The 57671-nt window shown below is 42.8% G+C and carries 55 protein-coding genes, 1 tRNA gene and 2 pseudogenes (1 of these 58 running past the window's edge); 20 read left to right on the top strand and 38 right to left on the bottom strand.

The window, feature by feature from the left end; translation table 11 throughout:
• From NJD71_RS11090 to NJD71_RS11030, 13 genes are all read right to left on the bottom strand, one after another.
• Positions 1 to 394: the 5' portion of a hypothetical protein gene (locus tag NJD71_RS11090; protein ID WP_071001775.1), read on the bottom strand. The gene continues 899 nt to the left of window position 1, outside the view; the window shows 394 of its 1293 coding nt (coding positions 1–394); the start codon lies at positions 392 to 394; its stop codon lies beyond the left edge, outside the window.
• Between the two features lie 175 nt (positions 395 to 569).
• Entirely contained in the window at positions 570 to 1286 is a 717-nt protein-coding gene (gene tatC / locus NJD71_RS11085; RefSeq protein WP_371532759.1) for a twin-arginine translocase subunit TatC, read from the bottom strand.
• 113 nt (positions 1287 to 1399) lie between these two features.
• Positions 1400 to 1771 (bottom strand): Sec-independent protein translocase protein TatB, encoded by a 372-nt coding sequence (gene tatB / locus NJD71_RS11080; protein ID WP_319052027.1) that lies wholly within the window; start codon positions 1769 to 1771, stop codon positions 1400 to 1402.
• A 55-nt stretch (positions 1772 to 1826) separates the two neighbouring features.
• Complete coding sequence (gene tatA, locus NJD71_RS11075) at positions 1827 to 2111, bottom strand: Sec-independent protein translocase subunit TatA (protein WP_011959992.1); 285 nt, start codon at positions 2109 to 2111, stop codon at positions 1827 to 1829.
• An 80-nt stretch (positions 2112 to 2191) separates the two neighbouring features.
• Complete coding sequence (locus NJD71_RS11070) at positions 2192 to 4801, bottom strand: copper-transporting P-type ATPase (RefSeq protein ID WP_319052024.1); 2610 nt, start codon at positions 4799 to 4801, stop codon at positions 2192 to 2194.
• 115 nt (positions 4802 to 4916) lie between these two features.
• A complete protein-coding gene (locus tag NJD71_RS11065) occupies positions 4917 to 5072 on the bottom strand; it encodes a hypothetical protein (RefSeq protein WP_319052023.1) in 156 nt (51 codons plus the stop codon).
• 150 nt (positions 5073 to 5222) lie between these two features.
• On the bottom strand, positions 5223 to 5696 hold the full coding sequence (locus tag NJD71_RS11060; RefSeq protein WP_201600871.1) for a DUF305 domain-containing protein: 474 nt from the start codon (positions 5694 to 5696) through the stop codon (positions 5223 to 5225).
• A 236-nt stretch (positions 5697 to 5932) separates the two neighbouring features.
• Positions 5933 to 7066, bottom strand: coding sequence for a copper resistance protein B (locus NJD71_RS11055; RefSeq protein ID WP_319052022.1), 1134 nt, complete (start codon positions 7064 to 7066; stop codon positions 5933 to 5935).
• A 25-nt stretch (positions 7067 to 7091) separates the two neighbouring features.
• The gene (locus NJD71_RS11050) at positions 7092 to 8789 is read right to left on the bottom strand and encodes a copper resistance system multicopper oxidase (protein ID WP_319052020.1); all 1698 of its coding nucleotides are present in this window, start codon (positions 8787 to 8789) and stop codon (positions 7092 to 7094) included.
• Between the two features lie 67 nt (positions 8790 to 8856).
• The gene (locus NJD71_RS11045; RefSeq protein WP_025645678.1) at positions 8857 to 9486 is read right to left on the bottom strand and encodes a DUF411 domain-containing protein; all 630 of its coding nucleotides are present in this window, start codon (positions 9484 to 9486) and stop codon (positions 8857 to 8859) included.
• A gap of 139 nt (positions 9487 to 9625) precedes the next feature.
• Positions 9626 to 10219 carry a c-type cytochrome gene (locus NJD71_RS11040; protein ID WP_093068419.1) on the bottom strand — a complete coding sequence of 198 codons (594 nt, stop codon included), beginning with the start codon at positions 10217 to 10219 and terminating at the stop codon, positions 9626 to 9628.
• 61 nt (positions 10220 to 10280) lie between these two features.
• Positions 10281 to 10559: a hypothetical protein gene (locus NJD71_RS11035; protein WP_093068416.1), complete on the bottom strand. Its 279-nt coding sequence runs from the start codon at positions 10557 to 10559 to the stop codon at positions 10281 to 10283.
• 134 nt (positions 10560 to 10693) lie between these two features.
• Positions 10694 to 11020, bottom strand: a complete 327-nt coding sequence (locus NJD71_RS11030; protein ID WP_201600883.1) for a hypothetical protein — start codon at positions 11018 to 11020, stop codon at positions 10694 to 10696.
• 227 nt (positions 11021 to 11247) lie between these two features.
• Between NJD71_RS11030 and NJD71_RS11025 the strand changes: the two genes are divergently transcribed.
• The 6 genes and pseudogenes from NJD71_RS11025 (at position 11248) to NJD71_RS11000 (ending at position 17218) form a co-directional block, all read left to right on the top strand.
• The gene (locus NJD71_RS11025) at positions 11248 to 11982 is read left to right on the top strand and encodes a heavy metal response regulator transcription factor (RefSeq protein WP_025645672.1); all 735 of its coding nucleotides are present in this window, start codon (positions 11248 to 11250) and stop codon (positions 11980 to 11982) included.
• Positions 11972 to 13507: an ATP-binding protein gene (locus tag NJD71_RS11020; protein ID WP_319052018.1), complete on the top strand. Its 1536-nt coding sequence runs from the start codon at positions 11972 to 11974 to the stop codon at positions 13505 to 13507. Before NJD71_RS11025 ends, NJD71_RS11020 begins: the two co-directional genes overlap by 11 nt.
• A 183-nt stretch (positions 13508 to 13690) precedes the next feature.
• Positions 13691 to 14575, top strand: coding sequence for a prolipoprotein diacylglyceryl transferase (lgt, locus tag NJD71_RS11015; RefSeq protein ID WP_319052017.1), 885 nt, complete (start codon positions 13691 to 13693; stop codon positions 14573 to 14575).
• Between the two features lie 341 nt (positions 14576 to 14916).
• Positions 14917 to 16047, top strand: coding sequence for a restriction endonuclease subunit S (locus NJD71_RS11010; RefSeq protein WP_319052016.1), 1131 nt, complete (start codon positions 14917 to 14919; stop codon positions 16045 to 16047).
• Between the two features lie 218 nt (positions 16048 to 16265).
• A pseudogene (gene thyA / locus NJD71_RS11005) lies at positions 16266 to 16550 on the top strand (thymidylate synthase); the annotation flags it as partial.
• Between the two features lie 80 nt (positions 16551 to 16630).
• The gene (locus NJD71_RS11000; RefSeq protein WP_319052015.1) at positions 16631 to 17218 is read left to right on the top strand and encodes a dihydrofolate reductase; all 588 of its coding nucleotides are present in this window, start codon (positions 16631 to 16633) and stop codon (positions 17216 to 17218) included.
• Between the two features lie 96 nt (positions 17219 to 17314).
• Here the strand turns inward: NJD71_RS11000 and uvrC are convergent, their stop codons facing one another.
• Positions 17315 to 19159: an excinuclease ABC subunit UvrC gene (gene uvrC, locus NJD71_RS10995; RefSeq protein WP_319052014.1), complete on the bottom strand. Its 1845-nt coding sequence runs from the start codon at positions 19157 to 19159 to the stop codon at positions 17315 to 17317.
• 279 nt (positions 19160 to 19438) lie between these two features.
• Positions 19439 to 20974 (bottom strand): DUF3360 family protein, encoded by a 1536-nt coding sequence (locus tag NJD71_RS10990; protein WP_319052012.1) that lies wholly within the window; start codon positions 20972 to 20974, stop codon positions 19439 to 19441.
• Between the two features lie 408 nt (positions 20975 to 21382).
• Here NJD71_RS10990 and NJD71_RS10985 point away from each other — a divergent pair, with 408 nt between their 5' ends.
• Complete coding sequence (locus tag NJD71_RS10985; RefSeq protein ID WP_319052011.1) at positions 21383 to 21943, top strand: DUF4442 domain-containing protein; 561 nt, start codon at positions 21383 to 21385, stop codon at positions 21941 to 21943.
• A gap of 223 nt (positions 21944 to 22166) precedes the next feature.
• Here NJD71_RS10985 and rplS read toward each other — a convergent pair whose 3' ends face one another.
• The 4 genes from rplS to rpsP form a co-directional block, all read right to left on the bottom strand.
• On the bottom strand, positions 22167 to 22586 hold the full coding sequence (gene rplS / locus NJD71_RS10980) for a 50S ribosomal protein L19 (RefSeq protein WP_319052010.1): 420 nt from the start codon (positions 22584 to 22586) through the stop codon (positions 22167 to 22169).
• Between the two features lie 205 nt (positions 22587 to 22791).
• Positions 22792 to 23556, bottom strand: coding sequence for a tRNA (guanosine(37)-N1)-methyltransferase TrmD (gene trmD / locus NJD71_RS10975; protein WP_319052009.1), 765 nt, complete (start codon positions 23554 to 23556; stop codon positions 22792 to 22794).
• A 76-nt stretch (positions 23557 to 23632) separates the two neighbouring features.
• Positions 23633 to 24166 (bottom strand): ribosome maturation factor RimM, encoded by a 534-nt coding sequence (rimM, locus tag NJD71_RS10970; RefSeq protein ID WP_319052008.1) that lies wholly within the window; start codon positions 24164 to 24166, stop codon positions 23633 to 23635.
• A gap of 165 nt (positions 24167 to 24331) precedes the next feature.
• Positions 24332 to 24601, bottom strand: a complete 270-nt coding sequence (gene rpsP / locus NJD71_RS10965; RefSeq protein ID WP_021812802.1) for a 30S ribosomal protein S16 — start codon at positions 24599 to 24601, stop codon at positions 24332 to 24334.
• Positions 24602 to 25088: 487 nt separating this feature from the next.
• On the opposite strand from rpsP, the gene NJD71_RS10960 reads away from it, so the two are divergent.
• The gene (locus NJD71_RS10960; protein WP_319052007.1) at positions 25089 to 26570 is read left to right on the top strand and encodes an ATP-binding protein; all 1482 of its coding nucleotides are present in this window, start codon (positions 25089 to 25091) and stop codon (positions 26568 to 26570) included.
• A 33-nt stretch (positions 26571 to 26603) separates the two neighbouring features.
• On the opposite strand, the gene NJD71_RS10955 is transcribed toward NJD71_RS10960, so the two are convergent.
• The 13 genes from NJD71_RS10955 to NJD71_RS10895 all read right to left on the bottom strand — a co-directional run bounded on the left by NJD71_RS10955 (position 26604) and on the right by NJD71_RS10895 (position 39651).
• Positions 26604 to 26783: a hypothetical protein gene (locus NJD71_RS10955; RefSeq protein ID WP_319052006.1), complete on the bottom strand. Its 180-nt coding sequence runs from the start codon at positions 26781 to 26783 to the stop codon at positions 26604 to 26606.
• Positions 26784 to 26914: 131 nt separating this feature from the next.
• Complete coding sequence (locus NJD71_RS10950) at positions 26915 to 28603, bottom strand: ATP-binding protein (RefSeq protein WP_319052005.1); 1689 nt, start codon at positions 28601 to 28603, stop codon at positions 26915 to 26917.
• Between the two features lie 312 nt (positions 28604 to 28915).
• A complete protein-coding gene (locus NJD71_RS10945; RefSeq protein ID WP_058023509.1) occupies positions 28916 to 29632 on the bottom strand; it encodes a response regulator in 717 nt (238 codons plus the stop codon).
• 625 nt (positions 29633 to 30257) lie between these two features.
• Positions 30258 to 30674, bottom strand: a complete 417-nt coding sequence (locus NJD71_RS10940) for a F0F1 ATP synthase subunit epsilon (RefSeq protein ID WP_261869167.1) — start codon at positions 30672 to 30674, stop codon at positions 30258 to 30260.
• A gap of 114 nt (positions 30675 to 30788) precedes the next feature.
• Entirely contained in the window at positions 30789 to 32222 is a 1434-nt protein-coding gene (gene atpD, locus NJD71_RS10935; protein ID WP_319052004.1) for a F0F1 ATP synthase subunit beta, read from the bottom strand.
• Between the two features lie 38 nt (positions 32223 to 32260).
• A complete protein-coding gene (gene atpG / locus NJD71_RS10930) occupies positions 32261 to 33142 on the bottom strand; it encodes a F0F1 ATP synthase subunit gamma (RefSeq protein ID WP_319052003.1) in 882 nt (293 codons plus the stop codon).
• Between the two features lie 209 nt (positions 33143 to 33351).
• Entirely contained in the window at positions 33352 to 34896 is a 1545-nt protein-coding gene (atpA, locus tag NJD71_RS10925) for a F0F1 ATP synthase subunit alpha (RefSeq protein ID WP_319052002.1), read from the bottom strand.
• 96 nt (positions 34897 to 34992) lie between these two features.
• The gene (locus tag NJD71_RS10920; protein WP_319052001.1) at positions 34993 to 35616 is read right to left on the bottom strand and encodes a F0F1 ATP synthase subunit delta; all 624 of its coding nucleotides are present in this window, start codon (positions 35614 to 35616) and stop codon (positions 34993 to 34995) included.
• A 13-nt stretch (positions 35617 to 35629) separates the two neighbouring features.
• The gene (locus tag NJD71_RS10915; protein ID WP_319052000.1) at positions 35630 to 36100 is read right to left on the bottom strand and encodes a F0F1 ATP synthase subunit B; all 471 of its coding nucleotides are present in this window, start codon (positions 36098 to 36100) and stop codon (positions 35630 to 35632) included.
• Positions 36101 to 36217: 117 nt separating this feature from the next.
• Positions 36218 to 36466: a F0F1 ATP synthase subunit C gene (gene atpE / locus NJD71_RS10910; RefSeq protein WP_010197960.1), complete on the bottom strand. Its 249-nt coding sequence runs from the start codon at positions 36464 to 36466 to the stop codon at positions 36218 to 36220.
• A 33-nt stretch (positions 36467 to 36499) separates the two neighbouring features.
• A complete protein-coding gene (gene atpB, locus NJD71_RS10905) occupies positions 36500 to 37366 on the bottom strand; it encodes a F0F1 ATP synthase subunit A (RefSeq protein ID WP_319051999.1) in 867 nt (288 codons plus the stop codon).
• A gap of 681 nt (positions 37367 to 38047) precedes the next feature.
• Positions 38048 to 38446, bottom strand: a complete 399-nt coding sequence (locus tag NJD71_RS10900; RefSeq protein WP_319051998.1) for an ATP synthase subunit I — start codon at positions 38444 to 38446, stop codon at positions 38048 to 38050.
• 317 nt (positions 38447 to 38763) lie between these two features.
• On the bottom strand, positions 38764 to 39651 hold the full coding sequence (locus NJD71_RS10895; RefSeq protein WP_319051997.1) for a metal ABC transporter solute-binding protein, Zn/Mn family: 888 nt from the start codon (positions 39649 to 39651) through the stop codon (positions 38764 to 38766).
• Between the two features lie 271 nt (positions 39652 to 39922).
• Between NJD71_RS10895 and NJD71_RS10890 the strand changes: the two genes are divergently transcribed.
• The 6 genes from NJD71_RS10890 to gluQRS all read left to right on the top strand — a co-directional run bounded on the left by NJD71_RS10890 (position 39923) and on the right by gluQRS (position 45554).
• Complete coding sequence (locus NJD71_RS10890; RefSeq protein WP_319051996.1) at positions 39923 to 40477, top strand: Fur family transcriptional regulator; 555 nt, start codon at positions 39923 to 39925, stop codon at positions 40475 to 40477.
• Between the two features lie 91 nt (positions 40478 to 40568).
• Positions 40569 to 41360, top strand: coding sequence for a metal ABC transporter ATP-binding protein (locus tag NJD71_RS10885; protein ID WP_319051995.1), 792 nt, complete (start codon positions 40569 to 40571; stop codon positions 41358 to 41360).
• Between the two features lie 143 nt (positions 41361 to 41503).
• On the top strand, positions 41504 to 42325 hold the full coding sequence (locus NJD71_RS10880) for a metal ABC transporter permease (RefSeq protein WP_319051994.1): 822 nt from the start codon (positions 41504 to 41506) through the stop codon (positions 42323 to 42325).
• Positions 42326 to 42583: 258 nt separating this feature from the next.
• Positions 42584 to 43426 carry a metallophosphoesterase gene (locus NJD71_RS10875; protein ID WP_319051993.1) on the top strand — a complete coding sequence of 281 codons (843 nt, stop codon included), beginning with the start codon at positions 42584 to 42586 and terminating at the stop codon, positions 43424 to 43426.
• 486 nt (positions 43427 to 43912) lie between these two features.
• Complete coding sequence (gene dksA, locus NJD71_RS10870; protein ID WP_319051992.1) at positions 43913 to 44350, top strand: RNA polymerase-binding protein DksA; 438 nt, start codon at positions 43913 to 43915, stop codon at positions 44348 to 44350.
• A gap of 223 nt (positions 44351 to 44573) precedes the next feature.
• Positions 44574 to 45554 (top strand): tRNA glutamyl-Q(34) synthetase GluQRS, encoded by a 981-nt coding sequence (gluQRS, locus tag NJD71_RS10865; RefSeq protein ID WP_319051991.1) that lies wholly within the window; start codon positions 44574 to 44576, stop codon positions 45552 to 45554.
• Between the two features lie 122 nt (positions 45555 to 45676).
• Here gluQRS and ftsW read toward each other — a convergent pair whose 3' ends face one another.
• Positions 45677 to 46873, bottom strand: a complete 1197-nt coding sequence (gene ftsW / locus NJD71_RS10860) for a putative lipid II flippase FtsW (RefSeq protein ID WP_319051990.1) — start codon at positions 46871 to 46873, stop codon at positions 45677 to 45679.
• A 267-nt stretch (positions 46874 to 47140) separates the two neighbouring features.
• Positions 47141 to 48577: a UDP-N-acetylmuramoyl-L-alanine--D-glutamate ligase gene (murD, locus tag NJD71_RS10855; protein ID WP_319051989.1), complete on the bottom strand. Its 1437-nt coding sequence runs from the start codon at positions 48575 to 48577 to the stop codon at positions 47141 to 47143.
• A gap of 669 nt (positions 48578 to 49246) precedes the next feature.
• On the opposite strand from murD, the gene NJD71_RS10850 reads away from it, so the two are divergent.
• From NJD71_RS10850 to NJD71_RS10835, 4 genes are all read left to right on the top strand, one after another.
• A complete protein-coding gene (locus NJD71_RS10850) occupies positions 49247 to 50746 on the top strand; it encodes a SulP family inorganic anion transporter (protein ID WP_319051988.1) in 1500 nt (499 codons plus the stop codon).
• 176 nt (positions 50747 to 50922) lie between these two features.
• Positions 50923 to 51777, top strand: a complete 855-nt coding sequence (locus tag NJD71_RS10845) for a universal stress protein (protein WP_319051987.1) — start codon at positions 50923 to 50925, stop codon at positions 51775 to 51777.
• Between the two features lie 457 nt (positions 51778 to 52234).
• Positions 52235 to 52573 carry a P-II family nitrogen regulator gene (locus NJD71_RS10840; RefSeq protein ID WP_201556743.1) on the top strand — a complete coding sequence of 113 codons (339 nt, stop codon included), beginning with the start codon at positions 52235 to 52237 and terminating at the stop codon, positions 52571 to 52573.
• Positions 52574 to 52679: 106 nt separating this feature from the next.
• Positions 52680 to 53942 (top strand): ammonium transporter, encoded by a 1263-nt coding sequence (locus NJD71_RS10835; RefSeq protein ID WP_319051986.1) that lies wholly within the window; start codon positions 52680 to 52682, stop codon positions 53940 to 53942.
• 230 nt (positions 53943 to 54172) lie between these two features.
• On the opposite strand, the gene NJD71_RS10830 is transcribed toward NJD71_RS10835, so the two are convergent.
• From NJD71_RS10830 to NJD71_RS10820, 3 genes are all read right to left on the bottom strand, one after another.
• A complete protein-coding gene (locus NJD71_RS10830; RefSeq protein WP_319051985.1) occupies positions 54173 to 54556 on the bottom strand; it encodes a DUF2147 domain-containing protein in 384 nt (127 codons plus the stop codon).
• A 272-nt stretch (positions 54557 to 54828) separates the two neighbouring features.
• Positions 54829 to 55092, bottom strand: a complete 264-nt coding sequence (locus NJD71_RS10825) for a hypothetical protein (RefSeq protein WP_319051984.1) — start codon at positions 55090 to 55092, stop codon at positions 54829 to 54831.
• Positions 55093 to 55163: 71 nt separating this feature from the next.
• Positions 55164 to 56060, bottom strand: coding sequence for a DNA/RNA non-specific endonuclease (locus NJD71_RS10820; protein ID WP_319051983.1), 897 nt, complete (start codon positions 56058 to 56060; stop codon positions 55164 to 55166).
• 129 nt (positions 56061 to 56189) lie between these two features.
• Between NJD71_RS10820 and NJD71_RS10815 the strand changes: the two genes are divergently transcribed.
• Positions 56190 to 56280: transfer RNA gene (locus NJD71_RS10815), tRNA-Ser, on the top strand.
• A gap of 871 nt (positions 56281 to 57151) precedes the next feature.
• Here the strand turns inward: NJD71_RS10815 and NJD71_RS10810 are convergent.
• On the bottom strand, positions 57152 to 57406 hold the full coding sequence (locus tag NJD71_RS10810; protein WP_319051982.1) for a hypothetical protein: 255 nt from the start codon (positions 57404 to 57406) through the stop codon (positions 57152 to 57154).
• Between the two features lie 196 nt (positions 57407 to 57602).
• Here NJD71_RS10810 and NJD71_RS14015 point away from each other — a divergent pair.
• Positions 57603 to 57671 (top strand): annotated as a pseudogene (locus NJD71_RS14015) (transposase); the annotation flags it as partial.

Below are 57671 nucleotides of genomic sequence, written 5' to 3'. Positions count from 1 at the left end.
CATTGGTATTGATCTCAATAAGCTTGGGGTCATCGCTCCCTAAGTGAAAGTCATAACCCATAAAGGCCCCTATTGGCCCCGGATCGAAAGCCGCGATATTGGGTGCCCACGACAGTACTTGCTGTTGATATGACGGTAGTCTAGCAGTCGACTCAATAGCTGCGATGATTCGCACCATTGCTTCTATCTCTGTCTTAGGGACGAACACCGGTGTCGCTGAAAACAGCTTATTAAGCTCATTGGCTCCTAGTGGATTATCTCTTGTGTTTACTAATTGATCTTGCAGGCTGTTATTAAGCGCTTTACGATCTAAAGTACGGCAATAGCACTCTTGATTAAGCTGATTTGCCAGATTATCATTCGTTTTGTTTTTATTATTAATTAGGGATTCCATTTAAATCTCATTACTAAGTTGAATGTACTGATAGGGTTTAGGGGACAGCCAAAATAAAAAAAGTGTCTTAAATGTTTAAGATAAGGTTATTTTTATAGTTACTTTACGAAATAGTCATTTTGCAAGATACTTAATTTGCAATATATCTAGTTTATAAATTAGCTACTTTGCGAGGTTAAACAGTTTTATGCTCTTCTTTGATTAGCACTTTTGCTAAAAACAAACCTAACTCGAACAGTAGCCACATCGGAATCGCTAGCAATAGCATTGACACCCCATCGGGTGGTGTAACTACAGCTGCCACAGCAAAACAACCAACAATGATATATCGGCGCTTACTCTCTAGACTCTGAGTGGATACGATACCGACCATTATCAATAGTAAAGTAACCACTGGAATCTCAAAAGTCAGTCCAAACACCATAAACAACTTGAGTGCAAAGCTCAGATAACTATCAATATCGGTCATAGGTATGACATTCTGCGGAGCGAATAGGATAAAGAACTTTAATACGCCTTTGAGTACCACAAAGTAGGCAAAGGCAACACCCGTATAAAATAGAAATATCGAAGAAAACAGCACAGGAATGGCAATTTTCTTCTCTTTTTTATATAAGCCAGAAGCTATAAATGACCAAATTTGATACAGAATATAAGGCATCACTACAAATGCAGCAACGAAAATTGTCAAGCGAATAGGTGCCATAAAGTTTGAGGTAATGTCAGTGGCAATCATAGTCGAGTTCGCAGGCAACTGTGCAACTAGAGGGTCTGATAAAAGGTTGTAGAGTTCACGCGAAAACCCTACCAATGCTAAGAAAACAATCAAAACGGCTACGCATATTTTGATGAGATGCTTGCGTAGTTCAATCAAGTGTTCAGTAATAGGCATATCACTGAGCGCATTCAGCACATTATCAGCCTCATCACTATGGGCAGTGTCTGGGGCTTTAATATTTGTATCCGCTAACTTTTTTTGTCGATTTTTTTGGCGTTTAAATAAGCTCATTCATTCACCTTTTCTATAGGTGAAGAAGAAATATTTGGCTGATGAGGATCGGTTGGTTGATGTGAAGCGTCTAAGCTTTGATTCTGCGAGTCTTCAAACTTTTGCATACTACCGCGCATCTCTGCTAGTTCACGCTTCATATCTGACTCAGTCTGACGGATTTTTGCAAGCTCATTTTGCATCTGTTTTCGTGTCTCAGCCAAATCAAGCTCAGACTCTATATCAGACTGTAAGGTTGAAATCGTGCGACGCAATTTGGCATACCATTGCCCAGCGGTACGTGCGGCTTGCGGCAGTTTTTCTGGGCCCAATACGATTAAAGCAATGACGCCAAACAAGAGTAATTCGGAAAACCCAATATCAAACATAACAGTCACATATATTAATAGACTACTTAGTGCCGCTATTTATAAGCGGCGCGCTTCATACTTTAGGCTGGTCATCAGTGGAAATAGGGCTGATTTCCATATCATCAGCCTGATTACCTACACGCGTATTTAAATCATTACTTGCAGCTGGCGTACTATTTTCATGGCTAAGCACATGATTTTTGCGAGCATTCTCGGGTTCTTCATCTTTGACCGCTTCTTTAAAACCCTTCACCGCACCGCCTAAATCTTTACCTGCATTTTTAAGCTTGGCAGTACCAAATACGACCACCACTACGACCAATAAAATCAGCCAATGTGTAATAGAAAAGCTGCCCATAACGGTATCCTTATATTTTGTGATCTTGTTTAGACCAGTATGTGTCAGTGTGCTTTAGAACACTTTTTACCGTACCAGAATTATAGTTTCAAACGGCGCAATCGCAGCGCGTTAGCAATCACCGAGAATGACGACAAGCTCATCGCTGCCGCTGCTATCATCGGACTGAGCAGAAGCCCAAATATGGGATAGAGCACACCTGCGGCAATAGGAACACCAAGTGCATTGTAGATAAAGGCAAAAAACAGATTCTGTCTGATATTGCGCATGGTGGCGCGGCTAAGCTTATAAGCTTTGGCAATGCCCATTAAATCACCTTTTAGCAGGGTAATGCCCGCACTCTCCATCGCCACATCGGTACCGGTTCCCATAGCGATACCAACATTAGCTTGCGCTAGCGCTGGTGCGTCGTTGATACCATCACCCGCCATAGCGACCAATTTACCGCTGTCTTGCATTTCTTTGACGATACGGTTTTTGTCCTCTGGTGAGACGTCGGCATGGACTTCATCGATACCTAATTTATTGGCGACTGCCTGCGCGGTTTTTTCGTTATCACCCGTTAGCATGACGACTTTTAGTCCCGCGTCATGAAGCAGTGAAATAGCCTCTTTGGTGCTTGGTTTAATAGGGTCAGCAACTGAAATAATACCAGCAGCTTTACCGTCTATAGCCACAAACATTACCGTTTCACCGTCTTTTCTACGGACATCAGCTTTAGTGGACAGCTCATTATCAAAACTATTTAGGCTTTCCATAAGCTTAGAGTTACCAATAGCGACTTTCTTACCATCGACCACGGCTTGTACGCCTTCGCCAGTAGTCGAATTAAAGTCAGTAGCTTTAGGAATAATGAGTGATCTTTCTTGAGCTGCTCTAACGATAGCTTCTGCTAAAGGATGCTCGCTAGCGCTTTCTACTGAGGCTACCAATGCGAGGAACTCGTCTTCATCTTGACCTACCTGCGCATCAATTGCGGTAAGCTCGGGCTTACCAGCGGTTAATGTGCCAGTCTTGTCGACGACAATGGTATCGACTTTTTCCATACTCTCTAACGCTTCAGCATTTTTGATGAGGACGCCGTTTTGCGCGCCTTTGCCGGTACCAACCATAATGGACATCGGCGTCGCTAGACCAAGGGCACAAGGACAAGCAATAATCAGTACCGCAATCGCGTTAACCAAAGCATAGGCCATAGCGGGCTCAGGGCCGAATATCGCCCAGACAATAAAGGTTATGATAGAGGTGACAATAACAATAGGTACGAACCAACCCGCCACTTGATCTACCAAGCGCTGGATAGGCGCGCGGCTACGCTGGGCTTCAGCAACCATTTGTACAATTTTAGATAATACTGAATCTGCTCCAACATTGACCGCTTCGACTAATAGCGTTCCGGTGCCATTTACCGTACCACCAGTCACTGTATCTCCTGCTACTTTTGATACAGGGATTGGCTCACCCGTCACCATTGATTCATCAACACTACTATTACCATCGATCACTGTACCATCTACGGGTAGTTTCTCACCTGGTTTAACCCGTAGCTTATCGCCAGTGACGACCTCATCAAGCGAGACTTCGACTTCTTCACCGTTTTCATCGACACGTCTTGCGGTTGGTGGTGCGAGCTCAAGCAATGCTCGAATCGCGCCTGAAGTTTGACTTCTGGCTTTGAGCTCTAATACTTGACCCAGTAGCACCAAGGTTACAATGACAGCTGCTGCTTCATAGTAGACTCCGACTTGACCAGAGGCATCTCTGAAACTGTCTGGGAAAATATCGGGAAAAAAGGTCGCGACAATACTAAAAATATAAGCAGCGCCTACGCCTATCGCAATCAAAGTAAACATATTTAGATTGCGGCTTTTTATAGACTGCCAGCCACGAACGAAAAACGGGGCGGCGCCCCAAAGCACTACAGGGGTCGCGAGCACTAACTCAGCCCATTGTAAAACCTGTGAAGGTATACCATACTGACTAAAGTCAACTCCAAACATACCGCTCATCACATATATTAATAGCGGTACAGTCAACACGGTACATATCCAAAAACGACGAGTCATGTCGTCAAGCTCTGAGGTGTCCTCTTCACCGATAGTAAGCGTTTCGGGCTCAAGCGCCATACCACATATCGGACAACCGCTATTTCTAACGTCTCTCACTTCAGGATGCATAGGACAGGTATATACCGTGCCATCGTAATCAGCAGGTACTTTATCGTATTTACCGCCTTTAACAGATTTTACTCCGCTACTATCAGTATCCTTTCCATGACAGCTAGCGTGACTATCATCTTTAGCAACTTCGTCTTCAGGTTTAAGAAACATGCCACATATTGGGCAGTCACTTTTTTCAACATCTCTTACTTCTGGATGCATAGGACAAATATAAATCGTGCCGTTATAATTTTCCGGTATCTTGTCGTACTTATCGTCTTCGACAGAATTTACCTCATTACTATTATTAGCATCCGCTCCATGACAATGCGCATGACTATCTTCATGGTTGTTGGATTCAGCAACCTCGTCTTCAGGTTTAAGAAACATGCCGCATATCGGACAATCGCTCTTTTCAGTATCTCTAACCTCAGGATGCATCGGGCAGATATAAACCGTACCACTATAATTTTCTGGTACTTTATCGTACTGACCACCTTTGATAGATTTTTCATCGGCAATATGTTTCATAAAACCACTCCTTGAAGACAATAAATAAAGCTTTTAAAGCACAATCATCAACCTTTAATTGCTATTCATCTAATTACTAATCTAGATATCTCGAAAATTAAGTTTCAATTGGAACTTAATCTTTATTACGCAAATATTTGAGTAAGGCCATAATAGTCAATATCAGTACCGCAAAAACCAGTACTGTAAACAATAAGGAGACAATAGATTCTCCCCAACCCATACCGTACATCGATCCATTCATCATGCCGTGCATAGTCCCGTTCATCATACTGTGCATCATAATAACCATTACAAGGACTCCTTATTTGTTATTTCCTTAGTATAAGTAATGATATAGTGCTAGTGTGTGAACGTACACCTCTCAATAGTCTGCTTACTTAATAACACCTAATACAAAGTGCTCAAAATTTGTGACTGCCTATTCCAATTCATCAATAAGTGCTTGCATCTCAGCGATTTCACGTCTTTGGGCTTCGATAATTTCATCAGCAAGCTGACGTACACGTGGATCTTCGATATCAGCACGCGAACTGGTCAAAATAGCAATCGAGTGATGCGGTATCATTGCTTGCATCCAATCGACCTGATCGACTGTTTGTTGTGAGCGCACACCCCACAATCCAAAAGCAAACAACACCACGCTCAAGCCGTAAACCATTAGATTAACTTTAGTTTTTTTATACATATTACCCATAAAAGCAAGCATGATAACGGCCATCATCGCACCCATATATAGCGCCATATAAGCACGGGTCTCACTAAAATAGACGTGATCCCATTTATACGTATTAAAGTACATCATGATGTACATGACGATGGTGGAGGTCAGAATCATCAGACCAAATTTGACATAAGGATTCATTTTTTGCTTATGGTTCATATCGTTGTTCATGCGATTACTCCTTTTTTATAGTTATATGGTTAAGCCAATTTAAAATTGATCTTTAGTTGCTTAGTCAAACCATTAATATACTTATTAAATTTAGCTAAATAAGAATTTAACAAAAAAGCACCTATTGGAAGGTGCTTGTTTAGTCGTTAACACGTTAGTAATAGTATCAAGGTTCATACTAACGTTAATCTCAGCACTTTAAATAATGAGATATTTGTGCATTTAGAACTAGGAACCTAGAACCAAAACATCACACCAGCAGTCAGACTATTAGAATCAACGTCTTCGTCCTCTTGACGACGTAAGTCTCGCGCATCACCCAAGGCGCTCTCGTAGCTGAAACCAACATAAGGCGCGAGCTGACGACTGAATGTCTCATAAGCCAGCCTAACTTCAGCTTCAAACTCATTAAATCCTTTAGTAATACCGTTATCGGTATCATCTTTACTAAAGGCAGTCAGCTCCAGCTCTGGTCTGACCACCCAACGCTGATCTAAGCGCCACTCGTACGCTGCCCCAAGATCAAGCTGGACTTGACCATCAGTATATAGATAAGCTCTTGCGTCAGTCTCAACGAAGTACGGCGCCGTACCAGCAATGCCTGCCATGATTGCGGACTTATCGTTTTCAGTATTATAAGCAATACCCGCTTCTCCATTCCAGAAGATACCGAGCGGCTTCCAATAAGCGAGTGAGCTTAGACTATCGATCTCTTTATCATCGTTAGTTTGAGCACTACCTTCACTGCGTAGAGTGACACGATTACTATCAGTACCGTACCAGCCTTCAGCTTCAAAATCGATTTGGTCATTCTCAAACTGATAGCCCAAAGTTTCTACTGACACACCCCATAACGGTAAGCTACCCATCATTACCGGTTTACCATACTGTCCATAGTCAACACCATTTGAGTAGTCGGGACTACGAGCATTAGGAGGTGGTTCGCCGCCTTGCATTCCAGACATATCCATATTCATACTGCTATGATCCATACCTGACATGTCCATACTACTGTGATCCATACCTGACATATCGCCCGACATATCCATGCCACTATGATCCATATCTGACATGTCACCTGACATATCCATACCACTGTGATCCATATCCGACATATCGCCTGACATATCCATACCACTATGATCCATATCCGACATATCGCCTGACATATCCATGCCACTATGGTCCATATCTGACATATTGCCCGACATATCCATGCTGCTGTGATCCATATCTGACATATCCATACCAGACATGTCCATACTGCCATGATCCATGTTCGACATCTCAGCAGCGTTTGCTAAAGGTGACATTAGTAGCATCAAAGATGACATGCCAATAAACGGTAGACCTACTTTATATATTTTCATAATAAGGCTCATATTCGAAGGTTTATTAAACAACGGCAACTTCTCTAAACATCCCGGCTTCCATATGATAGAGCAGATGACAATGCCATGCCCAGCGACCAGCTTCTCCTGTGACATCAAAGCTAATTTTTTGCGCTGGTTGCACCATTATCGTATGTTTGCGAACTTGAAAATCGCCATCAGGCGTGCGCAAATCGCTCCACATACCATGCAGATGCATAGGGTGGTTCATCATAGTGTCATTGACTAAGGTAATACGCACACGCTCGCCCGGTTTGATATTGACAGGCGGCGCATCCTTAAACATGATGCCGTCGAGTGCCCAGATATAGCGCTCCATATTACCGGTTAGATGTATTTCAATCTCTCGAGTGGGCTTGCGCTGCTCGGCCATTATTTCATTGCCAACAGAATGCAGTTGGTTATAGGTTAAAACCTTACGATTAATATCACGCAAATTAATACCCGGATCATCGAGATTCATCCGTGGACTATCGACGCGCATATCTGTCTTAAAGTCATATTCGGTCTTAGCATGACGGGCATCATAGCCATTAGCACCCATAGCCCCCATCATATCGGACATAGTTAGCCACTCAACATCATCCATAGCAGGTATGGCAGCGCGAGCGCCTCTTTTAGTGGCAAGCGTGGTTGCGACAAAGCCGGTGCGATCGATGTTTTGGGCAAATATGGTATGCGCGTCACGGGTTGGGGTGACGATGACGTCATAAGTCTCGGCCACCCCGATACGGAAGTCATCGACATCAACGGGCGCGACATCAATCCCATCCGTCGCGACGACTTTCATTTTTAGGCCGGGGATGCGTACATCAAATATCGTCTGCGCGGAGCCATTGATAAAGCGTAGTTTGACAGGCTGTCCAGCCTTGACAAGTTGCGTCCAGTTAGCCGCTGTCGTTTTACCATTCATAAGATAAGTAAACGTGGTCTCACCAGATAAATCAGTAAAATCAGTCGGCATCATGCGCATCTGGTTCCACATTTTACGTTTATCATAAGCCGCCTCAAGATCCGTAGCGGCAATATCGGACAATAGCTTTTTAAAGTCTGGCAGATGATAATTATCAAAGTCAGCACGCTGCTTAAGTAGTTTTAGCAGATTATGCGGATCGCGATGCGTCCAATCACTAAGCAGGATAACGTGATCTTCCTCAATAGGATAGCGTTCGCGCCCTTTAGGTTCAATCACAATAGCCCCGCGCATACCGGTTTGTTCTTGGAATCCAGTGTGCGAGTGATACCAATAAGTGCCTGACTGTGTCAGTTTAAATTTGTACGTGAAGGTGCTACCCGCAGGAATACCATCAAAGCTGATACCCGGTACGCCATCCATCTCAAACGGCACTAAGAGGCCATGCCAGTGAATAGAGGTCGACTCATTCAGCTGATTATGGACTCGAATGGTGACCGTATCGCCTTCTTGCATCTTAAGCGTTGGCGCAGGCAGTGAGTCATTTATCAGCGTTGCCATGCTTGACTTGCCGTTGACCGTTATCATCTTCTCACTGACATAAAGATCAAATTCATTACCCGTTAGTATAGGTACAATGTGATCGGCTCTATCACTATTGACTACGACATTTTGGCTTTTAGTTAAAGCACTATTAGCCATCGTCGGTAGTGTGGATAGCATCGACGCGCCGAGCAAGGTGGATGACCCTGTCAAAAAACGCCTGCGGTTAAATCTGTTTTTATTCATAATATTGACCTAAGTTAATCCATGAAATGAGAGTTGAACTTATATATCTGATAACTTATTAATAGAACTACATCTGCTGCGCTGGCGACTCAATAGCCGCATACACTTGAGTGCTGCCATCCTTGTTCAATTGCATGACTTTATAGGGCATAAATTTATCTTGATATTCCATGCCCGGACTACCAACTGGCATACTCGGTACCGCAAGACCGATGGAATCAGTTGGCGGATTGGCTAGAAACTGTGCCATGTATTTGGCAGGAACGTGACCTTCAAAAACATAACCATTAGTAGTGACGGTGGTATGACAAGAGCGCATTTGCTGCGGGACACCGTAACGCTCTTTAAATAAAGATAAATCTGTAACGTCTTGCGCAGTTGCGCTTAGACCATGACCTTCGGCATAGCCTACCCATTCTTTGCAGCAGCCACAATTAGCATCTTTGTAAACTGTAGCCGAGACGTTTTGTAGAATTGTCGACCCAGTACCTGAATTAGCACTGACAGACATCATTTGCGGTTGTGGTTGCTCTATTTGAGCACTTTTGGTGGCAAGCGTTGGCTCAGTTTGAGTAGAATTTGAAACACTAGTATCGGGCTGACTACAAGCCATTACTGTTGACGTTGCTACTAGTAAAAGAGCAGAAGCTGATACCTTTTTATGTCCATTGCCCATTATATTTATATAGCGTCTCATAACTTACTCCTAAGCGTCTGCTTATCTGTTGAACCTTCTAAAGATTTATACCCTATAACTAAGTGTAGTATAGGCAAAGTTTAAATCCCAAAAGGCAGCACTATTTAGCACTGCGCTTTTATAAAGGAATATGGAAGAATTAATGCTGCATTCCAGATCCATCATCCGACATATTCATATCACCGTCAAATGACATGTCCATCATATCGCCATCTATCCTAGTGGTTAGCATCGTGTATTGGCTTTCATCTAATTCAGGTAACGATCTAATGAAGGCTACCATTGCCCACATTCTAGCGTCATCATGGGACGCGCCCCACGCAGGCATTCCAGATGCCATAATACCGTGCTTAATTGCCCAAAAGCCTTGCTTTGCACCGTCTTCTGTTTGATAACGTTTGACAATATCAGCCTTGGTAAAGTTGGGCGGCTTTGGATACAAGCCCTCACTAAAGTCAGTTTGTGCCACTCCCGGAGACAAGTGACAGCCTGCACACATATCCTTATAGTCCGCGCCACCAGAACTGATTAGCTCAGCCTTCTCTAAATCTGGTACCACAATATCTTTACTGGCATTTTCTATGGAACGATTGCGAGCAGTTTCTAAAAAGCTAAACATCATTGGGCTATGCTCTTGGTCAGCTCCCACATTGACAACGCCACTAGTAACAACCGCAAACACGCTAACGATTGCCACAAATACGGTAAAGAGCGCACCCAATAAAAATTTCATATGTTTTCCTAACAATTTATTTCCGTTAAGTGTTGACTGCTATTTAACAGAGCTAAAATTTTTAAGATTTACTGTCGTTAGTAACGCAGTGTTTTTGGTACATTTGCTTCATTTTACCCATGTTAGCCATCATCGCTTTCATGGCAGGATCGCTCATGTCCATCTTGCTATGATCCATTTTTCCCATCATATCCATATGCTTTTGCATTTTTTCACAGTTCATTTGATCTTTTTCAGCATGCATTTTAGGATCATGTGCTAGAGCTGAGGTTGAAACGACTAGAGCGACGGCAGTGGCTACGATTGCTTTAGGTAAAGACTTTGATTTAAAGAGTGACATGGTTAATCCTTAATTGATTTAGTTGAGGGTACATAAAGCTTTAGGATATTAATTCAGTCTAAAGCATAACTTATTGATTCTGACAGAGAGATGACAGCAAGATGACAATATTGTCATCTTGCTACTTTTATATTTTAATGCTGCACGTATTCATTTAGTATGGCATCAGCATTTCTATCACGATCGCTACCATATTTTTTTATAAAATACTTTTCAGACTGCAGATGTTGATTTTGATGCTGAACTTCGCAAGCGACTCGTGCATCAACATAGCTTTTCATTTGAGCATCAGACATCTGCGCGTTATTGTGATCTAGATTTCTGGCAAACGTAGTTAAGTTATCGCAATTATCGATAATTGAAGTGCTTAGATTGGTAGTATGCGCATTAGCTGCTGATATACCGATAAGCATCGAAGCGGATAGCAGCACCACTTTTTTGAATGAACGATAGCTTTTCATATAACATCCTTAATAAATTATTAAATATTGAAACTAATTACCTGTAGTAATAATTCATAGTAGCTACTCGTATCAAGAATGAGCCGCTATGTACTATAGGTATAGATTAACAAACGAAGACTGACCATTTGATGACGAGCGCATGACATCTTTGTCAGATACCAGTCCGTTTTGTCATTTATATTGATTTGGGTATTATAAAATCATAATTATATTGAAGGATTACTATGAAAGTACTACTAGTAGAAGATGAATTAAAACTCGGCGAATATGTAAAAAAAGGCTTAAGTGAAGCAGGCTTCATTGTTGATCATCAGCTGACAGGTTTAGATGGCTACCATGCTATGATGACTGAAGAGTTTAGCGTGATACTCATGGATGTTATGCTGCCTGATGTTAGCGGTTTTGAGCTAGTACGTAATTACCGAGCGGCTGGCAAGCATACGCCAGTGTTATTTCTAACCGCAAAAGATGATTTAGATGACAAAATCAAGGGGATTGAGATTGGCGGTGATGATTATCTGACCAAACCTTTTGCCTTTGCAGAGTTAATAGTCAGGATAAAAAGCTTATTACGACGCGCCAATCAAGCCGACTATAAAAGTACGCTCATGCAAATAGCGGATCTCAAAATGGACATTGCCAAGCGCACTGTACATAGAGGAGACACGCCCATTAAACTAACCGCAAAAGAGTTCTCCCTATTACAGTTTCTATTAGAGCGCCGCGGTGAAGTATTACCACGCTCAATCATTGCTTCACAAGTATGGGATATGAACTTTGATAACGATACTAATGTGATTGATGTGGCAATAAGACGTCTGCGTATAAAAATAGACGATGAGTTTGATACCAAGCTAATTCATACTGTGCGTGGCATGGGCTACCGATTAGATGCTGTCGACGTTTCAGCTAGTAATAAAGCTGCCAGCGAAACGGAAGATAGCCAATATGATAAATAGATTGGACAATCGACGCTTACCCTTACTATGGCGAACTGTGTTTTTATTGACGATGTTTGTCGTTTTATCGCAGTTGATAATCTATATCTGGGTACAGCACTCTGTTAAAGGCCATTTTGAGCAAATGGATGCTGAAATCATTACCCACGCAGCCTTTAATCTACGTAAGCGCGTAACAGAGGCGGATAACCAAATAGCCTCTCAGACACTACCTAAGCCTCAAAGTCCATCAAACACTCAACAACCGCTAAGCTCGAAAGCTTCTTCAAATCTACTTCCTACAATAGCCACAGAAAATGATGATCACCTGCATTCATCAGCGCTAGATTACGATCTAAAAACTATCATTGCTGATAAAGAGGGGCGATTGCTATCTAGTACTCCCAAAAACTTTGCTAATGAATTAAGTGCCGACTTTAACCTATTATCATTACAGCAAAATCATGATGACAGACAGTTTGTAATAAATATTAAAGACAGACGTTATCGAGCTATGGTTATTGGAGACGATGACATGCTTGCCCTTATCGCCTTACCCATTGACGTGCATCATCAGTATTTATTACAGTTTAACCGTCAACTTAGTCTGATCCTATTTGCCATCACACTACTGTTGGTTTCAATAGCAGCCTTAAGCGTGTATTGGGGTTTTGCCCCTTTATCCACTATCGTGCAAAGGATGAAAGGTATTCATCCTGAAAGATTGAGCGAAAGAGTAATAGTTAGTGATATGCCATTAGAGCTAAGACCTTTAGCAGAATCCTATAACTCGATGATGGCTAAGCTTGAAAGCAATTTTGAGTCGTTGTCGCGATTTTCAGACAATATCGCGCATGAGCTACGCACGCCAATAGCGACGCTGATTACGCAAACGCAAGTCATGTTAAATAAGCCTAGAGAGGAAGAGGAATATGTCGAACAATTACATCAGCAACATGACACCTTAGAGCAATTATCGGCGATGATTAACAACATGCTACTGCTAGCAAAAACCCAAAAAGGACTGAGTGATTCGCAAATCAGTCATGTCGATATAGAGAGCTTGATCACAAAGCTTATAGATTATTATGAGATGATTGCTGAGGATCGTGAGATAATCTTTGAAAAATCGGGTGATTTTAAAACAGTACTAGGTGATAAAGGCTTATTGCAACGGCTGTTTGCCAACCTGATGTCAAATGCGATTTATTATGCGGCTAGTAATAGCACTATTATGATATCCGCTACTGTCCTCACTTCAAGCACCTCGCTTAATGCGCCAAAAGACGATATTCAATCCCCAGAGCAGCTCTGGTTAAGAATAACTATGACCAACCGTCTAGACAAACCATTAAATCAGATTGAAGCCGATAAACTGTTTGAGCGATTCTATCGTCATGATAAAACGAATACGATGCATTCAGGAACAGGCTTAGGCTTATCTATTGTGCAAGCTATCGCCAATGCTCATAATGGCAAAGTTAGTATTACTATCAAAGATGAGTGTCTTTTTGAGGTTGCTGTAAAGTTGTTGATTGCCAGGTAGTAAATACCTTCATACTGTCTATGAACCGCTCAGATTAGATCGAAGGCGAGTTTACTTGGAAGGTCTCTCTATCCATAAGATGAGATTCTGACTTGCGATAGTTGTACTTTTCAATTGTTGGACAAAAAATTTCTTATATAAGCCTATTTCATACATTCTATTACCAATAATTATGATGCCTTTATGATGATTCATCCTCAGTATGATCCCGTAGCGCTTTCCTTGGGTCCATTGGAAGTGCACTGGTATGGGCTAATGTATTTGCTAGCCTTTGCTGCCGCTTACGGTTTGGCTTGGTATCGCAGTACCAAACGCGACAATTGGACCACCGACATGGTCTCTGACTTAATATTTTATGGCGCGCTTGGTGTCATCTTAGGCGGTCGTATTGGCTATGTGCTGTTTTATCAGTTCGGTGAATTACTCCAAAACCCTGCCTATATATTAAAAGTCTGGGAAGGCGGTATGTCTTTCCACGGCGGCTTTATCGGCGTCATGCTAGGTATGTGGTTCTTTGCCCGTAAATATAAAAAGACTACCTTTCAAGTATTCGATTTTATCGTTCCTTGTGTACCAACCGGCTTACTGTTTGGGCGTATCGGCAACTATATCAATGGCGAATTATGGGGTCGCGTCTCAGACGGTGGCTATAACTGGCTGACCTACTTTCCGCAAGCCGCGGCGTTTGATATGGAGCAATTACAGAGCAATCCACAATTGCAAGAATTGATGATTGAAGTCAATGGTCAATACATATTGCCTCGTCATCCATCACAGCTATATGAAGCCTTTGCCGAAGGTCTGCTGCTATTTATATTCTTATGGTGGTATTCATCAAAACCACGTCCACGTATGGCCGCCTCCGCTGTATTCTTACTAGGCTATGGCATCAGCCGCTTTATCATTGAATTCTTCCGCCAGCCAGATGCTGACCAAGGATTCATATTATTAGGTTGGATGACCAAAGGGCAAATCTTAAGCGCGCCGATGATTATCGCCGGCTTAATCATGCTGATTTATGCTTACAAACGCGGTATTTATGATTGGGGTAAGCAGTCTGCATATTAGAAATAAGTGTCGAGGTGCATGAACAAATAAATATAAATGCAGTTCTAACAAGATACATTCCATTTGCAGAATTAATACCTATGTTAGTACAAGGATTTTTATTCCTAAACCTAATTTTCTCATCAGATAGTGGAACTTCAAAAGCTAAAAATAAATTTGGATATGTAACTTTTTATGTCAATGTAACCTATTTTAGATGTTATCTGGAGCCTTTCCTAAATTTCGTGTAAGTACTTCTACAATCTAAATGATAGTTACACACTTTTTAGGAAAGGCTCAAAACTTCATTTGGTGGGTTTCTAAGTGTAATAAGACCTTATCACATACTATCTGACTACCTAATGGTGGTTTTACGATCTCCAACCAGTAGAGAGTCAATTATTGGTACTGCTAGTCAAACTACTAACATTGCTAATATCTCACTGGCTAAGTTAAATCCATTTATCTTAGGAGTACCCCCTTTAGCAGAACAACAACGTATCGTCGCTAAAGTCGATGAGCTCATGCTGCTATGTGATCAGCTAGAGCAGCAAACTGAAGCCAGTATCGACGCTCACGCTACGCTTGTAGACGTATTATTATCCACGTTGACAGATAGTGCAGATGCTGATGAGCTAGCACAAAACTGGGCAAGAATTGCTGAGCATTTTGATAGCCTATTTACCACTGAGCAAAGCATCGAAGCTCTAAAGCAAACTGTGTTGCAATTAGCGGTGATGGGTAAGTTAGTTCCACAAAACCCAGACGATGAACCTGCTTCAGTGTTATTAGAAAAGATAGCTAAAGAAAAAGAGAGGTTAATCAAAGAAAAGAAAATTAAGAAAGTAAAGCCTTTACCGTCAATTAGCGATGATGAGAAGCCTTTTGAATTGCCAGAAGGCTGGAGCTTTTATCGCTTAGGTGAATTAGTCGAAAAACTGGGCTCTGGTAGTACGCCGAGGGGTGGGCAAGCTGCTTACGCAGCGACTGGTATTCCTTTTTTGCGCTCACAAAATGTATGGAACGAAGGGTTAAAAGTACATGACATTGCTTACATTACTAAAGAGACGCATCAGCGCATGAGTAATACTATTGTTTATCCTAGCGATATTCTTCTCAATATAACAGGTGCATCTCTTGGAAGGCCTGTTATCTTCCCTGATACCTATCCGGAAGCAAATGTTAGTCAGCATGTGACTATTATTAGGTTAATCGAATCAAGCATGATTCCATTTGTACATTTATGTATACAATCACCTCTTCTTCAGAAAACTGTTTGGGAGAGACAAGTAGGAATGGCTATTGAAGGGTTAAGTAAAAAAGTTTTAGAGCTTTTTGAAATAACTGTTCCTCCATTAGCTGAACAACATCGCATCGTTGCTAAGGTTAATGAATTAATAGCTATTTGCGATCAGCTAAAAGCTAAATTACAACAGTCTCAAGAAACGCAAGTTCAGCTTACTGATGCGTTAGTTGATAAGGCCTTAGGGTGAGTTTTAGTATTGGGCTAAGTGTTTTATATGTCTTGATAAGATATAATATCTCTTATCAAGACACTCTACTCGGCAAATCGAATAATGTTAGTATTGCTGCTAAGGACAACTGACCGTTTACACAGTTCGTATTGTGCAGAATTAAAAATGCACAGTCAGAATATAGCGCTCTACATTAGAAAATAAAACGACTTGTGCATAAATTAGGGGTTGTAAATTTCCTGGGTGTGCCATTCAATATCGCCAGCTATGCGTTATTGACTCATATGATTGCACAAGTATGTGACCTAGAGGTTGGTGAGTTTGTCTGGACAGGCGGTGATTGCCATATCTACCAAAACCACCGCGAGCAAGCTGAGCTGCAACTGACACGTTCGCTTCATAAGCTGCCAACACTGTCTTTGAATACGGATATCAAAGATATATTTGCGTTTAAATATGAAGATATTAGCGTCAATGACTACGAGTCGCACCCTGCTATCAAGGCCAAAGTTGCTGTATAGAGCTGGTCTTAGTACCCGCTCTACGTAAGATCAAAATTTAGAAATGTAAATGTTTAAAAATATAATATAAAGGACACATTATGAGCTATGCCCACACTGAAGTCGCCCAAATCGCTGCCATAAGTAGCAATCGTTGTATCGGTAAAAGCAATAAACTACCGTGGCACATCTCGGCGGATCTGCAACATTTCAAAAAAATGACCACACGCGATCCGCAAAATACTGCGTCTAGTAGTGACATGCAGGGCATCGTTATTATGGGTCGTAAGACGTTTGAGTCGATGGATAGTAAGCCATTACCAAAACGTGTGTGCTTTATCATCTCTACCCAGATGGACTATGCAGAGCAGCAAGGGCTAGTCGGACATGACCACGTGCATGTGGTTCATAATTTGGATGATGCCCTAACTCACGCGGCAAGTTTGGCTCATGGGCTACACCTAGATACGATCTGGGTAATTGGCGGTGAGCGTGTGTTCAGTGAAGCGCTGATGTATACCGATCGTATTGAACTGACCCACGTAGATACTGATATTGCCGATGGTGATGCGTTCTATCCTGAGTTACCTGCTCGCTTCAACGTAGCAGAAGAGTCTGAGCAGATGCATGATGAAAAAAGTGATTTAAGCTTTAAATTTACGACTTATAAAGTAGCATCTGCTGAATAATAGAGTTTAATAGATCAAAAAATGGGGCGTTTTCAGATAATCTTATTTATCCGAACCCGCCCCATTTTTATTCATGATCTTTTTAATCGTACAAAATCACTCGTGCAGTACTTTATAGACTGTTTTTGCCAGTACAGGTCCAATCCCCTGCACACCTGCCAGCTCTTGCTGTGACGCGCCAAGCAACTGCTGCATACCGCCGAAGTGGTTGAGCAAATCGCGGCGGCGCTTTTCACCAAGCCCTGGTATCACTTCGAGAACTGACGAGGAGCGGCGCTTATCGCGTTTTTTACGGTGCGCAGTAATGGCAAACCGGTGCGCCTCATCACGAATATGCATCAATAAATGTAGTGCCTTGCTATCCATCGGCAAATCAAGCGGTTCATGATCGATGAAATGCAATACTTCAAGTCCCGCTTTACGTCCCTCGCCCTTTGCCACACTGATAAGCAAGGTATCACCTAGGATACCCAATTCTGTTAGCACTTCTTTTGCGATACCAAGCTGTCCTTTTCCGCCGTCAACCAGCAATAGATCAGGCAATGGCTGCTTTTTGTAGCGTCTGGTCAGCACTTGCTTCATTGCGGCATAGTCATCACCGCCTTGGATATCATGAATAGCATACTGACGGTAATCTCGCTTACGCGCGCCGCCTTGATCAAACACCACACAGCTACCAATGGTCGCCTCACCCATCGTATGAGAGATATCAAAACACTCAATACGATCAACGGTGCGGTCTGTCACATCAGCCAGTACGTCCTTTAGTGCACCAAAGCGCGCATGTAGCTCTAAATAATCGCCCAACTTGGTTTTTAGCGCATTACTGGTGTTGAGCGTTGCCAAATCCAGCCATTCTGAGCGGTGCTCGCGTACATTGGTCTTGATGGTTACTTTACTGCCAAAATGCGTTGCCAATGCTTCGCTCACTGCCAACTGATCTGATATCTCATGACTCAAAATGATCTCGGCTGGTAGGTCATCGGTCACCTGAAAGTAAAATGATGTGATAAAAGCCGATAGATTATCTGCTAGCGACTCACTACTATCCACATCGGGAAAGTAGTTTTTGCCGCCTAACACGCGGCCACCGCGTACGGTTAGTACGTTGACGCAGGTCATGCCAGCCTGACTGGCAATCGCGATCACATCAGCCTCGCCTTGTACCGTATAGACCGCTTGTCTTGCCTGCACTTCGCGTAACATGGACAGCTGATCACGATAAAACACAGCCTTTTCAAAATCTAGCGCTTCAGCAGCGCCTTCCATTTTTTCAATTAGCGTACTATGAATATCACCCGAGTCACCTTTCAAAAACCGAATGGTATTATTCACATCTTCCGCATATTCCTCTGGCGATACCAGACCGACACAGGGCGCACGGCAACGCTTAATCTGATACTCAAGACAAGGGCGCTGACGCTGTTTAAAAAAAGTATTGGTACATTGACGCATTTGAAACATTTTCTGCATCAATACCAGCGTTTCTTTTGCGGCGTGGGCGGATGGGAATGGGCCAAAAAAACGACCTTTTTGATGGTTGCCTTTGCCGCGTCCATACGCCAAACGTGGATAAGGCTTATCGGCTGAGATAAACACATAGAGGTATGATTTATCATCACGCAGTAGGACATTATATGGTGGGCGATGTTCTTTGATGAGGTTTTGTTCGAGCAGTAGTGCCTCGGTCTCACTACGCGTGATAATGGTCTCAATATTATGAATCCGAGCCACCAATGCGCGCGTCTTTGGATGATCAATCGTTTTGGCAAAGTAACTGTTCACACGGCTCTTTAACGATTTGGCTTTACCCACATATAAAATATCGCCGTTTTTGCCCAGCATTTTATACACCCCTGGCAAGTTTGGCAGGCGTTTGATGAGATGTTTGAGACGGGCTTTTTTATCATCGACAGGGCTTGTTTCTGAGACGTTGACCATAGACTTTTTTGCTCTTAAAACCTTAATTGATATAGCCAGTTATGGGGCGGGAATGTTCATTTTACAAGCGAGTAGATCGTGTATGATAACTCACAAAAAAGCCAGCTTTATGCTGACTTCGTATGATTTATCTTATTTTAAGGTATGTTGACCGTTCAACTATGGTACTGATAGAGACAACTTTTTAGACGATTCAAAGGTGAAAATAGCGAGTATAGTTAATCTATACGTCTATGCCTATCAATGAAGCGACAAAGAAGATTCTATCCCCTGCTTTTATTATTGGCGGAAGCTTGCCATCAATGCTGGGATGCCAGGCAGCATACCAACGATAGCCATTACCCCTGTCAGCACCACAAACATAATACCTGGTATGATCCAGCGGCTCATTTTAGATAAGCCAGCACTGCGCTCTTTAGAGCCAATCAAACCCAAATTATCGAGTAATAGCGTGAGCGACCAACCAAAAGCGGGATTGACTAGTGCAGAAGCAAACACCACGATAGCAGCAGACTGCGTGGTCTTTCCTTCGCGCGTCATCTCCATGCCCGCTTCTAGTAACGGTATAAACACCCCTACGATCAGTGCCACACACATCACAGGCTGCCAGATGGCCAAATCCATCGGATAACCCCAAACCCCTGCGATAATACAGAATAGCGCCGTCAATAGCGCACCAGCCGGAATCGGACGTTTGGCAATCGCTGCTGGGACAATGTATGTACCCCACGACGACGCAAAGTTGGCACCGCCCAGCACCGAACCCACTACTTGACGAAACGACGCACTGGTCATCGTATCATCAATGTCCATAAGTACTTTTTCAGTTCGTTTGGGATAGCTGATTTTTTGAAACACTTGATGACCCAAAAAATCTGGTGACCACATAGCAACGGCTAGAATGGCAAATGGTAGAACTACGATAAAGCTTTCAATCGTGGGCAGACCCAACATCCACCCTGTGTTTTCACCCCACCAATACATTGGATTCATGTTTGGTAGACCTGGCGCGGTCTGAAACTCAAAAGGCGCGCCCAATGCAAATGCAAGACCGCCGCCCAGTACGCAGCTAAGCGGTACCGCAAGCCAGCGCTTTTGCCAATGCTCAAGTAAGGCATATAGCAAGATAGTCGCTAAAATAATAAAGAAAGCAATGTGCGTCATACCAATACTCTCTGACCATGCAAAGAGATTTTTGACCTGTGATGTCGTACCAATAAACCCTAAGTAAATAAGTAGACCACCGCAGACGCCTTTACTGGTCAAGTTAGCAAGCAAACTCCCCCCTTTACTGATAGCAAGGAGTAGACCAAAAGCGCCGATAAGCAAACCAAATGCCATAGGGTGACCACCAGCGGCCACAACAATAGGAATCAATGGAATGAGTGGACCATGAGTACCAGCCAGGTTGGCTGTCGGTAATAAGAAACCAGAAAACAGTATAATAAAGAAGGAAACAATCAATAGCTCATAGCGTACGTTTTCTAGAACAAAAGCATCGCCCAACCCTAGTGGTCCTGCAAACGTTGCTGCAATGGCGCCCACCATAACCACTTTGCCAATCGTTGCTGCCATCGCTGGGATCGTATCTTCATACTCAAAACGATAATCTCGAAACGGCAAATTAGGTCGCCAGCGCTTCGGCTGCATGATCTGTAGTTCATGATTCAGATAAGCATCGCGATTATCAAAGCTTGAGCTTGGCTTGTGTAATTCTGGATAGCTACCCTCTCTGTTACTGTCATTATTATTGTCATGGTCGGATAGGTTCGGCGTCGGATTAGACCCCGGAGAAGGGGTCTGAGGGTTACTCATTACATTTCCTTGTGTGGATTACGTCTTTTATGGTTGCTAATACGCTGATCAAGTACTGGATCGATCAATGTGTCCATCGCAAACTGCAAACTATTGTATGCTATACATTGGTGAAATGCGACCCAAAACTCATGTAAAGATACTGTATGTCTCACTATAATACATAAATGAAAGTTTGCATTTGTAATGGTACAAAGCCCAATAGAACTTTGTAGATGCGCTATATTGACAATATATAAGTGCATACCAGATGAATATATTGTTTTTTTGGTTACGCTTTAGAGCTAGCGAGCGTAGCCATTTTTCACTATGATAAATATTTTTTGACGATCTTCACCTGATAGTCAATACCGAAAAACAGTACTACTGGTAATATCAAAAAATTGAAAAAAGCAACAGGATAGAGCTATGAGTGTATTTCCCGCTAATTTTGAGACTTTAAAGCGTCGAGCAAAACAAAGTATCATGCCATTACTGACACCGCACCTTTTAAAGCTGCGACTCAATACTTATGCTCCATACATTGGCGCAGGTATCAAAATCGACCATATCAGCCTTGATCAGGGATTATGTGTGGTCAGCATGGGACTGACCACGCTAAACAAAAACATCGTTGGTACTCAATTTGGTGGTAGCTTATATTCGATGGTTGACCCCTTCTACATGCTCATGCTGATGCATCAACTGGGCAGCAACTACGTGGTGTGGGACAAAAGCTCAAGTATTGACTTTGTCGCGCCCGGCAATAGCAAAGTCACTGCACGCATGAAAATACCCAGCTCTGAAGTCATTACGATTCAAGATCTAGCAAAAGATGGTGACGCTGTATTCCGCGAATACAAAGTCGATATCGTCGATGATCAACAAAAGCTCATCGCTACCGTCACTAAGACGCTATATATCCGACTACGAAAATACAGTAAATCTAAAGAGCAAGTCAGCCGTATTGAAACACCTGACAACGAATAGCTGCCAACTATTAATGTGAGGTTGATAGGTGATAAAATCTACATTTATAATGGCACACATACAAAAACCCCAATCTAGCATACGCATAGATTGGGGTTTCGTCTTTTTTGGTATGGCCCGCTTATTTATAAATAAACCTATGAATAAGGGCTTGTATCTACTATTACCTTATTTTGAGTCAACCCTAAAATAATACGATCAACTCAAAACGGCAAACTTGTGCTTAAATACCAGGTGCAGTATCAATGGCATCAGGTACGCCAGCATCAGTCTTTTTCTGAGCTGGACGTGGCGCAAGTTTTTCGCGGATACGTGCTGATTTACCAGAACGCTCACGTAAGTAGTACAGTTTCGCACGGCGAACAGCACCGCGGCGTTTCACTTCAATGCTATCGATGATTGGTGAGTGCAACTGGAATGCACGCTCAACACCAACGCCGCTCGAGATTTTACGTACGGTAAACGCCGAGTTTAGACCGCGGTTACGCTTAGCAATTACAACGCCTTCAAAAGCCTGTAAACGCTCACGCTCACCTTCACGTACTTTTACTTGTACCACGACGGTATCGCCGGGTGCAAAGCTTGGGCGCTCGATCAATTGAGCATTTTCGATGACCTGAACCAATGGATGCTTGTTGCTCATGAGAGTTATCTCCTCACATTAGATAATAGAGGCTTGACGCATATCACCTGTTTGTAATAATTAATTATATCTCTTTATAGTGAGACACAACGTAAATGGGTTATAACCAACGGCCACTATGTGATGACTCGTTTTATTATTGCTCAAAATTCTGTTTTTTAACTGTTTATCAAACTTAAAAACGATAAAATCAAAGGTTAACACCCTACTTTTTATCTGCTTTTGCCAGTGCTTTTAGCCACTTCGCTTGCTCTGCCGTTGGGGTAAACGCTTGCCACAAATCTGGACGACGCGTTTGCGTACGACTGACTTGCTGAGCAAAACGCCACTTGGCGATATTGGCATGATGCCCTGACAGTAACACTTCAGGAACTGCCATACCGGCAAACTCATGCGGCTTAGTATAATGTGGACAGTCAAGCAAGCCATCGACGAACGAGTCTTGCTCTGCTGACTTGTCATCACCCATGATATCGGGCAGACGACGTATCACACTATCCATCAGCACCATCGCTGGTAGCTCACCACCAGTCAACACGTAATCACCTAGTGACACTTCCATATCGACATACTGTGACAGCAAACGCTCATCGATACCTTCATAACGACCGCATAATAAAATCATGCCATCGTAATCAGTCATACCAACGACGCTACTCTCACTAAGCGTCTGTCCTTGTGGCGACATATAGATCACCGGACAGTGCTCGTTATCGATACGGCAGCCATGCTGACTGGCGCGCAAACGGGCATCCTCGATGGCTTTCGATAATGGCTCAGCCATCATCACCATCCCAGGACCGCCACCATAAGGGCGCTCATCAATACGGCGATAGTTATCAGTGGTATAATCACGTGGATTAATGCATTCAATCGTAACTTGCTCTTGAGTCACTGCCCGTCCCGTGATTCCAAACTCACGAATCGTGGCAAACATCTCAGGAAAAATACTAATTACGGCAAAATACATCTGATGTCTACTTACATTGAGGCTAAAACAATCGGTGTGGCTATTAATGAAGTCTAACTAAAAGCTAGAATCGATATTAATAATCACTCGGCCATGCCACAAGTACTGTTTTTTCAGTCATATTGACCTCTATAACCGTTTGCTTATGCCATGGAATTAGGCGCTCTTCATTATCCAAACTGTCTGAATTGGCCGCTACACGCATAATGTCATGGGCACCGGTTTCAAACATTTCAGTGATATTGCCTAGATATTCATCCTGCTCGTTCATCACGCGCAGACTGACCAAATCCGACCAATAATATTCGTCTTCAGCTGTTTCAGGTAGGACGTTTTGTTCGACCCAAACGGTAACACCGTTCATAGTCTCAGCAACATTGCGATCAGGAATCTGCTCAAATTGAGCCACAAGTCCTGTGCCTTGCTCACGCCAAGCCTTCACAGTCAAAGGTTTCATGCCAGTGGCAGTTTTCATCCACCACGGCTTCATGTCGAATATCGCTGTACGATCATCCGTATCACTAAATACCCAAAGCCAACCTTTAATGCCGTAAGGCTTCTTAAGCTGACCGATTTTCATGAGGGTACTAGCATTTGGAGTAGATGACATAGCAGCTAACCTAACAATGATTAAAACAGCAATTGCAAAAACAATTGTGTCAAAAGCGATAAACAGTTAATGGCGCACCCTGGTCAGACCAGTTACGCTATGTATTCTAAAGTCTACTGAATCAACTTGTAGTTAGACTATAAGTGGTTCAGTAACAACGAAAACTTAAGCAGTTGCTTCAGTTTGTGCTGCAGACTTGTTGTAAGCTTTTGCTAATGAAGCAACGCGATCTGAAGGTTGTGCACCTTTTGCGATCCACGCATTGTACGCTTCCATGTTTAGGCGTACTGCTTCTTCAGACTCTTTAGCGAGTGGGTTAAAAAAGCCGATGTTTTCAATATAGCGACCGTCACGCGCACGGCGTTGATCAGCAACAACTACTTGATAAAATGGGCGTTTCTTGGCACCGCCCCGTGCTAAACGAATAACAACCATGTGAATTCTCTCTTTCGCAGGTATACCAAAAAGGGCATAATTATATCACAGTCTTTATTTGTTGAAAACATAAACTGTGCATATTTAATTATTTATTAACAATAGCTTAAATGCTAGTCCATGTAAAACATAATTGTCGATAACCATTTTTTAAATGCTCATAGTAGGTACTTCATAAGAACAAGTTACCTAGGCATCGAATCGTCTTCAAACCAAACCAATTAGACATCAAACCATTTATACATAATTAACCCATGCATCAAATCACTCATATCTAATTTGCTTGATTTTGATCTCAAAGATTGAGCGGCTATTCTCAATAAGTACTATACAAGTACTATTTATCGAATGTGCTATTCTATGATTATCGTAGCTTGCTTAGTTTTACGTACGCTCACAGCATCCACTGAACTGTCTCAGCCACGATACAGCGGTTTAGTCCAAGACCAAACCCAACACAGTACCCCTCTTAACCTGCTGGATTTATATGATCACACCAAACTCAAAGCCGCGTCGCAAAGGTTGGCTGCCAAGCTCCTACTCCAACACCTGGCTGACGACCTTGATGGTCTCTTTTATTGTTCTTATCAGTGTGGGTTTATCAATTCTATTTTTTTGGCGCAGTTTGTATCTACCAGAGCTCAAAAATCACGCGCGTTATTTGACAAGTGAGCTACGTTTAATCAATAGCGTGAATAAAGACTGGCAGTACCGCCCTGATATCCGTCAGTGGGTTTATCAACATTCTCACGTCGTCGTCGTCAACAATCCCAGTGATTTCCCTGAAGTTGCTGATAAGGCGTTTGTCGGTTTCTTCACTGATGTGCTTCAGCGTGAGATTGGTGCGCAGCTGGGTCGACCTGTCGAAGTGTACTTTAAATTTAAGCCAACGCCTCAGCTTTGGGTGCAGGACAGCCGCGACGACAGTTTTTGGATTCGTGAGCCCGTGGTTTACTACTCACAGTACAGTCCGACCTTACTCGTACTGTTCTTGATTGGGCTGCCTATATTATCCCTACTGACCATTGTTTTGCTTGCACGACAACTTAATCGCCCGCTACGTTATTTGCAGCGTGCAGCGACCAACTACATTCGTTTAGGACATGCTACGACCTTACCTACGCAAAAGGGTCCTACTGAGATACGTCAAGTAAATATGGCTTTTAACCGTTTGTTTACGACATTGAATCAAGCGCAAAAAGAGCGGACGATTATGCTTGCTGGCATCTCGCACGACTTACGTACACCATTGACTCGTATGCGTTTGACTGCTGAGATGCTGCCAGATGATTTCTTTCGAGAAGGGTTGATTTACGATATTGAAGACATGGATGCTATCTTGGAGCAGTTCATCTCGTTTATGAAAGACGGCTCTGATGAGCCCGTAAGCTTAACCAATTTGGATACGATATTTAACGAAATCATGGTGCAATTTGCGCCAATGAAGTTTATATATCAATCAGAATGCAATAAGGTCGTTCCTGTACGCCCCTTATCTATCAAACGTCTGATTATCAACCTCATCAACAATGCCAATCGCTATGGTAAACCACCGATTTATCTTTCAGCCACAGTGACACCGACATTTATAGAAACGGCTCCAGAAGAAGAGAGCGATGTGGTCAGTGAGAACGTAGTCACTCAAGAGGCGCAAGAGCAATTGATGATTTGTGTGCGGGACTGCGGTAACGGGGTGGCAGAGGATCAGTTAGAGCGTATTATGCAGCCGTTTGAGCGCGGGGAGACCGCACGTACGACGCAAGGTAGTGGGTTAGGACTGGCTATCGTCGATCGTATCGCAAGGTTACATCACGGTACGGTGGAGGCCATTAACCACCCTGATGGTGGACTGCAAGTATGCGTGCGCATCCCCCTACTCTCCAAAGTTACTGGAGATAATACCATCGCTGCTGATACGGTCGATACCTCCGGAGTAGAGAACGCTACAACGAATAAAGACATACGATAAAAATATCGCCCATATAAATCGGGCGATAGTTGCTTAGTCTCTCGTACCAATGATAGGCGGGAGATACTCAGCACTATTAGTGAAGGCAAGGGGCTGAGTCAGCTCCCCTTGTGCTGCCTTTAGTGTTTGGGTCGTTGAGGGCTGTTTGAAGAACAAATGATAACCCAATGTTATCGCGTTCAATAGCACCAGTCCTCCAAATAAATATGGCATCCTCTACCCTCCTATACTATAAAGCTATTTTAGAAATATATGGTAAACGCATCATCTCATTGCCAAAGTGTCTGTAATCAAATCCATTTAATCATAATTCTTGTATGGCTAAACACGGTTACGGGGAGCAATTATTTAGTATCAAAATCACGTTCGCTTCTCTCTTGTGTTAGCTCATCAGCAGCAAGAATCTGGGTCAGTGGTTTGATAGGCCACGTCATCACAAATCTCGCTCCACCAAGTGTATGGCTTTCATCGACTTTCATACTACCATTAAACCAAAAAGCAATGCGCGATACAATTGATAAGCCTAAGCCGTAACCACCAGATGCCCGTGTACGGCTGTCATCTAAACGTGAAAACGGTATAAATACTTTTTCGCGATCGGCTTCAGGAATACCATGTCCATCATCTTCTACACTGACAAACGCGTTACCTTTTTTGACGCCTGCACTAACGATGATAGTCGTCTCAGCATAACGCAAAGCATTACCTGCAAGATTCTGTATCACGCGGTGCAAATAGCGGCGATCTGCGATGGCAGTGACTTTTGGGTTTGGTAAGTTGGTCACGATTTTGATTGGTTTACCCAATGCATTGGTCTCACGCTCGATCTGCTCAAGCAGCTCTTTGAGGTTTACTGGCTCCAAATCTAGTTTTGGCGAGCCTTCCTCAAGCTTAGCATAAGTCAAAATCTCATCAATCAGGCCATTAAGTGATTCAATATCTTCATCGATATAATCACGTTGCATGAAGCGCGAATCCTCATCGTCAGTATCAGCAAGCATATCTACGGCAAACCGAATACGTGCCACTGGCGTCCGAAGCTCGTGTGATACTGCTCGCGTCAGCTCTCGTTGCGACTCAATCAAACGCTTGATATGTGACGTCATGGCATTAAATGTCGCTGACAGACGCGCAATCTCATCTTGCCCAATGACCTGTACTTGAATATCAAGATTGCCTTTACTGACTTCGTTGACACCTACTTGAATCAGCTGTAGCTTACGCTCAAGCGGGAAAATAAGCGCATAAACACCCAAACTGATTAAGAACATACTAATCAGAATCATACTGATGATTAGGTTAAGTGGGAACCAGTTGAACAACGGCACAGGACCAATCAATATCGCCATATCATTGATTTCAGACGGTACCACTACTCTAATAGATGAGTTACTTTTGCTGCTATTAGTATCTTGCAATGAGATAACCACTTCGTCACGGCGCAAACGCGACATCTGATCTGAATCCAAATCGAGCGTATTGACAGCAGTAAACGCTAAAGGAAAAGAAAATTTCTCCTCTAACTCTGCTAGACGCGCACGCTTGTCAGACAAGGTCATCTGATAGGACAAATCATCTAGTAAAAATATTGCGATAGCTCGTACTTGCTGCTCTGTGACTTGCGATATTCGCGCGGTCAACACGTTCTCATTGTCTGGCAGACGATAATACACATCTGCATAGACAGGTTGGCTCATATAACGAACCACTGTGGCATCGTTCTTAAAGCGTCTTAATTCACTGGCAGTAAAGTCTACCTCATCGATAGGGACAATCTTAAACGTTGAACCAAATAGACTACTGGCATCAGACAGCCAATACTCACGATCTTCTTTAGTATCTTGATGAGAGATGCCTTCACTTACTAAATGAAACGCCCCCATCGCCATACTCTCGCGATAGGACTGCACGCGTTCCTTATTGATGGTGTCCATCAATAACTGCGCAAACAATGCTACGCATAAACAGACTATAAGCAGTCCAGCATAGATACGAACAAAAATACTGTGTTTTAAAGAAGAGACTAATGACATACGTGCCGTGACCAACTTAATAGATAGAGAGTGCCGATATCATTCGCTACATAGTGAGCGCCATATACTGATATCGAGTATTATCAAATAGAGATAGACTTTGACTAATGCAGTCTAATTAATCTGCAATAATCGCCCAAATATAGATACAAGTCACCCATATTCGATCAGTGTCTATAATAATGGGTTAATTAAACCACATAACACTGCATTTAAGTTCAAAAGTTAAAATTTAGCCACAAAAAAACCAGCAAAGATGCTGGTTTTTTTCGAAAATGACTAATAATTAATCACTACGTAGATGCAGTAATCTTAGTTGCCTTCTTTCACAAACAGGTAACCTTTACTACGTACGGTTTTGATACGCTTTGGATTTTCTGGATCATCACCGATTTTTGGACGAATACGTGAAATACGCACATCAATTGAACGATCCTGACCATCATACTCAATACCACGTAGACGCTCAAAGATATCTTCACGAGATAAAATGCGACCTGCGTTAGAAGCAAGTAACCACAATAGATCATATTCAGCGCTAGTAAAATCAACCAGCTCATCACCTAGATTGACTGAGCGACCACCGTTGTCAATGACTAACTCGCCAAACTCTAAACGCTGCGGCACATCTTCTGATGGTGCGTTTTCTGAACGACGTAATAAAGCACGGATACGAGCGAGCAATACGCGCGGCTGAGCAGGTTTAGCGACATAATCATCAGCACCCATCTCTAGACCCAATACTTGATCCATATCTTCGGTACGCGCAGTCAGCATCAAAATAGGATTTTGATAGTGCGGGCGAACTTCACGGCAAACTGTCAATCCGTCGCTACCAGGTAGCATGACATCAAGTACGACCATATCTGGTTGTTCATTTACAATGCGGCGAATAGCACGGTTACCGTCAGTTTCAATTGCCACTTCTAAACCATTTTTGACCAAGTAATCTTGAGTCAACATGGCCAGACGCTCATCATCTTCAACAATCAGGATTCGGGGGGTGTTGTCTTCTTCAGTCGTTGTCATTGTTATATCCTCTAATACATCTAATTTAAAAGCAGTAAAAGTAAGAGCGGTAAAATTAATAGCACCATAAAGCAGTACAATTGATGTTCGTATAGCTGTTACAAACTTGGTAGCACAGTATACTATTAAACCTACAGCTTCCTATACTATAGCTGATAGTCGTTAACAAAACCTATAAACTACCTCTAATAAAACTTTAGTTTGCGTCCAAGAATAATCCTACCTATCTCAATAATAGGCAGTAATTTCGTTTTCGTTAAATACTTACAACCAGAGCGCATCCTAATAACCAATGTTAGTGTCTTACATCGCACAGACGCACCACAGTATCACTCCATACTTACGATATTTCATAGTCTAATATAACCACATATCACCCTTACTGCTAGTGGCATTTTAAGGAAATCCAATATTATCTTGTTCTCAAACGATAATTAACGGAGGCTCATAAAATACTTATCTGTCCAAACACTGATATAAGTAAAAGTAGCAGCCATAGCATTGGCAAATTCAAACTAACAGACATAAAAAAGCAGCCCATATAATGGACTGCTTTTTGTCTTCGATTACAATGTTAGCTTTAGACAGCTACCTATCGCTAACAGTAATAACTATCAATGATAAGTTACACGCGATTTTTGTACTTGCGAATAGTCTGTAGCTGTCCTACTGACTCTGCAAGTGAGGCTAAAGCTGCATTAGTCTGTAGTGTATCAGACTGGTTTACTAGCATTTGCTCAGCTTTCTTGCGAGCTTCGACAATCTTACTTTCATCAAGATTGCTTGCACGCATAGCGGTGTCAGCCAATACGGTAACCATCTTAGGTTGTACTTCTAATACACCACCTGAGACATAAATTATTTCTTCTTCACCGTTTGGTGTTTGCACTCGCATTGCACCTGGCTTTAACAAAGTAATAAGCGGTGTGTGACCTGGCAGTACACCAATCTCGCCTTCGGTACCAGTAGCTATTAACATGCTAATTTCGCCTGAATACAACTCTTCACGAGCACTTACGACGCGACATTGTAACGTTGCCATACTTAATTCCTTACCATCAAAGCGCGATCAAAAAACAGTAAAACTGCGATGCGTTACTGAAGAGTAGATACAAGAGTTATGTTATACCTACTCATTAGCTCATGCTTATACAGCTTACGCTGCAGAAGACTTCATTTTTTCAGCTTTAGCGACGACTTCATCGATGCTACCAGCCATGTAGAATGCCTGCTCTGGTAGGTCATCGTATTCACCAGCGATGATTGCTTTAAAGCTAGCAATGGTATCGCGTAATGCTACGTATTTACCAGGTGCACCAGTAAAGACTTCGGCGACGTGGAATGGCTGAGACAAGAAGCGCTGAATCTTACGAGCACGATAAACAACTAATTTATCTTCTTCTGATAACTCATCCATACCCAAGATCGCAATGATGTCTTTAAGCTCTTTATAACGTTGTAGAACTTCCTGAACACCACGAGCCACGTTGTAATGCTCTTCGCCGATCACTTGTGGATCTAGCTGACGTGACGTTGAATCGAGTGGATCAACCGCAGGGTAGATACCTTGTGATGCGATGTCACGGCTTAGTACAACTGTTGCATCCAAGTGAGCAAACGTTGTAGCAGGTGATGGATCGGTCAAATCATCCGCAGGTACATATACCGCTTGCACAGAAGTAATCGAACCTGACTGAGTTGAGGTAATACGTTCTTGTAGTAAGCCCATTTCTTCAGCGAGTGTTGGCTGATAACCAACCGCTGACGGCATACGACCAAGTAGTGCTGATACTTCTGTACCCGCTAGTGTATAACGGTAGATGTTATCAACAAACAACAGTACGTCACGACCTTTACCAGTAACAGGATCTTTGGTGTCACGGAAGTACTCAGCCATGGTCAAACCAGACAGTGCAACACGTAAACGGTTACCTGGTGGCTCATTCATCTGGCCATATACCATCGCTACTTTAGACTTACTAAAGTCTTCAGTGTTTACAACGCCAGCTTCCTGCATTTCGTGATAGAAATCGTTACCTTCACGAGTACGCTCACCGACACCCGCAAATACTGATAAACCTTCATGTTTTAGAGCGATGTTGTTGATCAGCTCCATCATGTTAACGGTTTTACCGACACCAGCACCACCGAACAGACCAACTTTACCGCCTTTAGCAAACGGGCAAAGCAGATCGATAACTTTAATACCGGTTTCTAGTAGCTCAGTGCTGTTTGATTGCTCAGCATAACTTGGTGCTTCACGGTGGATAGACCACTTATCATCAGCAGCAACAGGACCTTCTTCATCGATAGGACGACCAAGAACATCCATGATGCGACCTAGCGTACCAGTACCAACAGGCACAGAAATCGGTGCGCCGGTATTAGTAACAGGTAGGTTACGCTTTAAACCTTCGGTTGAACCCATTGCAATAGTACGTACGATACCATCACCTAGCTGTTGCTGTACTTCTAGGGTGGTTTCGGTACCATCTACTTGCAAGGCATCAAAAATTTGAGGAACTTCATTACGGTTGAACTCAACGTCAAGAACCGCGCCAATAATCTGTACAATACGACCGCTACTCATTGCGTTCTCCTTGAACTTCTATATATAGGTGTAGTCAATTATGAAACAGCAGCAGCACCGCCAACGATTTCCGAGATTTCTCGGGTAATCGCCGCTTGACGCAGCTTGTTATAAACCAACTGTAAATCGTTAATAAGGTCACCAGCATTATCTGTTGCCGCTTTCATCGCAACCATACGTGAAGACTGCTCAGAGGCAACGTTTTCCATTACCGCTTGATAAACAATCGACTCAATATAGCGACCAAGCAATTCATCAATCAACGTCTTGATATCAGGCTCGTAGATATAATCCCAGCTAAGTTCTGTCTGTAGACCACTGTCTTCATCATCGAATGACTGCTCTGGTAGAGGAACCAACTGATTGACCGTTGGTTTCTGAGTCATCGCATTGACGAATCGGTTATAGACCACATAGATACGGTCAATATTGCCGTTACTATAGTCTTCAAGCATCGCTTGAACTGGTGCATTCAACTGCTCAAACGTTGGTTTATCGCCATAATCGGTCACAGCCGATGTGACTTTACCACCAAAATTTTTGAAGAAGCTCACACCTTTGGCACCGATGACTGCAAACTCAGCTTGTACTGACTGATCTTGATAATCTTGGATACTCTTAGATAAAGCTTTGAATAGGTTAATATTCAAACCACCCGCCAGGCCGCGGTCAGAGGTGATGACAATATAGCCAACCTTATTGACTGGACGCGATACCATATACGGATGTTTGTAGTCTGATGAGGCATGCACCAAATGTGAAATAACCCGGCGCATACTATCAGCATACGGGCGACCCACTTCCATGCGCTCTTGGGCACGGCGCATTTTACTTGCCGCTACCATTTGCATAGCACGAGTAATTTTCTGGGTGCTTTTAATACTGGTGACTTTGGCACGTATCTCTTTTAAGCTTGCCATAATGATTCCAATATAAGAGGGTTAAAAAGCATTGGCGCATGCGACAATCATTTGATATATAACATCAGTCTTATAGAATAACATTTTATATCTTGTGGCATTACGCGATCTAATACCGGTAATGGTTAAAACAGTGGCGCAAATATCTGATCAGACAACGCGCCACTTTTCAAACGGCAGTTATAACCATTTCGGCTTAACCCGTTAAATTAATAACTGTGATTTTGTTTAAAGGTCTCTAACGCTGACTTTAAACGACCTGCGATATCATCATTGTAGTTCGCAGTGTCATCAATCTCACGCATCAATTCACTTTGCTCATCATGCATATAGCGCAAGTATGCTTCTTCAAAAGAACCAATCTTTTCAACAGGAACGTCAGCCAAGAAACCTTCGTTTGATGCATAGATAACGGCTGCTTGCTCAGAGATTGACATCGGCTGGTATTGCTTCTGCTTCATCAATTCAGTTACGCGCTCACCATGATCAAGCTGTTCACGAGTTGCGTCATCAAGATCTGAGGCAAACTGAGCAAATGCTGCTAATTCACGATACTGCGCTAGAGCGGTACGAATACCACCAGATAGCTTTTTGATAATCTTAGTCTGAGCGGCCCCGCCCACACGAGATACCGAGATACCAGCGTTGACTGCTGGACGGATACCTGAGGCGAATAAACTAGACTCTAGGAAGATCTGACCATCAGTGATCGAAATCACGTTGGTTGGTACGAATGCAGAGACGTCACCAGCTTGGGTTTCAATGATAGGCAATGCGGTTAAAGAACCAGTTTTACCTTTCACTTCGCCGTTAGTGAACTTTTCTACATAATCCGCGTTTACACGTGATGCACGCTCAAGTAAACGTGAGTGTAAATAGAAAACGTCACCAGGATAGGCTTCACGACCTGGCGGACGACGTAGCAATAGTGAAATTTGACGATAAGCAACTGCTTGCTTTGATAAGTCATCAAATACAATCAGTGCATCTTCGCCGCGGTCACGGAAGTATTCGCCCATCGTACAACCTGAGTACGGTGCGATATACTGTAGTGCAGCAGGCTCTGATGCTGAAGCAACCACAACAGTGGTATATTCTAACGCGCCAGTTTGCTCAAGCTTACGTACTACGTTAGCAATGGTCGAACGTTTCTGACCGATAGCCACGTACACACACTTAATGCCAGATGATTTCTGTGCAATGATCGCATCGATAGCCATTGCTGTTTTACCAGTCTGACGGTCACCAATGATAAGCTCACGCTGACCACGACCGATTGGGATCATGGTATCAACGGCTTTATAACCAGTCATAACTGGTTGATCTACTGACTGACGATCGATAACACCTGGGGCGATCTTTTCGACTTTGTCAGTCATTTTGGCATCGATAGGACCTTTGCCATCAATAGGATTACCCAAAGCATCAACAACACGGCCTAGCAGCTCAGGACCTACGGGTACTTCAAGAATGCGACCAGTACAATAGGCTTTTTGACCTTCTTGTAACTTTAGGAAGTCACCTAGTACTACTGCACCAACAGAATCACGCTCTAAGTTAAGCGCCATTCCATAGACTTCACCTTCAAACTCAATCATTTCGCCGTACATGGCATCTTCAAGACCATGAATCTGCACGATACCGTCAGATACTTTGACAATCGTGCCTTCATTCTTTGCAGTTGCACCCGCATCAAGGTCTTGAATACGCTGCTTAATCAGGTTACTGATTTCCGCTGGATTCAATTGTTGCATTGCCTTGTTTCCTTTAATTTATGATAACCCGCCCACTGACTTAAATGCTCTTACTATGACGCAGATTATATTATGTGTCTGCGTCGATACATGGCATTAGGCAGTTAGCTGTGTTTTTAACTGTTGTAACTTGCCGCGCATCGAATCATCAATGACTTTATCACCGACTTTGATTGTAGCGCCTGCCAATAGGCTTGGATCAACTGTTTCGTGAATCACTACACTTGCATTTAGCGAGGTAGCAAGACGCGTTTGTAGCATTTGACGCTGTTCATCAGTCAATGGATAAGCAGAGGTCACATATGCGTCAAGCTGCTTTAAGCTTACTGCCTTATGACGGCGGTAATGCTCATAAACTTCAGGAAGCAGCGCTAGACGCTCTTGTTCTGATAACTGTTTAACGAAATTGCTAAGTGCTACTGATACTTTTGGATAGCTGGCATTGCTGCTAAGGTTGGTACCTTGAGCATCATCTAACAACTGCTTTAGAGCAGAGTCATTAGTGCTAGCTACTTGCGTATCATAAAGATCGACCAAAGCAGCTGACTTATGCTCAGCAGAAACAGCTGGATTGTCTAGCCAAGTACTGAACGACTTGTCATTGACAACAGTGCTAGCAACAAGTAAGAAGTTTTCCCACTCATTTACTGCGCCGTTTTCGTTGGCATAGTCAAACGCGGCTTTAGCGTACGGTCGTGCTAAGGTTGATAAGTCAGCCATTATATCCTCACAATTACAGCTTCGCCGCCAGTTGGTCTAACATACTGGCATGTTTTTGCGCATCGACTTTGTCTTGCAAAATCTTTTCTGCACCAAGTACAGCCAGCTCAGCAACTTGGGCACGTAATGATTCACGTGCTTGATTGATTTCTTGATCAATAGATGCTTGAGCTTGTTGACGAATACGCTCGCCTTCCGCTTGGGCTTGCGATTTTGCATCTTCGACAAGCTGATTAGCACTTTTGTTGGCTTGCTCGATTAATGCAGCAGCCTTGGTCTTTGCAAGATCAAGTTCCTGCTGGACATTTTGCTCCGCGGTCGCCAAATCTGCTTTTGCTTTTTCTGCGGCATTTAAGCCATCTGCGATTTTACGCTGACGCTCATTGATGGCACCGATAAGTGGTGGCCACACGAATTTCATGCAAAAAACCACAAATATTGCAAAAGCAATGGCTTGACCGACGAGGGTAAAATTGATATTCACGTGATCACCTCTTTGTTAATGAAAAATCAGTTTCATTGATCATGTTTGGCAGTCAAATCTTGACTATATTTGATAGTGAATTCCTGAGTACCAAACATTTACAACTGAGCTTTCGGATTAACCTGCTAGAGGGTTAGCGAACAACAATAGCATAGCAATACCAACACCGATCATCGGAATAGCATCAAGAAGACCTGCTACGATGAACATACGAGTTTGCAACTGTGAGCCAAGCTCTGGTTGACGTGCAACACCTTCTAAGAATTTGCCACCTAGAATAGCAAAACCAATACCTGTGCCAAGTGCGCCAAGACCGATAAGTAGTGCTACTGCGATAACTGTGTAACCACCTAATACTGGATCCATTGATGTATCCTCATTTACCTATTGAATGTCTAATTAATGTTCAGTTGATGATGCAAGCGACATATAAACTATCGTCAGCATCATGAATACGAACGCTTGAAGTGTAATAACTAAGATGTGGAAGATAGCCCACGGTACCGATAACGCCCATTGAATCCAAAATGGCATTAGAGCAATCAGTATGAAAATCAATTCCCCAGCATACATGTTGCCGAATAGACGTAAACCAAGTGATACAGGCTTAGCTATTAGAGTAACTGCTTCTAGGATGAAGTTGATCGGGATCAAAATCGCTTGTACGATTGGGTTTTTGGCACCAAACGGGTGTAATGTTAACTCACCGATAAAGCCGCCCAAACCTTTTTCTTTAATGCTATAAAAGATAATCAGTGCAAAGACAGAGAACGACATGCCAAGCGTGATGTTAGGATCAGTCGTTGGAACAATCTTGAAGAAAACATGATGTGGATCATGGCCCATAGCGGCACCAATCTGTCCAGCCAGACCTGGAATAAAGTCAACCGGTATCAAATCCATCAGGTTCATCAAGAAGATCCAGACAAAAATAGTCAACGCCAGTGGCGCGATCAATTTTGAGGTACCACTGTAAGAATCACGAACGTTGTTATCAACAAACTCAACGATCATCTCAACCGCTGCTTGAGTTTTGCCTGGTACGCCTGAGGTTACTTTTTTGGCAACCATCCAAAAGACGGCACAAAATAAAATACCTAGACCGATTGACCATAGCATAGAATCAAGATGGATAGCATTAAAGCCCATTAACCCTGCTTCTTCAGCATTGTAGGCAACTTTCCAACCTTCGCCCGGCAGATAGCCGTACGTCCAGTTCGTTAAGTGGTGAGAGATATATTCTGATGATGTTTGCTCGGATGCCATAATGTAAGCTTCTTATTAATCAACGATTTAATCAACTACCAAAAATATGGTTGTCATCTGATGGGTTTAGCGTTTTTATCTGCGATGCTATTAAGCTAGCAAATAAACCATACCAAAGCGCCCATGTAACCAACAACATCCAACCCATAGTTCTATTACTAATGCTATATCTGATAGCGTGACATAAATTTTAGCTATCAAAAAAGGGCTTATGATAACTCAGTAATAGCCCTTGCATTTTTATACGCAAAATTATTATATATGTGCTTGCCTACTGGCCGTTTTTACGACCGACGCTCAGTATCCCGTTTATAAGCAAAATATTTAGCTGCCTATATTAATGCAGCGTTGTATTCGTGTAAAGTCTATTATGACCTTATTATCCATTGTATGAATAAGTTAGCTGACAACAACGATTGCTAATATAGCTTTTCGTTCATAATTAAACTGTAAAAAGTTCATTATTAATGACAGTTATGGCTGCGTTCGCCCTACCCTATCATTGTGTCGTTACATACTGCGCCTGACGTAAAGGCTCATACTTCGGTTTTTACGATCATTAATACTGCCATAAGACAGTTTTGTACTTTGACTTTCCGAACTAGTCATAGAGAAGTTGGACGGCAGGGTGACTTGCCAGTACTATTAATAAATCATCTGTGTAGCGATCATCTATTAGCGCTAGCGTATATGCCACAACATCCAACTGTGACTAATTTGCATTACCATAAAACCGATAAAAAGCGCAGGCGCAGATAGGGGTTGTACGGTAATAAAAATTAGTGCGAAACCAAACACAGTTAATAGCCATTTGGCCATCTGACCTCGATATAGCTGGCTAACGATATGTTGGCGCGCGCGATATCCAGTATGTCGAAAGATAAAGAGAGCAAAAACAACTTGAGTCATAAAACTTAGCAGCGCACCAATGGCGGCGCTCTTTGCTACTATAAGTTCACTACCTAACCAAATCGTCTCTATGATCCAAGCGGCAATAATAAGGATAAATAATATCCATGCTTGCCGTTTGATATAAATGCCAATCTTATCTTTTTGCGTGCGTTTGGCAGGCTTGGTCATCGATATTCCTATAGCCTTTCAGCATTGGGATAATATAACATACTTGCCATGTTTTTATCCGTGAATGACTTACTCTACAGGCCTTACCTTTAAACCAAAATAAAACGCCACTTATTATAAGGAGACCCTTAGTATTAAGCAAGTAAAATATGACTTTTATCAGTCACCTAACGCTATTTGCTAGGACTGTCGAGTTACATAGCCCGCCATAGACATTACAAACGCTGTCGTTTGATACCTTTTATATGTCTTTTTACATGTAGCTCTTTTAGATATAGACCCGTTACAAAAACATTCCTAGCAGATTTTCTGTTGCTTTATGAGATACATTGATAAATTTGTTGCGCCATATTGTGCCAACCACTAATGAAGTCTTTGCTATTACTCATATCTTCCGCTTGAACGGTGGTTTTTACGGGCTGCAACTTAGCCAATAGACCTTTTGCTGGCTGACTTGGGCTGACCAAACACATTTGTTTGGCTGGACGCTGCTCATTAAGCCAGCGTAGTTGGCTTGCCTTCGGGGCTAAATGATGGTCGACACTCAGGCTACCGATGAGCGTTAGATCGAGACTGTCCTCGATATATTGATAAGCATCATGATAGGCCCAATAAGGTCGCATTGCATTATTCTGGATAGATTTTTGTTTGAACCCTGCCACCTCTTTGTCCAATTGCTGGGCGAACTTTTTGGCATTGATTTGATAGAGATCTTTGTATTGTGGATTGGCGTGACTATGAATCACAGCAAGCGCACGCGTAATGGCCTTTGCATTTTCAGGATCTAGCCACATATGTGGGTCTAACGTGCCGTCGATCGTATCGCCCTTTACATCACGTAATGGATGACGATTGAATGCGTCAAAGTCAAATAGAGCAATGGCATTAGGCGCATTATTTAAGTTTGGCGCTAGGTTATTTTCTAACCTTTCACCGAACCACACGACAAACTTGCTATCTTGAACTGCTTTTATATCACCAGGGCTGATACTACCGTGATGACCCACCTCCCCTGCTTGCAACAATCGATTGGCTGAAGGCGCCCCTTCAGTAACGGCTTCACTCAATAAAAACAGCGGATAGTTACTTACGCTGACTGTCGCAGCTTGCGCACTCAATGTAAAAGATCCTATCACTAGTCCTGTAATCAGTAAGTGTTGTAACGTGATAATTGAGCGTCGAAAATAAGTAACAATAGCGTTCATGGTAAGCTCTTTAGTTAATGAGTCGTTCTTTATTTAAAGTCTTTCTTTCGTCAATAATAATCACAATGCGAATCATCGTCTTTATTACAATGTCCGCTAAGAAGGACATACATAAATTAACGAGTATATATGGCTATCAACAATTGAATTAAAAAAGCTGATTCGGTTCTATGTTCATAGTTTTAGCTTTATTATGTTATACTATAACAATAAAAAACGCTATCATAAAAAACGTCATGCGATTACCATGCTATTTTTAGGAGCCCATACTATGTCTACTACTCCGTCACTCTGTGAGCATTTGCATGATGTGCAAGATTTGACTCCGCATGACGTTACTGAACGATTGGTGGCCGCGAAGGAGCACTGCCGCTTAAATGGGGCACGGTTTACACCTCTACGCCAGCAGATATACCAGTTAGTACTGGAGTCCGACCAACCTGTTGGCGCTTATGACTTAATCACTCAATTACAGCAAATGCGGCTGTCTGAAACAGATGATATATCGAAGTCGCCTGTGGACGAACCAGCTGTTAAGAAGCGCACCCCCAAAAACGTTGCACCACCAACAGTCTATCGCAGCTTAGAATTTTTGTTGAGCGAAGGTCTGATTCATCAACTGACGTCTATTAATGCTTATGTTCCGTGCTGTCATCCCAGAGCACGGCACACGGCTGCTTTTTTAATCTGCGATCAGTGTCAGCGGGTTCAAGAGTGTAGTAGTTTACCGGTACAAGAGATGATGAGCTTTGCTGAGCAAGATGTTGGTTTTGTTGTCGAGCGTAGTGTCATTGAGCTCAGCGGTCGTTGCCAAGATTGTCAGTAATATTTATTCATCGTTTATCGATGCATGGCAATGACATCATTGTCGTTGATCGTTCGTCTGTATCATTTACTCACTTATTGGTTGTCACATTATGAGCCTATCTACCTCACTATCTAATCAGCTGACTGCTACTTCTATTAATAGCATAAATGATACTGGCAAACTGCTGAGCCTCAATAACGTCAGCTACCAGATAGCCCATCAGCGTTTACTCTCACACATCAATATCGATATTGCGATCAACGAGACCGTGAGTCTTATCGGTCCTAATGGCGCTGGTAAGTCCACATTGGTCAAGCTGATATTGGGTTTGATTGAATCAACTGAAGGCAGTATCACCGCTCATCAGCCGCTACAACTTGGCTATGTGCCACAACGTTTTGCTGTTCCACCGATATTGCCGCTGCGCGTCTGCGACTTATTGGGACAAGCAAATAAAAAACGTCTCACCGCTGAGCAGCGCCAGTTTATCTATGATAATTTGTCATTAACACATTTATTATCACGGCAAATGCTGCATTTGTCAGGCGGTGAAACTCAGCGCGTATTACTGGCAAGAGCCTTGTTGGATAAGCCAAATTTGCTTATCTTAGATGAGCCGATGCAAGGGCTTGATCCTGACACTGAAGTTTGGTTATACCAGTTTATTGATGAGCTGCCGGATTTTTTGCGCTGCGCCATGTTAGTAGTCTCTCATGATCTGCATTGGGTTATGAAAGGCAGTCGGCGAGTCATCTGCCTCAATAAGCATATATGCTGTGAAGGACAGCCTAGCGAGCTGGCTATCAGTACAGAGTTTCAAAAGTTGTTTGGTCATCATTATGAACAGCCCTATGTGCATCAGCCACATGCTTGTGAGCATCATGCACCAAGCGAGTTATAACGATGAGAGTAAATAATACTTGAAACTGAATATTTAGAACTGAAAGAAACCGAAAGTAGTCAGTACCACACTCATTGAAGCTAGATTTATTAGATATAAACGTCGCTTTGAACCTTTTTATAGAAATTTTACGGATATTCCTTATGACTGCTTGGTTAGCCATCATTGCGCCCGCTTGGATCGCTGGCAGTATTCTAGCGCTATTGTCAGCACCTTTAGGTTGCTTGGTATTATGGCGGCGCATGGCTTTTTTTGCTGATGCGTTAGCTCACGGTACGTTGCTAGGAGTCGCTTTAGCAGTGTGGTGGCAGCTTCCTATGGGTATTGGGATTGCACTGGTCAGTGTCATGGTGGTGTTGGGACTGGTACTTATTGATGATGAGCGCTTACCAATTGATGCGGTATTGGCTGTCGTCTCGGTATCATTGCTATGCTTGGGCTTGCTGGCCTTGACCCAACTGACTGACCAACAAGCGAATGTGCTTGGGTTTTTATTTGGTAATTTGCTTGATCTTGACTGGACCGATTTGCCATTGCTCTCTGGTAGCGTACTGGCTGGGTTGGGATTTTTATTATATATCTGGCCTGCTCAAATCAAGCTGGCTACTCACGAGGCATTGGCGCGTATCCAAGGTATTAATCCAACTCGTCAGCGGCTGTTTTTTATGGGCTTACTTGCAGGGTTCTGTGCCGTTGCTTTACAAGCCGTTGGTAGCTTATTAATCAGTGGGCTACTGGTATTGCCCGCATTAACCGCTCGCCTATGGTCCTCATCGCCAAAACAAATGGTGATTATCGCATTTATCATCGCTCAGCTGGGGGTGACGCTGGGAGTATGGGGAAGTATTTGGTTAGATATTCAAACGGGTCTCTCTATTGTATTGATATTAGCGATATTATTTTTTATCGCTTTGATTTTTTCGAAGCTAACCAAAATAAAATTTCGTTCAGCACGCCATCAATAGTTCATTGACGTTCAGGCTGTAATGAAGATTTCTAGAAACTTTGTTCAACTTTATTTCACCAATATTACTAGAGCTTTAACTGGCTTTATGTTATAAAATTGCTTTACCACTGCGCGTTGCGATTCACTATTATGACTCGTCACCAATCAGTGTTGATAACCGTTATAATAGGCACATATACCATTAAAAGTAGTAGATCATTTATCCACACTCGTTCTCACAATGACCATTGTTTTGATTCGATAAGGGACTGACCCAATGCCAAGCTATCCTGTCAATAAGATCAGTACGCCCGATGAACAGATAAATATTTTACAAATCACTGATTTGCATTTATCCACGCCTGTCGCTGCTCATATTAATGGTAGTGGTTATAATGATGCTGGTAATTGTCAGCGCAGCTTTGAGACGGTACTCCAGCAAGCACTGAGTGAAGATATTCGCTGCGATTTGATCATTGTGACCGGCGATCTGGTGAATAAAGTAAGGCTGGCAACCTACGACCACATATTTGCTGTCCTACAAGCGACTAACATTCCTTTTGTTTGTATCGCTGGCAATCATGATGTGACTGACGAGGATGGCGAACACCTACCGTTTTTTCAGAGGTCGCTCGTTGCCCAGCCAGCTGACTCACGTCTGCTCAGCCGGCATAGGATTGAGGGAGATCACTGGCAATTACTATTGCTAGACTCATCGATTACAGGCAAGGTAGCAGGTGAAGTAACAACCACTGACATTGATTGGCTATGTGACTGTCTTGATGCCTGTGATAAGCCAGCGCTCATTGCTCTACACCACCACATCATACCAGTGGATTCAGACTGGATTGATACCCATATGGCAACAAACACGGAGAGTTTTTGGGAGCATATGGCGCCTTTTGAGCATCTACAAGTCATTATTAGTGGTCACACTCATCAAGAGCAGGTTCGTTATCGCCAAGGGGTTACCGTCTATAGCACACCGTCTACCTGCTACCAGTTCAAACCTTATTCGCACGATTTTGCTTATGATGAAAGTGGTTTGCCAGGCTACCGTTGGTTGCAATTAGCCAACAATGGAAAGGTTGCAAGCTGGGTTGAAAGACTGGATACTTAATGGCCATATTTTTTACTACAGATAATAGCTACACCCCTTGCCCACTATGAGCTGAGTCTATATTGACCAAGATTGCACAAGTTAATAAATTAAGAAAAAACGAGATCAAAATAAAAAATAACTTCATTATTACTATAAACAATGATACAACTTGTAAAATGAAGCGAGGACGGTCTAATATTTAAAATTAGGCAATAGAATAATAGCTAGGATGGCCAAGAAACCACAAGCTAAGTGTTAATAGTCAATCATTTATAATACGATTTGAGCAGTGCTATTGAACTAAAGATTTGCATAGCAATATACCTGAGTCAGAGTATGCCGATATACTAAAATAACGATATTATTTGATCAGCTGTGTTACTTGTATCACCAAGTGGTAAAACGTTTGATAAAGGGACAACTTATAGCGTTTGTAAAACTGATAACGTCTTGTCTTTTGATACGTCGTTTTATTGAATTAATTTGAAAAAGTAGGATACCCATATGAGCACCGTGACCACGAATCCAAGTGAAGTCAAGTTTACTCCCTATGTGCCAGCCAAAGACGAAGAGTACATGTCTGATGCACAGTTAGAGCATTTTAAGTCAATTTTGTTGGAATGGAAAAACCAACTGATTGGTGAAGCGGATCGTACCAAAAACTACATCCAAGATGAGTCAAGTGCGATGCCTGACATCAATGACCGTGCAACTCAAGAAGAAGAGTTTGCGCTTGCCTTGCGTACACGTGATCGTGAACGTAAGCTCATCCGCAAGATCGACAAGTCTATGTTAGAAATCGAAAATGATGACTATGGATTTTGTGAAACCTGTGGTGTAGAGATTGGTCTACGTCGCCTCGAAGCTCGTCCAACAGCCACGCAGTGTATCGACTGCAAAACCTTGTCAGAGATCAAAGAGCGCCAAAACCAAGGGGCTTAAGCGGTATACAGATAACCGTACGTGAGCAGAAGCGACCACATCATGGGTCGCTTTTTGCTTTTACAAGACTATCATTTTTCTTAACCACCACCCCTACTCTACTCTCAAATATATGATCGACGCAAAGCTGCCATTACTAACAAAATAATTTCATTTAATAAATATCTTTTGATACCGATCTTTATTATTCTATCTCTATCATTTTTATCGATAGTTATTTATTTTGAAAAATATTTATACTGATATACCAACTGAACCCAGATTATCACAGCCTATTGGCCGTTTTGCGCCATCACCTACGGGTGAGCTGCATCTGGGTTCTTTTACCACGGCACTTGCTAGCTTCTGTCATATAAAATCGCTCGGTGGCCAATGGTTACTGCGCATCGAGGACACCGATACTGCGCGCTGTGACAAGCAGTTCACTGAGCAGATTTTGATGGATCTAGAAATACTTGGATTGCACTGGGACGGTGACGTCATCTATCAGTCTGAACGTATCGATATTTACAATGACCACCTGTCTTCATCGCTGCGCCCCTTAACCTACGGATGCCGATGCTCACGCAAAGACTTAGAGCAGTACTGGGCACAAGAAGATATCAATAGACATCATAGCCAGACCCATACTAAAACACCAGTCAATCAAAAACAGCCAAACCGGCAGCGCTATCCAAGGCGCTGTGTGGCAACTCATCTTGATAGGCAGCAGCATAAATTACGTATACAGCTACCAGACTATAAAATCGGTTTTAATGATGGTATTCAGGGTCAGCAATGGGATAATCCACAGCAGACACTAGGAGACATGGTAGCTCGTCGTCAAGATGGTATGATCAACTACATATTAGCCGCCAGTATCGACGATGGTCTACAACAGGTTACTCATATTATGCGCGGTTTGGATATCCTACCGATGACCACAGCGCAGATCAGTATTATGCAGGCGGCTGGTCTACCAACGATCGACCATTGGTATCACTTGCCATTAATTAATAATGCAGATGGTCAAAAGCTCTCCAAGCAAAACCTCGCGCAGCCAATAGACACATCGGATCCAAGCCAACTTATCACTGATGGACTGGCACTCCTACGGCAACCAAAAGTCGATGTCGACACGCCAACCAATATGCTCATCCAAGCCATTGCACAGTGGGACAATGCACCGCTACAAGGTATGCAGCAGCTAAATTTACTCTGTTGATGAGAACCAAGGAACCCTTAATAGCAGCAGACAGCAAAAAGCGCCACTATTTGCGGCGCTTTTTTTAGGTCTTACTCATAAAATGTATAAGCTAACTCAGATGTTTTACTAATTAAAATCTTTTAATAGTAGCGGCATTGGCTCTTTTCGATTTCAGGACTTTCTTTATATATCTTCAGTAGTAGTGCAACCATCACTAGGCTGATCAACATCGAAGATCCACCATAACTAAAGAATGGCATAGTGAGGCCTTTGGTTGGAATGGCACCCATATTCATCGCCGCGTTAATAATGGTCTGCGCAATAAATACCACACCGATACCAAACGCCGTATAACTCATGCGCATTTGACGACGTTTGAGTGCGTTGTAACTGATGCGCATCGCACTACCAATGATCAGTGCTTCGAGCACCAACACCATGCTGACCCCAACAAAGCCTAACTCCTCACCCGTAATCGCCAACAAAAAGTCAGTATGAGCCTCAGGTAAATGCGATAGTTTTTGTACGCTTTCGCCATAGCCGACACCCGTGAACTGTCCACGCCCAAAAGCAATCAAACTACGTGCTAACTGGTAGTCAGTATCTTGCACATCATCAAATGGATCCATAAACGACATGACACGCACCAATCGGTACTCTGCCGTAGTCACCATCAGTACAGCACCGCCAATAGCCGCCGCACCTAATGCTAAGAAGTGCTTGTAAGGGGCACCAGCGATATAAAAAATCGCGAATAGTGTCCCTAAAATAACGACAAACGAGCCAAAATCAGGCTGTGACAAGAGCAGTATCGTGATTAGCGCTACCACCAGCATAATTCGCAAAAAACCATCAAGGCCATTACGCACCTCAAACGAGCGGCGCACCACAAAGTCAGAGACAAATACAATCATGACCAGCTTGGCCAACTCTGCGACCTGAAAGTTAAAACCGCCTAGCGTCAGCCAACGCTTAGAACCATTGATAGGTGTACTAAATAGCGTTGCCACTAACAACAGACCTGTGATACCTAGTAAAAGAAATTGGGTTTCAGTCTTATAAAGCGTTCGCAGCGACACACTATAATAAGGGATAAATGCGACGATCAAACCAATCATCATGTACAACAGCTGATTTTTGAAAAAATACAGCTCTGTCATACCGCGGCTGAGCGCAAAAGGAATAGAAGCAGATGCGACCATCAGCAAACTAAGCACCATCATGCAGCCTACGCTCGATAGTAAAATTGCACGTGCTGATGGCATAGAAAGCACACCATCTGTGCCAGAGGTTTGCTTGGTCTGAGACGAGGAACGAAAAAAAGAAGAGAGCGCCATAATTTTATATACACTAACGAACGAAGAAACACGGCGTCTATAAAACGCCACCGTTTAAAAAATGATAAAGTAAATCGTACCAGATCGAGGATGATAGGACAGTCATGAGCATCAAAAGATGCGTGAACTACCACCTATCTAAGCATCAAACCAGTTATGGTGACAGTAGCAGCAATCTATAAGCAAAACAATCGTTTATAAAGAAAATACCATCTACTACCACAACGACTGAGCTGACTGATCAGAGCGTTTGGCTGATCGAGACTTTTAGCTGATAATCGTGTTATCTGATTGTGCCGTACCTAACTGTTCGACCAATTTACTAAAGTGCTCGCCGCGAGCAGCATAGCCACTGTATTGATCAAAGCTCGCGCAGGCAGGTGATAACAGCACCGCTTGTACTTGTGACAGACTGCTTGTCGTCACTTGCTGGACCGTTGCAAACGCATTTTCTAGTGTCTGGCATTGGTGTAATGCGACATCATCACTGAGTTTGGTCGCTCGCAAATGCTGCTCAATCTGTTGTCCATCCTCACCGATCAGTAGTACCTGACTCACGTATTGGTTAATAAAAGAAGTTAACTCACCAAATTGCTGACCTTTACCTTGCCCACCCAAAATCAATAGCAGCTTGCCATCTTTTGGGGCATAGACCGCGCCCAACCCTTCGATAGCCGCCATAGTAGAACCGATATTGGTGCCTTTAGAGTCGTCAAAATAATCAATGCCAGCAACGTTCCCTACATATTGGCAACGATGCTCAAGTCCTGAGAACTGCTGCAGCGTATCCAGCATGCTTTCAATAGGCAACCCTGCAAGCTCGCCGAGCGCTAAAGCGGCCTGCGCGTTTAGCAGATTATGACGACCTTTAATCAACAGTTTGTCTGCCGACAGTAACCGTTCTGTACCACGCGCCAAATAAGTCTGACCTTCCGTATCGGTAATAAGACCGTACTGGCCTTTATCAGGAGCGTGAATACCTGTGCTGATTCTTGGTAGGTTGTCTGCCACTAATGGACGGGTGAGCGCATCTTCACGATTAATGACTACTGATTTGGCGCCCTGAAAGATACGATGTTTGGCTTGATGATAACCAAGCATATCACCGTGACGATCTAAATGATCGGGCGACATATTGAGTACCGTCGCGACTTTTGCACCTAAATTAGTAACGGTTTCTAGCTGAAAGCTAGACAACTCTAACACGGCCAACTCCATATCCGTATTATCAAGCAAAGTCAGTGCTGGCACGCCAATATTGCCACCGACACCCACATTAACGCCAGCATCTGCTGCCATTTGCCCAACTAAGGTAGTCACGGTACTTTTGGCATTAGAGCCTGTGATGGCTACTATCGGTACTGTACATGCGCCACAAAACAGTTGAATATCACTGACGACTGGAATGTTAGCTCGGCGGGCTGCTGCCACGGCATCGGTTTCAAGCGAGATACCTGGGCTGATAATAATACGTGCTGCTTGCTGTAGTAGCTCTGCATCGATCGCCCCAAACTGACGAATTTCAATGTCAGCTGACAGTTGATCCGCAAGCTTAGGCGCGGCTTGTGCATCTGTTACTGCTACTTGATAACCTTGCTTGGCAAGATAGTGCGCTACCGATAGTCCAGACTGTCCCAAACCGACCACGACCTGTAGACCGTTGCCCTTATGAATCAAGGTTTCTGTTGCGGTATTGGCGGTCATATCTATTCCTTCTGTTAGACGAACAAAGTAGTGGCAAGAAAAACAAGTGGGTAGCGACTTTCGGTGACACCCTCACGATGATAGGCATCATAACGGTATCGTTCAAATTTGGGTAATGATTTTTTATGACTTTGTGCTATTATTCGCCTGTTTTTATATTCAGTAGCTAATGCTATAATGGCTGACTTGATTGGTATGTGACATTGTTATGCAATAAGGCGCTACGCCTGATTATTTTAGTTTAGCATGTTGTCACATTTATCGCGCTATTGTCACGTCTCTTTAGCACTGATTCGTGTGTGGTAACTTTATGTCAGGCAACAATCGTTGTGTGGCAAATTATTTATCACCCTCTACTACAGCAAATAATTGCTGATTCTATGCCTTATCTTGGGTGTTTTATTCAATAGCCTATTTTAAGCAACCCAGTCCAAACCATATTTTTAGGTCATCTTACTGTCTTCATCATATTTATTATTGATGAGCGTATACGCGATACCGAAAAAATGAGTAGACATACTTATTATTGACCTTGCACATTCCAACACAGCAACATGACTCAGTGCATGTTGACGTAAAAGACAAATGAATAGCTATTATTAGCGACGCGATCATTTTATAAATGAGTAATGATTACTTTTTTTGCCTCTAACCCTATGTAGTTTACTTATGACATCTTTTATTGATAACTTGCGTGACGAGTGGTTTTCCAATGTTCGCGGCGACGTTTTATCGGGCTTAGTCGTAGCCCTAGCACTGATTCCAGAAGCCATTGCCTTTTCTATTATCGCGGGTGTTGATCCAAAAGTTGGCTTGTATGCCTCATTTTGTATCGCCGTCGTGATCAGTTTTGTCGGTGGACGTCCAGGGATGATTTCGGCAGCGACAGGGGCTATGGCATTGGTCATGGTTGATTTGGTTGCCGATCATGGTTTGCAGTATCTGCTTGCTGCTACCCTGTTATGCGGTGCCATTCAGGTCGTAATGGGCATTCTAAAGCTGGGCAATCTGATGCGTTTTGTCTCGCGCTCAGTGGTTATTGGCTTCGTCAACGCACTGGCGATATTAATATTCGCCGCGCAACTGCCTGAGCTAAACCCCATGACCGAACGTGTCGGTATGACGGTTTATATCATGACAGCCGTGGGTTTAGGAATTATTTACCTGTTCCCACTTATCCCTAAAATAGGTCGTGTGATTCCTTCTCCATTGATTTGTATCGTTGGATTGACCGCTGTTGCCATGTATATGAATCTTGATATTCGCAACGTTGGCAGCATGGGTGATTTGCCAGATTCATTGCCAGTATTTTTGCTGCCTGATATCCCATTGAACTTGACGACACTACTTATCATCGCGCCGTATTCTATTGCGCTTGCTATTGTTGGTTTATTAGAGTCTATGATGACAGCAACCATCGTCGATGAGTTGACGGATACACCCAGTGATAAAAACAAAGAATGCCGTGGTCAAGGTATGGCTAACGTGGTATCAGGGTTTTTCGGTGGTATGGCAGGCTGTGCGATGATTGGTCAGTCTATGATTAACGTAAAATCTGGTGGACGTACACGACTGTCTACGTTGATGGCTGGTGTCGTCTTACTGATTATGGTGGTGTTTTTGAGTGAATGGGTCAGCCAAATTCCAATGGCTGCGCTAGTTGCCGTTATGATTATGGTATCGATTGGTACGTTTAACTGGCAATCTATTCGCGAATTCAAAACGCATCCTATGTCGTTCAATATTGTGATGCTGGCGACAGTATTGACTACGGTCTTTACTCATAACCTGGCTTATGGCGTTGGTGTTGGTGTGCTGCTATCTGCCTTGGCATTTGCCAATAAGATTGGACAGTTCTTGACCATCTTTAGCGAGTACGATGACAGTAGCAATACCCGTTACTACTATGTTCAAGGTCAAGTATTCTTTGCTTCTACGACACAGTTCTTAAATAGCTTCGATACTAAAGAAGCCGTAGATAGCATTCAGATTGATGTCAGCCAAGCACATTTTTGGGATGTGACAGCTGTGGATACTTTGGACAAACTGGTCATGCGCTTGCAACGTGAAGGTATTGATGTCAAAGTGGTAGGACTCAACAATGCGAGTCGCACACTGATTGACCGCTTCTCTGTTCATGATCGCCGAGATATTGGCTTATTAGATTAAGCCAATATTTATCAGCCTTGCTATACAAATGCGTAACAAGGTTTTGTAGATTGATACATGGTGTGGATTGATATATGAATAGGCGGCCATAGTGGTTATCAGGGTTGAGTATGATGGTTATGCTTAGCCCCGAACTGAGTGGCCAATTTTTATTATTAAAATGATGTGGTCGTTTTATGAGTAACTTAAAACCAGATAGTGTGATTGCTTGCTTGGACTGTCCCGATCATGTTCAAGCGGTACTAGAGGCAAGCATGTGGGCTTCTACCCGTCTGCAAGCACCTATTGGACTATTACACTCTGCACCAAGCTTACAACAAAAAGCTGCGGTCAATTATTCTGGCTGTCTCAATATAGATGATGAGAATGCATTGCTTGAGCAATTCACAAGTAAAGAGCATCTAAGCAACTGTGAGCTAAAGGCACAAGGCAGACTGCTACTCTCTCAAGCGACCACTTATTGTGAACAGCAGCGCCGCAAGCTTAAAACGTACACCTTACATCGTCATGAACACCTAAACCAAAGTATCGATTATGTTGATGACAAAGCCCAATTGATCGTTATTGGTCATCATGTTACCTGCAAATCCACCCTAAGTCAGCTTATCAGAGTCAGTCACTGCCCCATTTTGGTGACACATGCACCATTTTTGACCCCTACTACGGCTTTATTTGCTTTTGACAACAGTCCAACCTGCCATAAACTACTCAATTGGCTATGTAAGACGCCACTTGTACGTGCCTTAACCGTACATATTGTTATGGTTGGTAGAGAAAATTCTGATAACTGTGATGCCCTGCGTGAAGCTTATGCAAAGCTCAAGCAAGCAGGTATTAAGTCTAAAAAGACACTACTCGACTGCCGTGATGTCGCGGCGGCCTTAAATTACTATCAGAATCAAAACGACATCGGTCTGCTCATGACAGGCGCCTTCGGTCAGTCTCGTCTGCGTGAATTACTACAAGGTAGCGATACCAAAAAACTGCTAGTCAGTACCAAAACGCCGTATCTGCTATTCCCTAAAGCGTAAGTACGCTGCTGCATGCACCCCCTATATCTAAGTACAGAGCACCCGTTACCTTGCTGGCGCTCTGCTGCTTATATCTGTTTTATATTTATCTTCTGTTTATAGCTTCCTCGCAAAAACCCCTTTTGATTGCCGAACTCAAGTTAGCAAATCGTCACATGAAATACGGGGATAGCTTCCCCAAGCACTCAAAAAGTTGGTTATAATAAAGTTATCATTAACCAAACGCTGAAGGTTGATTTACTTTTATTACTTCTATAACGAGGGTTCTCATTGTTGTACCGTCGATTGTATCCTCTATCGGAATGACGGTTGTTTTTGAACGGACACGTCCAATTTACTTCCCCTTGAGTAAATTGGCACAGTTCTTGAATGACTTACCGTAAGCAAGGCAGAGATACGACGATGCACCATAATGCCTCTATCAATCTGCAGCATCACACAAATAAGGAATTTTTTTATGAAGCTAATCACTGCGATCTTAAAACCGTTTAAGCTCGACGATGTGCGTGAAGCGCTTTCTGACATCGGTGTCAAAGGTGTTACTGTCACTGAAGTCAAAGGTTTCGGTCGTCAAAAAGGTCACACAGAGCTCTATCGCGGCGCAGAATACGTGGTGGACTTTTTACCTAAGGTAAAAGTTGAAGTTGCTGTGATCGACGAGATGGTCGACCCTGCTATCGAAGCCATCACTCGCATCGCTAGTACTGGCAAGATTGGTGACGGCAAAATCTTTGTTACTGCACTTGAGCAAGTCATTCGTATCCGTACAGGTGAAACCGGACCGGATGCTATCTAGATTTGAGGCCATATCTATAAAAGGAGATTTGTAGATATAGGTTCTTACAGCACTTTTATCTATCGGTTATACCGATATCTATATTGTAAATTCAAGGGGAATGTAAATGGAAAGTCAAATCTTTGAGCTCCAGTATGCGCTCGATACGTTTTACTTTTTGATCTGTGGGGCGTTGGTCATGTGGATGGCCGCTGGCTTCACTATGTTAGAGGCCGGACTGGTCCGATCAAAAAATACGGTCGAAATCTTAACTAAGAATGTCGCGTTATTTGCAACGGCCAGCATTATGTACATGGTATGTGGTTACGCTATTATGTATGGTGGCGATCTGTTCTTAAGCGGAATTGCAGGCGGTGACACTTTAGTAGAAGATGCGTTGGCAGCCTCTGCCGAAAATGGCTTTGGTGGCGACTCCGTTTACTCTGCAGCCTCAGACTTTTTCTTCCAAGTAGTGTTTGTAGCGACCTGTATGTCAATCGTTTCAGGTGCCGTTGCTGAACGTATGAAATTATGGGCTTTCTTATTGTTTGCAGTCGTCATGACTGGTGTTATCTATCCATTAGAAGGTAGCTGGACTTGGGGTGGTAACGATGTCTTTGGGTTATTTAACCTAGGTGACATGGGCTTCTCTGACTTTGCAGGCTCTGGTATCGTTCATATGGCAGGCGCTGCTGCTGCCCTAGCTGGCGTACTACTATTGGGCTCACGTAAAGGTAAATACGGTCCTAACGGTGAAATACGTGCCATTCCTGGTGCCAATCTACCACTTGCTGCACTTGGTACATTGATCTTATGGATGGGTTGGTTCGGCTTCAACGGCGGCTCAGTACTTAAACTTGGTGATATCGCCAGTGCCAATGCTGTTGCCATGGTATTCTTGAACACTAATGCTGCTGCTGCTGGCGGTGCTGTTGGTGCCTTGATCTTAGCCCGCATCATCTTTGGTAAAGCGGATCTAACCATGCTCCTAAACGGTGCATTAGCAGGTCTAGTTGCCATTACTGCAGAGCCTTCAACCCCTTCTGCACTACAAGCCACTATCTTTGGTGTCATCGCTGGTATCATCGTCGTGTTATCAATCTTAGCCTTAGACAAAATCAAAATTGATGACCCAGTAGGTGCAATCTCAGTTCACGGTGTTGTTGGTCTATTTGGTCTACTAATTGTACCAATCACCAACCCAGCATCTACCTTTATTGGTCAGATTGTAGGCGCCGCGACTATCTTTGCTTGGGTATTCATTGCTAGCCTAGTGGTCTGGGCAATCATAAAAGCAGTTATCGGTCTACGTATCTCTGAAGAAGACGAGTACGAAGGTGCTGACATTGCTGAATGTGGTATGGAAGCTTACCCAGAATTTATTAGATAAGCTCTCTCACAAGCCAAATATGAGTCTTAAATGCGCTGATACTACCTACTGTAGTGTCAGCGTTTATTATTTTAATCAACAAGAAACTTCCCCTACTAAACCTTCAATATAAAACTTACTTATTGAACCTAGCAAACAAATCTAGAATAAAAAAAATCCCGCAACACCTTTCGGTGATGCGGGATTTTTTTTATTAAGTTAAGACTTGATGATTGGTTCTCAATGCTGGTTTATTTCTTTTTCCATTCTTGACTACGAGAGAATGGACCAATATAACCTCTTAGCTTCAATGTGTTGCCGCTTAAGTTTGCAGTCATACGGTAATCTTTACCTTTTTCAGGGTCAGTGATCGTACCACCACTATATTTACCACCACCGTCAGACTTCAGACCTTTGATAATAGTCGTACCAACGTGCTTCTTACCTTTGGCTGAATTAGTAGCAACAAGCGTACCTGTCAATACACCGTTTGACTCAGTGATTTTTACAGTACCTTTTGGCTTACCTTCATCATATGTCTGCCAAGTTGTGTTGGCTAATGGATCAGCGGCAAAAGCCATGCTAGCGATACCAATACCAGCAACTGCTAAAGTGGTTTTTGTAAATAATTTCATAGATTGACTCCCTTCATACGATGATTGCTCGAAACATTATGTTTCCGATGTCCTATGCTTATCCTTTGCTAGAATCTTTTATTATGAGTTTTGGGGTATTTACCTAATTACTTGCGTCTTAATTAGATATTACCGCAATTACTCATAAGGTTTTGTTCAAAGATCTGAGCGACATAAGCGATGTCTTGATTCATTATAAGCAATTTTTTAGCTTTGCCTAGTAATTTTTTTATACTTTATTATTTCTGGAAAAATAAAACTATATCAAAGACTTACAGGAAAGGATTGTCGATATCTTTGCCTAGCTGGTCATCATTTTCTTTTGACTTACTGTCGTTATTACTATAAAGGCTATTGACCTGAAAAGCGTCAACAATCCTACCAGTTAGCTCATGTAACTTCTGGGCTTGCTCATATCCTGACGCATCTAAAGTCAGATCAATATCACCATAAATTATAATTTTGTCTTCTTGGTTTTCAATAACCAGCTCGCCTATCTGCATGCTTTGGTGGTTGTTTGCGAATGGCTCAATCATGTGTTCATCCTCAGTATTAGTATGCTGTAGCGCAGTTATATTCTTTCATACGTCGATATTTTCAAAGTACTTTACGCTTTTAGCTGTGCAATTAACCATTCTAAAATAGCCCATACAAATAACATCCAGTCAGGCTCTTCGTCTGTAGCGTCAGGTGTATCTAAGCGCTCCCCTGCTTTTAGTGGTAAATCAAACGCTTGTGTTTTTGTTTGGGTGTCTAACATTGGTAAGACGTCGATACCCGTTTCAGCCGTTAACTCATCAATGCTAATAACATCGATACGTTCTGATTCATCATTGGGTGCGTAATACACCCCAGCTTGATTGGTTGCGGGAATATATACCGCTTTGAAAAAGTGGCTAGGTACCAGTACGCGGTTCGCAAGTTGCTTGGTTTTGCTATTAGTGAATGCTACACCTGTGATGGTATAGACCTCACCGTATTGCTGCGTTAAATATCGAGTAGCCGATTCAATATTACGCCAGATATAACGATTGTTGCGCGGTGACTGCGGCGCGATATTGGCCAGACTGAAACTATCATATTGCTGACTACGCGTTGCCATGTCGGCATTGGGTGCGAGATGTCCGCGATCATAACCTGAACCTGAATAGTCAGATAATGACGCGCGTGCTGACTCCGGGAGCTTACTTTCTTCGTGAAAACTGTCTTCACGGTCGATTTGTTTTGCTTGCTGTAGGCGTGTCCGATCTAGATACTCTGCTGACCATAGTGGTGTGCGTGATACACCAGAGTACATGACAGCAAAACCATCCATACATAGTGCTTGTGTCTGATTACTCAGTTTGGTATTGGTAAATTCAGGATAAATACCACCATAAAAAGATTGGCTACACTGGCTGAAGTCATCAGCATATGCCTGAGTAGACATACCTATCGTAACAGTCACTATCGCCGTCAGCACGCTATGTTTAAGTCCACTTTTGGACTTACTGAAACTTATCATTCAACTCTCAACCATTTATACTTGCTATTACATACTTGCTATCCTATCAGGCGACCACCAATAAAGAAAGATAGTGCGCAAGTCGTGACATTTTAAATGGTATCCGCTATACTTAGGCGTTCAAAAAACGGTGAAGTGGGTGAGTGGCTGAAACCGCACGCCTGGAAAGTGTGTATACGTTCATAGCGTATCGAGGGTTCGAATCCCTCCTTCACCGCCAATCTTATCTATTTTGATAAAAGCCCCAGTTTTTCTGTTTTGTCTTACTCTATCCTAAATAAAATTCAAACACTTCAATAGTAAGACTGTCAGTCTATACTTGTCATTTGATGCTGCCTGAATCGTTATTATCTTATCTTATCTTATCTATCAAAAAAACCAACAATAAAGCATATTGCTGGCTCATACCATTCATCTATCGCTGCTAATATCCAAACCTACAGCTACTTACTGCCTATACATCTCTTCATTGCTTCTTTTTCACTGTCACTTAGATTCGTATATAACTTGTTCAGACCCAAGTTGATGCGACATTCGCGTCTGATTTTTCGTATTTCAGAAGATACGACTGGTTTTGGAGTCGTGTCTACTGCTTCTGCAAAGGCAATACTCGGTACCATTGCATTGGCTGAGTAGCCTATTGCACTGAAAAAGATGGCAAATAGTATGAATAAAGTTTGTTTCATTGGTGCTCTCAGTCGATTTTTGAGATAATTATTTAGGACAATCAGTGGATATTTGGCATCATTTTTTTGGTTGGAAAGCATTACTTTGAATAACTAGCGCACGTAGATGATGTTAATAATACTGCCCTTTATCATAGCTAGTCCCTATGTTAAGTAGCTTGATGAAAGTTTAAGAAAGGTAACGATTTTTGAGTTCAACTGGCGCTTACAGACATACAAGTACGCGGTAGTGACAAACGAGGAAGGATATCGATAGATAGCTTTTTATTTATAAATATATACTGAGAATAAGGATACGGCTTACAAATAAAACGTAACCGTTATACCACTGCCGCTCCAAGATAGATCTAAGATAGCTATTTTGGAGCGGCATTTATGATGGTCTTTTAAGTATTCGTTCAGCGCTTATAACGCATCTACGGTATAGCGTACGATAACTTCATTATCGAGTACGACATTGGTTGACCAAATGAATTGGGCATCTGCTTTTTCATTATCAAAAATATCTATGAAATTGGTATAAGCTGATTTGTTGTCTACCCCAATGGTTTGGTTATTATAAGTAGTAGCGTTTGGCCAACTAGAGTCATCAAAGTCTGCTTGTTGCCAGTTGGTAGGCAATTCCCAGTGCAGTCCATAATTTGCCGAACCGTCTTGCACATTAGCTGTGGTAACACAATTACTAGATAGTCGCTCGCTACCTGACTCACTAACACAGGACAAGTCTCTAATCGGGGCGGTATAAAAGGTTTGTGCTTTCCAGTTTTCATCAGTCTTGGCGATGATGCTATTGTCTTTATGGGAGTTTCCTAAAAACTGTGTAACTGCTTATAATCCATTAACAGGAGAATAAGCAATGACGACTCAATCTGACATTAAAAAACTAGCCGAGCAAATGGCTGGTAGCATGAACAGCTTCGATGAC

It is taken from the genome of Psychrobacter sp. PP-21, from assembly GCF_033790785.1.
Classification (GTDB): Bacteria; Pseudomonadota; Gammaproteobacteria; order Pseudomonadales; family Moraxellaceae; genus Psychrobacter.
This window is presented reverse-complemented; position numbering and strand designations above follow the sequence as displayed.

Excerpts from the sequence above, each read along its gene's own strand:
- tatC (WP_371532759.1), bottom strand. The coding sequence starts at position 1,286 with ATGCCTATTACTGAACACTTGATTGAACTACGCAAGCATCTCATCAAA.
- tatB (WP_319052027.1), bottom strand. The coding sequence starts at position 1,771 with ATGTTTGATATTGGGTTTTCCGAATTACTCTTGTTTGGCGTCATTGCT.
- tatA (WP_011959992.1), bottom strand. The coding sequence starts at position 2,111 with ATGGGCAGCTTTTCTATTACACATTGGCTGATTTTATTGGTCGTAGTG.
- NJD71_RS11070 (WP_319052024.1), bottom strand. The coding sequence starts at position 4,801 with ATGAAACATATTGCCGATGAAAAATCTATCAAAGGTGGTCAGTACGAT.
- NJD71_RS11065 (WP_319052023.1), bottom strand. The coding sequence starts at position 5,072 with ATGATGAACGGGACTATGCACGGCATGATGAATGGATCGATGTACGGT.
- NJD71_RS11060 (WP_201600871.1), bottom strand. The coding sequence starts at position 5,696 with ATGAACAACGATATGAACCATAAGCAAAAAATGAATCCTTATGTCAAA.
- NJD71_RS11055 (WP_319052022.1), bottom strand. The coding sequence starts at position 7,066 with ATGAAAATATATAAAGTAGGTCTACCGTTTATTGGCATGTCATCTTTG.
- NJD71_RS11050 (WP_319052020.1), bottom strand. The coding sequence starts at position 8,789 with ATGAATAAAAACAGATTTAACCGCAGGCGTTTTTTGACAGGGTCATCC.
- NJD71_RS11045 (WP_025645678.1), bottom strand. The coding sequence starts at position 9,486 with ATGAGACGCTATATAAATATAATGGGCAATGGACATAAAAAGGTATCA.
- NJD71_RS11040 (WP_093068419.1), bottom strand. The coding sequence starts at position 10,219 with ATGAAATTTTTATTGGGTGCGCTCTTTACCGTATTTGTGGCAATCGTT.
- NJD71_RS11035 (WP_093068416.1), bottom strand. The coding sequence starts at position 10,559 with ATGTCACTCTTTAAATCAAAGTCTTTACCTAAAGCAATCGTAGCCACT.
- NJD71_RS11030 (WP_201600883.1), bottom strand. The coding sequence starts at position 11,020 with ATGAAAAGCTATCGTTCATTCAAAAAAGTGGTGCTGCTATCCGCTTCG.
- NJD71_RS11025 (WP_025645672.1), top strand. The coding sequence starts at position 11,248 with ATGAAAGTACTACTAGTAGAAGATGAATTAAAACTCGGCGAATATGTA.
- NJD71_RS11020 (WP_319052018.1), top strand. The coding sequence starts at position 11,972 with ATGATAAATAGATTGGACAATCGACGCTTACCCTTACTATGGCGAACT.
- lgt (WP_319052017.1), top strand. The coding sequence starts at position 13,691 with ATGATGATTCATCCTCAGTATGATCCCGTAGCGCTTTCCTTGGGTCCA.
- NJD71_RS11010 (WP_319052016.1), top strand. The coding sequence starts at position 14,917 with ATGGTGGTTTTACGATCTCCAACCAGTAGAGAGTCAATTATTGGTACT.
- NJD71_RS11000 (WP_319052015.1), top strand. The coding sequence starts at position 16,631 with ATGAGCTATGCCCACACTGAAGTCGCCCAAATCGCTGCCATAAGTAGC.
- uvrC (WP_319052014.1), bottom strand. The coding sequence starts at position 19,159 with ATGGTCAACGTCTCAGAAACAAGCCCTGTCGATGATAAAAAAGCCCGT.
- NJD71_RS10990 (WP_319052012.1), bottom strand. The coding sequence starts at position 20,974 with ATGAGTAACCCTCAGACCCCTTCTCCGGGGTCTAATCCGACGCCGAAC.
- NJD71_RS10985 (WP_319052011.1), top strand. The coding sequence starts at position 21,383 with ATGAGTGTATTTCCCGCTAATTTTGAGACTTTAAAGCGTCGAGCAAAA.
- rplS (WP_319052010.1), bottom strand. The coding sequence starts at position 22,586 with ATGAGCAACAAGCATCCATTGGTTCAGGTCATCGAAAATGCTCAATTG.
- trmD (WP_319052009.1), bottom strand. The coding sequence starts at position 23,556 with ATGTATTTTGCCGTAATTAGTATTTTTCCTGAGATGTTTGCCACGATT.
- rimM (WP_319052008.1), bottom strand. The coding sequence starts at position 24,166 with ATGTCATCTACTCCAAATGCTAGTACCCTCATGAAAATCGGTCAGCTT.
- rpsP (WP_021812802.1), bottom strand. The coding sequence starts at position 24,601 with ATGGTTGTTATTCGTTTAGCACGGGGCGGTGCCAAGAAACGCCCATTT.
- NJD71_RS10960 (WP_319052007.1), top strand. The coding sequence starts at position 25,089 with ATGATCACACCAAACTCAAAGCCGCGTCGCAAAGGTTGGCTGCCAAGC.
- NJD71_RS10955 (WP_319052006.1), bottom strand. The coding sequence starts at position 26,783 with ATGCCATATTTATTTGGAGGACTGGTGCTATTGAACGCGATAACATTG.
- NJD71_RS10950 (WP_319052005.1), bottom strand. The coding sequence starts at position 28,603 with ATGTCATTAGTCTCTTCTTTAAAACACAGTATTTTTGTTCGTATCTAT.
- NJD71_RS10945 (WP_058023509.1), bottom strand. The coding sequence starts at position 29,632 with ATGACAACGACTGAAGAAGACAACACCCCCCGAATCCTGATTGTTGAA.
- NJD71_RS10940 (WP_261869167.1), bottom strand. The coding sequence starts at position 30,674 with ATGGCAACGTTACAATGTCGCGTCGTAAGTGCTCGTGAAGAGTTGTAT.
- atpD (WP_319052004.1), bottom strand. The coding sequence starts at position 32,222 with ATGAGTAGCGGTCGTATTGTACAGATTATTGGCGCGGTTCTTGACGTT.
- atpG (WP_319052003.1), bottom strand. The coding sequence starts at position 33,142 with ATGGCAAGCTTAAAAGAGATACGTGCCAAAGTCACCAGTATTAAAAGC.
- atpA (WP_319052002.1), bottom strand. The coding sequence starts at position 34,896 with ATGCAACAATTGAATCCAGCGGAAATCAGTAACCTGATTAAGCAGCGT.
- NJD71_RS10920 (WP_319052001.1), bottom strand. The coding sequence starts at position 35,616 with ATGGCTGACTTATCAACCTTAGCACGACCGTACGCTAAAGCCGCGTTT.
- atpE (WP_010197960.1), bottom strand. The coding sequence starts at position 36,466 with ATGGATCCAGTATTAGGTGGTTACACAGTTATCGCAGTAGCACTACTT.
- atpB (WP_319051999.1), bottom strand. The coding sequence starts at position 37,366 with ATGGCATCCGAGCAAACATCATCAGAATATATCTCTCACCACTTAACG.
- NJD71_RS10900 (WP_319051998.1), bottom strand. The coding sequence starts at position 38,446 with ATGACCAAGCCTGCCAAACGCACGCAAAAAGATAAGATTGGCATTTAT.
- NJD71_RS10895 (WP_319051997.1), bottom strand. The coding sequence starts at position 39,651 with ATGAACGCTATTGTTACTTATTTTCGACGCTCAATTATCACGTTACAA.
- NJD71_RS10890 (WP_319051996.1), top strand. The coding sequence starts at position 39,923 with ATGTCTACTACTCCGTCACTCTGTGAGCATTTGCATGATGTGCAAGAT.
- NJD71_RS10885 (WP_319051995.1), top strand. The coding sequence starts at position 40,569 with ATGAGCCTATCTACCTCACTATCTAATCAGCTGACTGCTACTTCTATT.
- NJD71_RS10880 (WP_319051994.1), top strand. The coding sequence starts at position 41,504 with ATGACTGCTTGGTTAGCCATCATTGCGCCCGCTTGGATCGCTGGCAGT.
- NJD71_RS10875 (WP_319051993.1), top strand. The coding sequence starts at position 42,584 with ATGCCAAGCTATCCTGTCAATAAGATCAGTACGCCCGATGAACAGATA.
- dksA (WP_319051992.1), top strand. The coding sequence starts at position 43,913 with ATGAGCACCGTGACCACGAATCCAAGTGAAGTCAAGTTTACTCCCTAT.
- ftsW (WP_319051990.1), bottom strand. The coding sequence starts at position 46,873 with ATGGCGCTCTCTTCTTTTTTTCGTTCCTCGTCTCAGACCAAGCAAACC.
- murD (WP_319051989.1), bottom strand. The coding sequence starts at position 48,577 with ATGACCGCCAATACCGCAACAGAAACCTTGATTCATAAGGGCAACGGT.
- NJD71_RS10850 (WP_319051988.1), top strand. The coding sequence starts at position 49,247 with ATGACATCTTTTATTGATAACTTGCGTGACGAGTGGTTTTCCAATGTT.
- NJD71_RS10845 (WP_319051987.1), top strand. The coding sequence starts at position 50,923 with ATGAGTAACTTAAAACCAGATAGTGTGATTGCTTGCTTGGACTGTCCC.
- NJD71_RS10840 (WP_201556743.1), top strand. The coding sequence starts at position 52,235 with ATGAAGCTAATCACTGCGATCTTAAAACCGTTTAAGCTCGACGATGTG.
- NJD71_RS10835 (WP_319051986.1), top strand. The coding sequence starts at position 52,680 with ATGGAAAGTCAAATCTTTGAGCTCCAGTATGCGCTCGATACGTTTTAC.
- NJD71_RS10830 (WP_319051985.1), bottom strand. The coding sequence starts at position 54,556 with ATGAAATTATTTACAAAAACCACTTTAGCAGTTGCTGGTATTGGTATC.
- NJD71_RS10825 (WP_319051984.1), bottom strand. The coding sequence starts at position 55,092 with ATGATTGAGCCATTCGCAAACAACCACCAAAGCATGCAGATAGGCGAG.
- NJD71_RS10820 (WP_319051983.1), bottom strand. The coding sequence starts at position 56,060 with ATGATAAGTTTCAGTAAGTCCAAAAGTGGACTTAAACATAGCGTGCTG.